Consider the following 55,890-nt stretch of genomic DNA (forward strand, 5'->3'; position numbering starts at 1 on the left):
TGCTCGGCGTGTGGCTGGGTGTCAGCCGCGCCACCGCGCCGGAGCAACGCGAGCCCGTCTCCCGGAGGCTCCTCACCGGGGCGCTCGTCGTCAGCGTCGGGTTCCTGCTCGTGCGCCACCAGGTCGGCATCTTCAACGTCGAACTGGGCGCCGCTTCGGTGCTGTTCGACAAGTGGTCACTGGCACCGTTGCGCCTCGTGAACTTCCTCGCCGTGGCCCTGCTCGCGAGCTGGCTCGCGCCCCGCGTGTTCCGCTGGCTGCGCCCCCGCGTCCTGGAAGCGCTGGGACAGGCCTCGCTGCCCGTGTTCGCCGTCCACGTCGTGCTGTGTCTGCTCAGCCTGTCGCTGCTCGACGAGAACGAAGACCCGCTGGATTACTGGGACGAGCTCGCCGTGCTCGTGGCGACCTTCTGCTCCATGTACTTCGTGGCGTTGCGCCAGCGCCTCGCGGGCCGGGGCGTGGGCCCACCCTCCACGTCATAGCCGCCACCGCGGTGCTTCACGTCACCCGCGAACAGCCCCCAGCGCGGCCTCCGTCTCCGCCATCAAGGTTCGCACCAGCTCCGCCGCCGGCCCCTCGCGCGACAACCCCACGCCCTGCCCCGCCCACAGCGTCATGAAGCGCGTGTCGCCGCGCTGCGCGGCCGCACCCCTCAACGCTCGCGTGGCGCCGTGATGCTGGGGATATGGCAGGTATGCTCCCACCTCCTCCAACGTGGTGATGAGCTCGTTCGGAATCGCCCGTGCGGGCCTCCCGGTGAGCGCGCGGGTGATGCGCGACGATTCATCCCTGGCCTCGCGCAACACCTCGCGGTGCGCCGGCACCGTGCCGGACTCCTGGCAGCGAAGGAACGCCGTGCCCAGTTGCACGCCCGCCGCGCCCAGCATCCGCGCCGCCGCGATGCCACGTCCATCCATGATGCCGCCGCTGGCGATGACCGGCAGCCGCACCGCGTCCACCACCTGCGGCACCAGCGCCAGCGTTCCCACCAGCCCCGCTTCGAACGAGCCTCCGAAGGAGCCACGGTGTCCACCGGCCTCCGACCCCTGCGCGACGATCGCATCCACGCCCGCGGCCTCCAGCGCCAGCGCTTCGCGCACGTTCGTCGCCGTGCCCACGATGAGGATGCCGCGCGCCCGCATCGCCTCCAGCACCGACGCGTCCGGAATGCCGAACGTGAAGCTGAACACGGTGGGCGCTGCTTCGAGCACCACCTCCACCTGCGCCTGGAAGTCCGGCAGCGGAGCCTCCGCCACCTCCGGCGCGGGCAGGCCCAGCTCCGCGTGGAAGCGCGCCAGCAAGCCCAGCACGGGGCCGGGGTCGCCCGCCGCCACCGGAGCACGGGGCGCGAACAGGTTGATGCCATACGGGCCCGACGTCCGGGAGCGCACCGACTTCGCCTGCTGGCGGATGGCCTCCGGCGACGCATCGGCCGTCCCCAGGGAGCCCATTCCTCCCGCCTCCGTCACCGCGACGGCCAGGTCCGGGGGCGAAAGCCCACCCGCCATCGGTGCCTGGATGAGGGGATGCCTCACACCGAGTCGCTCCGCGAACCTGCGCCAGGCCAGGGGGTCCATCATGGGCGTCACCTCGCGCGCTGACTGGATGCGCGCAGGGCAGCATTAACGCTCCCAGCCTCCTGGTCGCCCACCTCCCCGCGCGACGTCGAGTAGCGCACGCCCGGGGCATCCATTATCAGCAGTCGTAGTCCGGAGGCGGGGCCCCCGCGTCCAGCACCAAGGGCGCCGGGCCGCCTGCCTTCGCCAACGCCTCACCGCAATCCAGCGCCGCGTCCTTCGCCAGGTGCCGGTACAGGACACACGAGGCACGCTCCACGACGAAGGCCTGCTTCGGCCAGTCCGGCCCGCGCGAGGCGAGGATGGCCACCGCGTACCGTCCACCGCCCGGCAGCGTCACCAATCCGATTTCATTGAGCACGTTGTAGCGCGCGTCATCCGAACAGCACCCCGGCGGCAGCCACCCACCCTTGTGCTGGAGCGACGCGCGGGCACGCGCAGGCAGCCGCGTGCCCAGCCAACCACCGCACCCCTCCCGGGGCGTCAATTCCATCCACTTGAGCAACTGGGCGGTGGGCCCTGGCTTCAACAGCGCCTTCTTGTCCAGCCGCGCCAGGAAGGACACCGCGTCGTCCGCGCAGAAGTAGTTGTCGTTCTGCATCGCCTTCGGGGAGTTCGTCGCCCAGCGCTGTCCTCCGTAGTTCCACTTCGTCAGCGCGGTGTTCTTCATCCCCAGGCCCTGGAGATAGACATTGATGGCATCCGCCCCGCCCACCAGGTCGATGATGGCTCCGGACGCCTCGTTGTCGGAGGTGCGGAACACCTTCTCCGCGAGCGGCGCCACCTTCTTCAAGTCCCGCTGCTTCAGCGCGGCGGCCACCCAGAACACCTTCGCGGAGCTGGCGGAGATGTGCGGCCTCGTTCCGGAGAAGCTCGCGGACTCGCCCGTGCGCAGGTCCGTCACCGCCAGCGCCAGGTCCGTCCCGGGCGACAGCCGCGCCGCCTCACGGGCCAGCGAATCCACCACCGACTGCAACGACTCCCGGGGAACGCCCGCGTCAGGAGGCGCCGCCGAAGCGGTCATCGCCAGCAGCCACGCGCCCAGCAGCACCGTCCGCATCCGCGACTCCTTGTTGCATCGGACCCGCCAGCAGCGCCGCCACGGGTCCACCGTATGAACCCAGCATGCATCCGGCCTGGACGCCGACGCCAGCAGCGGCGCTGGCACGCGTCCGCCGCACGCCGCCCTGCTCAGTGAATGAACCGGTGCACCTGCTCCAGCAGCAGCGCCGTCACCAGCCCGCAGTACGTCCCCAGCACGTAGCCCAGCACCGCGAGCAGCACGCCCACCGGCGCCAGCGCGGGGTGGAAGGCCGCCGCCACCACGGACGCGGAGGCCGTGCCTCCCACGTTCGCCTGCGAGCCCACCGCCGCGAAGAACACCGGCGCCTTGAGCCACCGCCGCGCGCCCATCGTCACCGCCGCGTGGATGGCCATCCACACCGCCCCCACCGCCACCAGCGCGGGCGCGTCCCACAGCCGGCGGAACTCCGCCTGCGCGCCAATCGTCGCCACCAGCAGGTACAGGAACAGCGACCCCATGCGGCTCGCCCCCGCGCCCTCCAGCCTCCGCACCGGCGTGAACGACAGCACCACGCCCACGGTCGTCACCAGCAACACCACCCACGTGAAGCCCGTCACCACGTTGCCCAGGTCCGGCAGCACCTTCGCCACCGCCGTGCACACCACCGTCACCCCGAATGCCACCGCCAGCATCGACAGCAGGTCCGACAGGCTCGCGGGCCTCGCGGACGCCGCCTGGAGCCGGGCCGACTCCTCCCTCACCCGGTCCAGCGCCGCGCGGTCCGCGCCGATGCGCGCGTCCATCGCCTTCTCGCGCCCGGCGAAGGACAGCAGCACCGCCGTCCACACGTTGGACACGCCCACGTCCACCACCACCATCATGCTCAGCGTGCTGTCCAGCGCGCCCACGCTCTGGCCAATGGCCACGAAGTTCGCGCTGCCTCCAATCCACGAACCACTCAGCGCCGCGAGCCCCTTCCACGCCTGGTCCCCCAGCTCCGCCGGCACCAGCCACCCCAGCGCCAGGTACGCGATGGGGCCGCCCACCATGATGCCCAGCGTGCCCGCCAGGAACACGCCCACCGCGTTGCGGCCCAGCCGTGCGATGGCCGGCAGGTCCACCGACAGCACCAGCAACACCAGGCTCGCCGGCAGCAGGTACACGCGCGTGAAGCGATACAGCTCCGACTGCGTGGGGATGACGCCCAGGTTCGACAGCAGCGTGGGCACGAAGTACGCGAACACCAGCAGCGGCACGACGTTGAAGAACCGCTCCCCCACGGGGTGGCGCTGCAACACATACAACCCCGCCAGCACCGCCAGCAGCACGGCGAGCACCGCCATCGGATCCTGGATGAGCGGCGCCGTCACGGGGCCGCCCGGGGCTCCACGCCCAGGCCCGGGCCATCCCCCAACTGGATGCGCCCGCCCACCACCGGATGCGCCCGGTACGGGTCCTCCGCGAGCAGCAGGTTGCCGTCCAGGTCCACCCAGTCCACCAGCGGCGCCAGGTGCGCGCCCGCCGCGATGCCCAGCCCCGTCTCCACCATGCAGCCCAGCATCACCTTCAGGCCGCACGCGCGCGCCGTCTCGATGATGCGCAGCGCTTCACGGATGCCGCCGCTCTTCTGCAGCTTCACGTTGATGCCGTGGAAGCCCGCCGCCAGCGACGGCACGTCCGACGCCTTCGTCAGCGACTCGTCCGCCACCAGCGGCAGCGGCGAGCGCGCCTTCAGCCACTTCGCGCCCTCCACGTCCCCAGCGGGCAGGGGCTGCTCCACCAGCTCCACGCCCTGCGTGGAGAGCCACTGGATGTGCGCCAGCGCCTCCTCCGGCTTCCAGCCCTCGTTCGCGTCCACGCGGATCGTCTGGGACGTCAGCGCGCGCACCGTGCCGAACACCTCCCGGTCCTTCCCGGAGCCCAGCTTCACCTTGAGCACCGGGAAGTCCGCCGCCTCGCGCACCTTCACCGCCAGCACCTCCGGCACGTCGATGCCAATGGACATGGACGTCACCGGCTGGCGCGTGGGGTCCACCCCCAGCAGCCGGTACAGCGGCACGCCCATCACCTTGCCCGCCAGGTCGTGCAGCGCCAGGTCCACCGCCGCCTTCGCCGCGGGGTTGTCCGGCAGCGCCGCGTCCAGCGCCTCCGACACGTCACGGAAGCAGCGCAGGTCGCGACCCTCCAGCACCGGGGCCAGCTTCTGGAGCGCCGCCTCCACCGACTCCCAGGACTCGCCGTAGCGCACGTTCGGCGCGGCCTCGCCGTAGCCCACGAGTCCTCCCGAGCGCACCTCCACGAACACGTTGCGCTTCACCGTGCTCGTGCCCCGGGCAATGGTCCAGGCATGGCGCAGCGGCAATTCCACGGTGCGAAAGCTCAGGGGCGACGACATGGGCGGAGCATCCTCCAGGGCCCCTCCCTTAACACGGCACTCCCGGCAAACGCCGCATCCGTTGCCTTCCGGGGGTGAAGGCGCGAGCCTCCCACGCCATGCGCTCCCTGCCCCTCCTCGCCGTCCTGCTCGCGCTGGGTTCCAGCCATGCCGCACCGCCCCGTCCCCCACAGAAGGACGCGCTGCGGACCCTGCTCGCGGAGCTCATCGCCGCGGACACGTCCAACCCGCCCGGCAACGAGACGGCCGCGGCCCGGGTGGCGGCGCGGTGGCTGAGCGAGGCGGGCATCGACTCGGAGCTCATCGAGCCCTCGCCCGGACGCGGGAACCTCCTGGTGCGCCTGAAGGGCACAGGCAAGGGGAAGCCCATCCTCGTGCTCGCGCACCTGGACACGGTGCCCGCCGTGCGCTCCGAGTGGGCCACCGACCCGTGGAAGCTCACGGAGAAGGACGGCCTGCTCTACGGCCGGGGCGTGCAGGACAACAAGGGCATGGCGGCGGCGAGCATCCTCGCGCTGCGCCGGTTGAAGCAGGACGGGGGCCAGCGCTCGCGCGACATCCTCCTGTACCTGGGCGCGGATGAAGAGGTGGGCTCCGGGCAGGGCCTGGACTGGATGATGGCGCACCGCTCGGAATTGAAGGAGGCGGAGTTCGCGCTCAACGAAGGCGGCCTCACGGAGCTGTCCCCGGACCGCAAGCAGGTGCGCTTCGTGGCGCTCCAGGCCGCCGAGCGCGTCTCGCGCAACGTGACGCTCAAGGCCACCGGCCCGGGAGGCCACTCGTCCGCGCCGCCCGTGGACGCGGGGCCGCTGGTGCGCGTGGCCTCGGCGGTGGCGCGCGTGGGCGCCCTCACCTTCCCCGCCCACCTGACGCCCGCCGCGCGGCTCCACATCCAGGGCCGGGCGCCGCTCACGCCGGGGGAGCTGGGGGACGCGCTGCGCCGCATCGCCGCCGCGCCGGATGCGCCGCCCGAGGACGCGGTGGCCACCGTGGCCAGGCTGGAGCCCGCGCTGGGCGCCGTGCTGCGCACCACCTGCGTGCCCACCGTCTTCCACGCCGGCACGCGCTCCAACGTCATCCCCGCCACCGCCGAGGCCACCGTCAACTGCCGCCTGCTGCCGGACGCGGACGCGAAGGCCGTGCGCGAGCGCATCGTCGCCGCCGTCAACGACAAGGACATCCAGGTGGAGATGGACGTGTCGGCGCCGGACTCGCCCATGTCGCCCGTGGGGGACAACGCGATGTTCCGCGCGGTGAAGGCCGCCGCCGCGAAGGTGTGGCCCAACGTCCCCGTCATCCCGCGCCAGTCCACCGGCACCACCGAGTCCGCCACGCTTCGCAGGGCCGGCATCCACGCCTACGGCATCGACCTCTTCGCCCTCACGCCCGACGACGCGCGCACCGCGCACGCCCCCAACGAGCGCGTGCCCGTGGCCGCGCTCCAGCCCGGCGCGGAGTTCGTCTACCTCACCCTCAAGCACCTGACGCGCTGACGGAGCCACGCGCGGCAGGCGGCGCCCGCGCTCTCGCTGTTCGTCCCTGAAGCCCCGTCACCTGGACGGTGCGCGCGCTGGCGCGCTATGGCTTCACCTCAAGGAGAGGCCATGTCCGAAGCATCGCCCCAGGAGCTCACCGCGCAGGTGCGCCAGAAGGTCGTGGAGGTCGCCCGGCAGGGTGGCTACTTCGACGCCATCCTGGGCGCGGGCCCGGAGCTGGCACGCCTCCAGGAATACCTGCGCATGCTGGCGGGACAGGTCCCCCTGCCGCCCTCCGCACCCGGACAGTCCCCCACCATCTTCCCTCCGCTCCCCGGCCTGGAGGAGCGCCCCTGGCGCGACCCGCCCCCACCCGTGGCGAAGGCGCTGGAGGGCTGCCTCGCGGCGGTGGAGCGCGACCTGGCCCGGCTGGAGGACGCGGAGCTGCTGCACTACGACTCCGGCATCGTCGGCACGGGCCGCTGGTCCGTGCACCCCGTGTACTTCGCGGGCGAGCGCCTGGACCGCCTCGTCTGGCCCCAGCTCGCCATGGAGGAGACCGCGGCGGCCGTGCACTCCCTGGACGGCGAGTGCACCGCGTTCCCGCTGGCGGACGTCCTCTTCTCCTCGCACGCGCCCGGCACGACGCTGACGCCGCATTGCAGCTGGGATGGCTTCCGGATGCGGCTGCACCTGGGGCTCAAGATTCCGGAGGGCTGCGGCATCCGCGTGGGCACCGAGTCACGGCAGTGGGAGCAGGGCCGCGTGCTCGCCTTCCATGACTCGTTCGAACACGAGACGTGGAACCGGGGCCAGGAGCGCCGCGTGGTGCTCATCGTGGACTGCTGGCACCCGGGCCTCACCCTGGCTGAACGTGACGCCCTGCTAGGACTGACGCGCAAGTTCGAGGTCCGCGCGCTGCTCTCCCAGTTGCGCATCCCCGAAGCCATGGCGGAGCCCCTGATGCTCCGCTTCGCCCAGGAAGAGCGGACGGACGCCCGGGTGCGCCGCTACTGGCGCGCCTGACGCCGCCCGCGAAGCCGTCACGGGGCCTTGCCGTCGGGGCGATACTCCTGGACCCAGACCTTCTCCGGTCCCCAGGTGAAGAGCATCCAGCGCGACGTCTGACCGACGAAGCCCTCCGCCTGGATGGGCCGCGTCACCGTGATGATGCGCGTCCCGGGCTTGCAGGTGCGCAGGTGCTCCACCAGCCGGGCCTTCGTCTCCGGGCTGAAGGCCACCCAGTTGGTGAAGACGTGGGTGACGTCCGTCAGGGGCTCGCGCGTCATGTCCCCCACGGTGAGGGTGATGCCCGCGGGCTTGAGCCACGGCGCCACGCGCGCCACGTGGTCCGCGATGAGCTCCACGCCATGCGACCGGGCCTTCAGCCACCGCGCGGCGATGAGCACCCGGCCCCGCCCCGCCCCCAGGTCCACCACCCGGCTGTCCGGGCCCACGCCCGCGCGCTTCAGGAAGAGCAGCGCCGTCAGCAAGGGCGTCTCCCCGTAGATGAGCTCGCGGAAGGACTGGCCGGTGGACTGGAGCGCGCGGACCATCTCGAAGGTGCGCCGCGCGCTGTACGGGGTGAGCAGCAGGCGCTGCCACCAGAGCCCCAGGTATGGACGCAGCAAACTGGGGCGCCACAAGAGGAGCAGCAGGTCGGTGGAGCGCACGATGACCGCGATGACCAGCCCCTGGAGCTGGATCGCGATCCACTGGAAGAACGGCAGCTCGAAGTCCACCAGCGAGTCGTCACGTCGCGGGCCGAGCGTGGGGGGCGTGGGGTCCGTCATCCTCGCGGCGACGTGTCCAGCCCGCTCACGCGAACCGGGGGCGGGAGGGCGAAGCGGGCGGCCTCGGTGTCCTGCCCACCTTCGACAGCGACGCCCTGGTCCTTCAGCACCGCGGCACGGGTGCGCCGCCAACGCAGGGACAGCCTCGACGCCTTCATGGACACCCTCTTCCGCCCCGGGGGCGGTGCACGCGACAGCACCGCCCGAATTCACCCCGAGCGGACCGGAGCCCGCAAGCGTCCTCTCAGAAAGAGGCCGGCGAGCAAGCCGTCAGGCCCCCACGGGGTGCTCCCGCGTCGCGTGGGGACGCGGCGGCCTTCCACGCGGACGCAGCCCGGAGCCTCACGCGCCAGGCCTTGCGCCAAGGCCCCGGAATCCATCGGGATTCATTGCTCCCCGGGCCTTGGTGCGTGACGTGCAGAAGGGGCCGGACACCGTGGAGCGCTCCCGTCTTCGAGGGAGCAGCGGCCCCCCCACGGACAGAGGAACGCCCATGTGCACTGACTTCCTGATCACCGGCACCGACTCCCGCCTCTCCACGAACTACGCCGTCAACGGCCGCAGCATGGAGTTCGGTGCCGACCTCAAATCGCAGCTCATGGTCCACGCCAAGGGCGAGTCCTTCCAGTCGAAGGCCCCGGGCCTCAAGCCCGGTCTGAAGTGGACGTCGACGTATGGGTTCATCGGCCTGACCGCCCTCAGCGACGCCATCATCGTGGATGGCATGAACACGGCGGGCCTCTCCGTGGGCGCGCTGTGGCTGCCGGGCTCCACGTACCCGGCCGTCACGCAGCCGTCGCAGGCCCTGGCGCTGGTGGACTTCGTCAACTGGGCGCTTGGCACCTGCGCGACCGTCGCGGACGTGAAGGCCGCGCTGACCAGCGGGAGCGTGCAGGTGTGGGAAGGCGACCTGCTCGCCACGCTGCTGCCCCTGCACTTCCCTGTTCACGACGCCGCGGGCAACTGCGTCGTCGTGGAGTTCACCGACGGGAAGCTCAACGTCTACGACAACCCCGTCGGCGTCTGCACCAACAACCCGCCCTTCCCCCAGCAGTTGGAGAACCTGGGCAACTACGCGAACCTGTCCCCCTGGGACGCGAAGCCCACGGAGCTGGGCCTCCAGTCGTTCTCCCCCGCCGGCCACGGCAGCGGCATGCGCGGCCTGCCGGGGGACTCGACGCCCCCCTCGCGGTTCGTGCGCGCGACCTACCTCAAGCAGTACGCGCAGCCCGTGTCGTCCTCCTCGGACGCCAGCACCCTGGCCTTCCACCTGCTGAACACCGTGGACATCCCGCTGGGCACCAGCCGCTCCACGGACAAGCAGGGCAAGGACGCCGTCGACTACACGCAGTGGGCCGTCGTGAAGGACCTCACCGCCCAGACCTTCTCCGTGCGCTTCTACGGCAACCCCTGCGTGTACTCCGTCAACCTGAACACGCTCGACTTCAGCGCGTCCGCCGGCAAGCCGTTCCCCGTCCCGACGACGCCCACCAGCATCGACCTCACCGCCAGCATGTCGAGCTGATTCGCGACCATCCAGGTGCCCGGGGGCCCACCGCCGCGAACATGGCGGCGGCGGGCCCGGGCTTCACCCCAGCACCTTCTTCGCCAGCCGGGACAGCGCCTTGTCCCCGGACACGGCCGGGAGCGTGAGCAGGTGCGCGGCCACCTGCTTGCCGGCCGCCGGGTTCTGCGCCGCCAGCTTCAGGTACACGCTCGCCCGGTCCACGAAGTCCGGGCGCCCGCTGGAGGCCTCCACGCGCGCGAGCAGCTCCTGCGTCAGGGGCACGGCGGGGAACGACTCGAAGAGGCCGCGCAGGGCCTGCCGCTCCAGCACCTCCGGACGCGCTTCCGCCAGGGCCAGGGCGGGCTGAAGCAGGGCCAGTCCCAACGTGCGCATGGACTCCGCGACGACGCCGGGCTTCCACCCGTCCGCGAACGCCGCCAGCAGGGCCTCCGCGCCCCGCACGTCCCCAAGCATGCCCAGCGCGTACACGGCCGTCTTCGCCTCCTCGTCGTTCAGGCTCCGCGCCTGCACCATGTTGACGAACCGGTCGATGACCTCCGTGTCGCCCATCCGCGCCAGCGCCTGCGCCGCCTCCCGCCGCACCTCGCGCGACGGGTCGCTGTACAGCACCTGACGCAGCACGGGCATGGCCACCGCGCCGTGGTCCGCCAGCGTGTTCACCGCCGCCGCGCGCGCCTCCTTCGTCGGCTCGGACAGCGCCGCCTGCGCCAGCGGCTGCACCTTCGCGCGGCGCACGCGCATCAGCTCCGCGACCGTCGCCTCGCCTCCTTCCCGGGCGCGCACGTCCTCCAGGGTCTCCCGGGCGAAGAGGCGCAGGCCCGCGTCGTGGCCCGCGCGGGTCATCGCGTCCAGTTCGCGCCGCGCCTGCGGCCCGCCCATCGCGCCCAGGGTGCGCAGGGCCGTGCGTCTCACCATGCGGCTGTGGTGCTCCGCCAGCGCGCCCTTCACGGCCTCCAGCGCCGCCTCGCCCCGCGTCGCCACCACCCGCGCCACGAAGGCGCTCGCCGCCCCGTCGCTCCACGTCGGATAGCAGTCGCGCAGCAGCGCGTCCACGCCCAGGCTGGCGTAGTACCGCGCCGCGTGCGCCGCCGCCTCGTAGCGCGTCAGCTCGCCGCGCGCCCGGCGCACCATCGCCTCTCCGGGCGACAGCGCGACCTCCGGCCGCTGGACGTGGATGCTCGGGTGCGTGGGCACGGACTCCAGCGCGGAGACCTCCACCTGCACCGCGCCGGACAGCCGCACCAGCGCGATGCCCAGCACCTGGTAGACCTTGATGAAGTCGTCCAGCCGCTCGCCCGGGTCCGGCCGCTGCGCCAGCGCCTCCAGCAGCGCCCCCGGCTTCTCCAGCCCCAGCTCGCGCAGCCGCGCCACCAGCGGCTCCACCGTCCGCGCCCCCACCGCCGCGAGCCCGCTGGCGAAGGCGTCCGCCAGTTCGTCCCGCACCTCCGCCAGCGCGATGGCCGCCCGCGAGGCCCCCGCCGCCCGGGCCGCGTCCGCCCACCCGCTGCGGGGCAGCGCGCTCGGCGTCGCGGGGGGACGCACCCGCCCCCGCCGCCGGGACACCACGGGCACGTCCTCCGCCCGCCCCAGCGCGCGCAGCTCCAGGCCTTCGGGCGTCTCCACCACCACTGCGGAAGGGAACAGCGTGGGCAGCGCCGCCTCCAGGCCCACGTCGCCCATCACCGCCAGCAGCTTCGAGCCCTCCAGCGCCGCGGCCAGCGGCTCCTCCAGCGACGCATCCGCGGGCAGGAAGAGCGCCCGGCCCGCGCCGTCCACGAACTGCGAGCGGGACCCGCTGGCCAGCAGCGTCCCCACGCGCACCACCACCGGCAGCAGGTCCGGCGCGAACACGTCCTTGCGGTGCTCCTGGAAGGCCGCCATCGCCGCGCTCACGTCCGGCAGCGCCACCTCCAGCAGCCGCTCCAACGGCTCGCGGTCCACCGGAGCGCCGCCCGTCCACTCCTCCAGGTCCAGCCGGTGCGGCGCGAAGCCCGGGTACTGCCCTCCCGTCGCACCCTGGAGCACGTAGCCCGCGTGGCTCTTCTTGGGCGGCACCGTCTTGAGCATCGCGGGGAGGATCTGCTTCTCGCTGTAGTGCCCACCCGACACCAGGTCCACGAAGCGGCTCTCGCGGATGAGGAACCGGTCCGGCGTGACGCGCGAGGAGAACGCGTACTCCACCAGCGTCAGCCCCGTCACCGGCGCGCGGTCCTTCTTGGTCCACGTCCTGCCAATCAGCTCCTCGACGTGGCGGGGCTCCAGCGCTTCGCCGCCCAGGTGCTTCTCCACCTTGCGCGCCGTGAGCAGCATGTCCGCCACCAGGTCCGTGAACACCGGCGCTTCGAACGTGCCCGTGCGCGCCACGGCCGCGTCCAGCAGGCCCGCCAGCTCCACCGCCCGCGCCGACAGCCGCCGCAGGCCGTTGGCCCGGAGCGCCTCGCCCAGCGCGCGCACCTGCTCGGGACGCTCGGCCCCCAGCGACGCCACGCCCGACAGGCCCAGCTCCCGCACCAGCGTGGACACCTGGGCCACGCCCGCCTTCATCAGCTCGCCGGTCTCCGCCTTGCCCTTCTTCACGCTCTTCTTCGCGCCGGTGCCACCCGGCGCCACCGGCGCCGACTCCGCCGTCACGAAGGCGTCCGGCGCGCGCGCCCACGCCACCAGCAGGGCCGCCGCGTGCTTGCAGAACGGGCGCGAGCGCGCCGCCATGCACGAGCAGCGCCCCTTCACGTCCGAGCGCGCCTCGCCGAACACCAGCGAGACCTTGTACGGCGTCGCCCCGGAGCCCGCCGCGTCCGCGAACAGGCGGTTCTCGTAGCGGGACAGGTTCGCGAGCAGCTTGCGGTCGAACATCTCCGCGCCCTTTTGCAGCTCCGCCTTGTCGCTGATGATCTCCAGCAGCGCTCCCATCCCGATGACGGGCCGCACGTCAGCCATGACGGTCCTCCTTGTTCGTGGACGCGATGAGCGGCGCCAGGTCCTGGTTGCGCATCACCCGCTCCACCACGTCCACCAGCTTGCGGGGCGTGCACCCGAAGCACGGAATCCCCAGCGCGGTGAGCTGCTCCGCCATCGCATGGTCATACGAGGGCCGGCCGCTGTCCGACAGCGCCAGCAGGCACAGCACCCGGGCGCGCGAGTCCACCAGCTGTCGCAGCCGCGCCACCAGCTCCTCCGCGTTGCCGCCCTCGTACAGGTCGGTGATGAGGATGAAGAGCGTCTTCTCCGGCCGGCGCACGTAGTGCTCCTGCGCGTAGGCCACCGCCCGGTTGATGTCCGTGCCGCCGCCCAGCTGCGCGGAGAAGAGCACCTCCACCGGGTCCGCCAGCACCGGCGTCATGTCCGCGATCTCCGTGTCGAACAGGACCAGACTCGTGCGCAGCACGTCCAGCGACGCGAAGATGGCCGCCATCACGGAGCTGTACACCACGCTCTCCGCCATGGAGCCGGACTGGTCCACCACCAGCGTCACGTCCCACTCGTGGTGACGGCGCTGGTTGGGCCAGAAGTAGAAGCGCTCCGGGATGAGCCGCTTCTTCTCCGCGTCCCAGCCCTTCAGGTTGGAGCGGATGGTCCGCCGCCAGTCGATGTTGCGCGCGATGGGGATGGGGCTCGTCCTGTCCCTGCGCAGCGCCCCCAGCACCGCCGTGCGCAGCGGGGACTCCAGCTTCTTGCGCAGGTCCTCCACCACCTCGCGGATGATGCCGCGCGCCAGGTCCTTCGCCTGGTCGGGGATGAGCCCGCGCGCGCTCACCAGCGTCGTCACCAGCTCCACGTTCTTGTCCAGGAACGGCAGCGTCTCCGGCTCGAAGAGCAGCTGCGTGAGTCCCTTGCGCTCGATGGCGTCCTTCTGCACCAGCGCGATGACGTCGTCCTTGAAGAAGTCGCGCAGCGAACCCAGCCACCTGGGCAGGTAGGGTTTGGAGCCGCCCCGCCCCGCGGACTTCTCGCCGTAGACGAAGGAGAGCGTGTCATCCAGCTCCTCCAGGTCCCCGCCCTCCAGGCCCAGCGCGGTCGCCCCGGCGCCCAGCCCGCCCAGCGACGGACAGGCCCCCGTCTTCTCCGCCTCCGGGCCCAGCGCCAGCCGCCAGCGCAAGAGCGCGTCGCGGTCCTTCGGTTCCAGGTCCTTGGGGTCCACGCTCATAGCAGGTCGTCCAGGTCATCGAGCGCCTTGCCCAGCTCCGCGCTCATGTCCTTCAACGTCTCCTTGTCCTTCTCCTCCAGCACCGACTTCACCGCGCGCCCCTTGTCCTTCAACTGCCGCGCCCCCATCACGTTCTCCATCAGGTAGCGCCGCTCCGTGGCCCCCAGCGTGCCCAGCGCCCGCCGGAGCACCGGGAGCGTCTGCACGAAGCGCTCCGGCTCCACGCCGCAGAGGAAGTCGTCCAGCGCCTTCACCACGTCGCGGCTCTTCACCAGCACCAGCGCGTTCACCTGGAGGAAGCCCTCCAGGTACGCCGCCGCGTCCGCGGGCTCCACCGCCAGCGACAGCCGGCGCCCCACCTCCAGCGCCACGTCGGACTCCGGCAGCTCGCGCGCCAGGTACAGGAGCCCCGTCGCGAGCCCCGACGTCGCGGGGTGGACGGCGTGGCTCTCCATCAGCCCTCGCGCCTCCACGTACCAGCCCGCCTTGTCCGCGCGCGGCTGGGACAGCGCCACCTCGTGCAGCGTGCGCAGCGCCTCCAGCACCCTGGGCACCGCTTCGGCGTCACACACGCTGGCCTCGCGCACGCGCAAGAGCGCCCGGCCGAAGGTCTTCTCCCCCAGCGACGCCACCGCCTCGTCCCCCACCTCCGAGTGCGCTCGCGAGGTGCCGTAGGCCATGAGCCCCGACAGCGCCCGCGCCGCCGACGCCAGCGAGGGCAGGTCCGCGTCCGTGGCCGCGTGCGCGTCACAGGAGCGGAGCGCGGAGGCCACCGTCTGGGGACAGCCGGTGATGACGGACTCCAGCAGCACGTCCGCCGCTTCGGCCGTCGTCCTGGCCAGGTTCAGCCGCTCCTGGAGCACGCGCGTCGTCACGCCCTCCAGCGAGTCGCCCAGGACGATCTTCTCCACCAGCGCCACGTCCGTGGACGGCGTCCACTGCGCCTGCCAGGACTCGCGCACCCGCGTCAGCGCCGCGTAGCCGCCCGCCTCCGTCGCCGCCTGCCTGCGCGTGCCGGTGCCCGCGCCCGACAGCGTCGCGTAGGGAATCCCCGCCACGCGCAGCCGGTGGAGGAACACGGAGGAGCCCACCTCCACCTCGTTGTTGAGCCGCAGCGCGAAGCTCTCCGGGCTGTCCGTGCGGGGCAGCCGGCGGTCGCCCACCTCGCGCCAGAACTCCGCCTGCAACGAGTTCTGCCCGATGCGGCTGGCCACCTGCCCCACCTGATGGCCGATGACGCTCTTCCACAGGAAGCCGTCCACGTGCGTCGCGTCGCCCCGGCACAGCGTGGCCACCGTCGCCTCGCGCAGCTCGTCCAGGCCGGGCGCGCTCTTCTCGCGCAGGTCCGACAGCATCACCGCCAGCCGGTACGCCTCCAGCACGTCCGACAGCGACGCGGAGAAGCCGCGCATCCGCAGGTGGCTGGCGAAGTCCAGCAGCACCTCCAGCGTGGCCCGCCGGAAGTCGCAGTGGGCCTCATGGGCCTTCTGGTAGAAGTGCGGCGCCCGGTTGCCCGCGCCGTAGCCCAGCTGCTCCGCGAGCCGGGGGAAGCTGAACGGAATCACCGTCACCGCGCAGGGCACGCCCGCCGGCAGCTTCGCCTCCAGCGCGGGCTCCACGTCGTTGGCCACGAAGGCCGCGATGTGCGCCGCGCCCGCCACCACCGCCACCTTCTCAGGGGCCACGCCGCTGGCCACCACCTCCAGCACCTTGCGCGCCATGAAGGCGTCACGCTGGCGGTGGTAGCCCTGCCGCGGGCCCGCGTTGATGACGTCCGCCCAGGCCAGCAGCACCGGCCGGAACTGCTCCGGGCTCCAGTCCGGCGCCTCGAAGGCCGCCTCCCAGAACTCCTCGAAGGAGCGGTAGCCCTGGGAGCGCGCGAAGGCGTCCGTGAGGGGCACCGTGTCATCCGGAGCGGGCGTACCTCCCTCTGTCGCTTCGGCCTCCAGTCCCAGGCCGGGCGCGTCGCGGTCCACCGCGAGGCTGACGCCCACCGGGATGTCGATGAACTCCACGCGCGCGCCGTTCGCCCGCGCCCACCTCAGCGCCTGGTACTCCGGCGAGTAGGCGGCGAAGGGCCACAGCGACGATGCCGGCGTGCCATCCGTGCGGTAGCCCAGGATGGCCACGGGCGGCCGGGTCTGCGCGTCGCACAGCACGTCCACCATGCCGGTCGCGTCGCAGGGGCCCTCCACGAGGACGACCTGGGGCTTCACCCGCTCCAGCCAGCGCTGGAGCACGGCGGTGGTGCGCGGCGAGTGGTGACGCACCGGGAAGTGCTGCACCCGGGAGAGCAGGGCGAAGTCCATCAGCCCCTCAGCAGCTTCTTGCTCGCGGTGTACAGGTCCTTCCACGGACCCGGGCGGCCCTTGGCCACCGTCTCCATGTACTCGCGCAGCGCCTTCACGTCGTCCTCCTGCTCCTTCACCACCGCGCCCACCAGCGAGGCCGCCAGCTCCTGCGACGTCACCGTCCCGGAGCCGAACTGCTGCGCGAGGATGGCGCTGTTGAACAGCACGCTGATGGCCTCCGCCGTGGACAGCACCGCCCCCGGCGTGCGCACCTTCGTCTTGCCGTCCTTCGTCACGCCCTTGCGCAGCTCCTGGAAGAGCGTCAGCAGCACCCGCGACAGCTCCTCCGGCGGGGGCACGCCCACCTGGTAGTCGGTGCGCAGCTCCGCCTCTCGCTTGGTGACGATCTGGATCTCCTGCTCCAGGTCCTCCACCACCGGCACCGTGACGAAGTTGAAGCGGCGCTTGAGCGCGGCGCTCATCTCGTTGACGCCCCGGTCGCGCGTGTTCGCCGTGGCGATGAGGTTGAAGCCCCGCTGCGCGCTGGTGATCTCCCCCAGCTCCGGCACCGACACCTGCTTCTCCGACAGGATGGAGATGAGCGAGTCCTGGATCTCCGGCGACGTGCGCGTCACCTCCTCGAAGCGGGCGAACTTGCCCGTGCGCATCGCCCGGAGGATGGGCGACGGCACCAGCGCCTCCGGTGACGGTCCCTGCGCGAGCAGCAGCGCGTAGTTCCACGAGTACTTGATGTGGTCCTCGCTGGTGCCCGCCGTGCCCTGCACGACGAGCCCGGAGGTGCCGCTGACGGCCGCGGAGAGGTGCTCCGACAGCCAGCTCTTCGCGGTGCCCGGCTCGCCCACCAGCATCAGCGCCCGGTCCGACGCCAGCGTGGCGATGCACACCTGCACGATGCCCCGGTCACCCACGTACTTGGGCGTGATGGTCACGCCCCCCACGGGCTTGGGACTGCCCAGGATGTAGGTCTCCACCGCGCGGGGCGACAGCGCCCAACCCGGTGGGCGGGGCTTGTCGTCATGCGCCGCGAGGGCGTCCAGCTCGTTCTTGTACTTCGCTTCGGCAGGCAGGCGGATGTCCGGCATGCACTGCACGCTATCCACTCAGTCTGACATCCGGCAAACGCCCTGCCTGCCCTCCAGGTCGTTCTTCCGCGCCGGTCTTCCAGGTCGGAATCAGCGTCCCGCGCGAGGCCGGGTCCAGCCCCCACCGTCATGCGGCGCTTCCGCCGTGTCCGGCCGCCGCGTCCGGCGCGTGCATCCATTGCACCAACTGGATGATGACACCGTTCGCGTCCGCGACCTGGAAGTAGCGCTCGCCCCAGGGCTCCGTCTCGATGGGCGTCAGCACCTTCACGCCCTCCTCCTGGATGCGCGCGTACTCCGCGTCGATGTCGTCGACCACGAAGGCCACGATGAGCCCCTCCGCCCGGCGCGTCTTCAGCGATTCGGGCTTGAGCGACTTCAGGCCGGTGCGCAGGTAGCAGACGTTGAAGCCCACGTCCGGCCGCGCGAGCGACACGAAGCCGTCCGCGGACATCGCCTCCTTGAAGCCGAAGTGTTGCCTCAGGAAGGACGCGGAAGCCTCCACGTCATCGACGTTCAGGGATACGGCGGAAGCAGTGACTCGCATGGTCATCCTCCAGCGGGGTTTGACGGACTCCTCAATCTACGTACGATGTACACAGTTGCACGTCAAGGTCCTGGCGTTGGAAGAATCCGCCGCATGGCATCGCATCGCAGCAGCGCGGGAGACCCCACACGGACGCTGGAGCTGTTGTGGCGGGAGGCCGCGCCTCCGAAGGGACAGCGTGGGCCGAAGCCGGGCCTCACCGTGGACACCGTCGTCGCCACGGCGGTGGAGCTGGCGGACGCGGAGGGGCTGGACGCGGTGACGATGCGGGCGCTGGCCGGGAAGCTCGGCATCGCGCCCATGGGGCTCTACACCTATGTCCCCGGCCGGGCGGAGCTCATCGACCTGATGCTAGACGGCCTCTATGCGGGCATGGCCCGGCGCAAGCCGAAGACGCGGGACTGGCGGGCCCGCCTGGAGGCGGTGGCCCATGACAACCGCGCCCTGTTCACCACGCACGCGTGGCTCGCGGACGTGTCCACCACGCGCCCGCCGCTGGGCCCGGGGCAGTTGGCCAAGTACGAGTACGAGCTCCAGGCCTTCGACGACACGGCCCTCGGCGACGTGGAGCGGGATGCCGCGCTGACGTTCGTGCTGGGCTTCGTCGAGTCCTGTGCCCGGGCCGCGTCGGACATGCGCGCCGCGCGACTTGAATCCCAGATGAGCGACGCGACGTGGTGGCAGGCGAACGCGCCCCTGCTCGCGCGCATGTCCGACCCCGAGCGCTATCCCACCGCCGCCCGCGTGGGCACCGCCGCGGGCCAGGCCCATGGCGCCGCCTACGACCCCGAGCACGCCTTCCGGTTCGGACTCGAGCGCGTCCTGGATGGACTGGCCGTGCTCATCGAACAGGCCCCGGCCCCGAAGCGCCCGCGGTCCGTCGCCAGGAAGACGGCCCGGTAGCGTTTGGCCAAGAGGCCTCGGGGAGCGGGGGCACCCGGCCAGCCCCTCAGGATTCTGTCGCCCCGTCTGGATTTTCCGAGCATGTGGCGCCGCACCGGCAAGGGCTCCTCCTCGTGGCGGAGTGCTGGCATCGCTGTTGCTGTAGCGCCCGGCACCTCTTTCCAGAAAGGCCGTCCATGAACACCCTCCGACTGCGTCACCTCTTCTCACGGACCCTGCGCACCTCCTCGCTCGCCCCCCTGCTGGTGCTCGCGGGCTGCGGATCCTCCGCGGACCTGGAAGGCTACTCGCGAATCTCCTGCGACAACGGGGTCCCCGCGCTCAGCGACCTGGCGATTTCGCCTTCACCGGACTTCGTCGAGCTGCGCATCACCAACGGCCCCTCCGAAATCACGAGTGGTCGTACCCGCACCAGCTCCGGCCAGCCCTGCGCGACGGCCACCGACGTCCCCGCCTGCCAGACCGCCCTGGCGAACGCGACGAGCACCGAGAGCTTCGTCGACACCTGCCAGGGCGTCTGCCCCACTGTCGTGACCCATGCCTTCCTGGTCACCACCCGCGGCGATGAGGTGAAGACGCACCCGACGCCGGAGGCCCTCAAGTCCCTGCTGGGCACTGTCGACACCGAACAGGAGGCCGTGCTGCTCGCCTACGCCTCGGGCAACGCCGTGAGCTGCGAGACGCTCGAACAGGGCGCGGTGAAGAAGAACGCGAACGGCACCTTCAATGTCGTCACCTACGAGGGCGACGCCTGCGCGGACTCGGGGTTGGAGCAGGTCGTGCTGGAGGTGTCCGCCGCCGGGGAGCTCCGCGAGGTCGAGCGCCATGTCCTGGAGAAGGGCGGCGACGCCTGCAAGAGCAGCCGGAGCTCCGTGGGCCCCCAGACCGCGGCCCTCTGAGAGAGCACGGGCGCGCTGGGACACTCCTTCGCGGAGGCCGCGCACCTGGAGGCGGCCTCCGTGTCCCAAGAAGCCCGCCCCCGGTGTCGAAGCCGGGGCAGTCCCATCCTCGTCATCCCAAGGGCCTCCTGGCCAGGAAGTCACCCATGCACGCACTCCGACTGCGCCACCTCTTCTCACGGGCCCTGCGGGCCTCGCTCGCCACGCCCCTGGTGTTGGCGGGCTGTGGCTCCACCCCTGACGACGGGGTTGACGGTGGGACCGACGGCCGCGCCGACCTGACGGGCTATTCGCAAATCGCCTGCAGCGGGAATGGCCTTGCCCTTGACGCCCTGACGATCTCCCCGGCGCCAGACTTCGTTCAGCTTCGCTACCTCTACACGTACTTCGGCTCGGATGAGCGCGACTCCGGCCCCGTGTCCTCCCAGGGCCAGCCCTGCGCGACGGCCACCGATGCCGCCGCCTGTCAGGGCGCCCTGGAGAATGCGGTTCCCAGCGCGGGCTTCCATCACACCTGCACGGAGCTCTGCGCCGACTTCTTCCTGGTCACGACGCGCGGTGACGAGGTGAAGACCTACGCGACGCCAGAGTCCCTCAAGTCCCTGCTGGGCACCGTCGACACCGCACAGGAGGCCGTGCTCCTGGCCTTCGCCGCTGGCAACACGATGAGCTGCTCCCAGTTGGAGCGGGGCGCGGTGAAGCAGGATCCGAACGGCGGCTTCAACGTCATCGGAACCCAGGGATATGCCTGCGGGAAGAACACGGCGCTGACGCAACACGTGGTGCGGGTGTCCACCTCCGGCGAAGTCCGCGAAGTGGAGCGCCATGTCCTGGAGAAGGGCAGCGACGCCTGCGCCATCGGCCGGCGCCCCGTGGGCCTCCAGGACGCGGCGGCCTGCGAGAGCACGGATGCACTGGGACACTACTTCGCGGAGGCCGCGCACCTGGAAGCCGCCTCCGTCCACGCCTTCCTGCGCCTGCGCGAGGAGCTGGCCCTGCACGGCGCCGACGCGGGGCTCCAGGACGCGGCCCGCCGCAGCGCCATGGATGAAGTCCTGCACACCGACGTGACGGGGCGCATCGCGCGCCGCTTCGGCGCCACGCCCCAGCGTCCCGTCGTCGCTCCGCTGCCCCTACGCCCGCTCCTCGACGTGGCCCTGGACAACGCCGTGGAGGGCTGCGTGCGTGAGACATACGGCGCGCTGGTGGCCCACCACCAGGCCCTGCACGCGCAGGACGCCGAGGTGCGCGAGGCCATGGTCCGCATCGCCGAGGACGAGACGCGCCACGCGGGCCTCTCCTGGGACATCGACCAGTGGGCCCGGCCGCGCCTCTCGCCCCAGGAGCGGGACGCGCTGCGCGAGGCCCAGCGACAGGCGGTGGCGACGTTGCGCGCGGAGGTCCTGGTGGCACTGGACCCGGGCCTCGTCACCGCCGCAGGCCTGCCTGCGCCCGAGGTCGCCCTCGGCCTCCTCGACACGCTGGAGCAGGAACTCTGGGCCTGAGCCTTCAACCCGTGGCCTTCGCGCAAGCGATGACGCAAGCCGACGGCGCACGTCGCATGCCCACTCGTACGCCACAGGACCTTCCTGGTTTCCACCTTGTGAGCGCACATGCGCGTTTGAGAGAATCGCGCGGGTGAACGCCCGCGCTCGCGTCTTCTCCGCTGTCCTGTTGGCCTCGTTCGTCTGGGCCTGTGCCTCCTCGCCCTCGTCACCGTCGCCGGATGCACCCACGACCGAAGCAGGCTCTCCCGCCCGGCTGTGGCAGCGCGGCGCGGCCACGGGAGACCTGGCGCGCTTCACCCGCGACGGCACCCGCGTCGCCGCGGACGGCGCGCTGGAGCTGGACACCACCGCGAAGCAGGGCAGCGACCCGTTCCCCGCGGGCGGCTGGTTGGACGGCGGCAGCTTCTACAACGGCGGCACGTTCCGCTTCGGCACCGCCACCTCCGAAGTCCAGACCGTCCCGGGCGGCTTCGACAGCGTGGTGCCGTCCTTCGACGCGCAGACGCCTCCGGGCACCTGGGTGAAGCTCACCGTCGCCGCGCGCATCGAGGGCACCTGGACGAAGGACTACGAGTTGGGCGTCTGGGCCTTCGACGTGGCCACCGTCGCGCGCCACAGCGTGGACGGCCAGGGTGACGCGGACGGCAACGTGTCCACCGACACGCTCAACCTGAAGCGCCGCGCGGACGCCCTGCGCGTCACCGTGTTCCTCTTCTCCGAACGCCCGGACGCAAGCCCCCGCGTCCGCTCGCTCGCCGCCGCCGTCATCGACACGCGCCGCAAGCCCGAGGACGCCACCGGGGACCGCGCCGCGTGGGGCACCGTGCTGGACGTGCCGGGCTATTCGCAGATGATCTACCCCGACGGCGGCGAGGTCTGGTGCTCCCCCACGTCCACCACGATGCTGCTCGGCTACTGGAGCCGGAAGCTGGGCCGCGCGGACCTGGAGCACCCCGTGCCCACCGCCGCCGCCCACACCTATGACTGGGTCTACAAGGGCACCGGCAACTGGAGCTTCAACACCGCCTATGCCGCCAGCATGGCCAACGGGGCGCTGCACGGGCTGGTCGCCCGCTTCGACTCCTTCGCCCCCGTGGAGCGCCTCATCGCCGCCGGCATCCCCGTGAGCATCAGCATCGCGTACGAGCCCGGGGAGCTCACCGGCGGGGCCTCCCGCCGCACCGACGGCCACCTCATCGTCGTGAAGGGCTTCACCGCCGACGGCGACGTCGTCGTCAACGACCCTGCTTTCGGCTCCAACGAAACCACCGGGACGACGTACCGGCGCGCCGAGCTGTGGCGCGCCTGGCAGCACTCCCGGGGGGCCGCGTACGTGCTCTGGCCCGCCGGCACCGCCCTGCCTCCCCAGGGGATGGAGCCCCTGCCGTAGGCCCCGTCCAGAGGAGGACACGCGGGCGACGCATCGCGGCGTGCACTGTCCACTGGCCGGGCCGTCAGGCCTCCCATCCCTTGACGAAGGGGCTTTCGTGACAGCCCGGCCACGAACTTTAAGCTTCAGTCCAAGGAAATTAGGCTTGATTTCGCGAAGCTGAATATAAATATCTGCGCGCGAGATTTTGCCGTCCCCATTCTCCGGAAACCCGGGCGGGGACGAGCCTGGAGGCACGGACATGGAGCAGAAGCCGCTGCGGGACTTCCTTGAGATTCCCTACGACGAGCTGGAGGAGCTCAACCTCCGGGTGAAGGAACAGCGCGTCCAGCGCGTGTCGCCGGAGAAGATGCGCGACGAGCGCATCAAGTACCTGACCGACGAGAAGCGCATCAAGGCCATCACCGTGTGCTTCACCGACCTGGAAGGTCGGCTGCACATGCTGGACTACGACAAGAAGTTCCTGCTCAAGAGCGCGGACAACCTCACCTTCGACGGCTCCTCCATCCGCGGCTTCTCCGCGCAGGCGGAGAGCGACCTGCGCCTGAACATCGACTGGGGCGCGTTCTACTGGCTGCCCTCGGACATCTTCGGGCCGGGCAAGGTGCTGGCGTTCAGCGAGGTGCTGGAGCGCGACGGCACGCCGTACCACTCCGACATGCGCGGCCAGCTCAAGCGCGCCACGGAGGCGCTGTACCAGAAGGACGGCATCGTGTTCCACGCGGCGCCGGAGATCGAAGGCTTCCTCTTCAAGAACCGTGACGCCGAGCGCCACTACCACGAGGAAGGCAAGTTCGAGTTCATCTCCATCGGCGGCTACTACCACGCGCTGCCGGGCGACGCGCTCCGCACCTTCATCGACAAGGCCGCTGAAGCGCAGCGCGCCATGGGCTTCCAGAACGAGAAGGACCACCCGGAGGTCGCGCCCAGCCAGTTCGAGATGAACTTCTCGTACAGCGAGGCCATCATCGCCGCGGATCAGATCCAGCTCTACAAGCTCCTGTGCCGCCAGGTGGCCGCGCAGCTGGGCCTCACCGCCAGCTTCCTGCCCAAGCCCGTCACCGGCGTGAACGGCAACGGCATGCACATCAACATGTCGCTGTCGAAGAACAACAGGAACCTGTTCCACGACAAGGCGGGCCAGGACGGCCTGTCGCAGATGGGGTGGGACTTCATCGACCGCATCCTCACCAACGCCAACGACATCTGCCTCGTCCTCAACTCCAGCGTGAACTCCTACCGCCGGTTGGATCCGCACTACGAGGCGCCCAACCAGATCAAGGCCTCCGCGAACAACCGCGGCGCCATGGTGCGCATCCCGTTCGGCAACGAGCGCAGCGCGCGCGTCGAGTGCCGTTCGGTGGCGCCGGACGCCAACCCGTACATGGTGCTCTACACGCTCATGAAGACGGGCCTGGAGGGGCCGCAGCCGCAGGAGGACGCGGAGACCAAGCGCAGCCGCACGCGCTTCCTGCCGGACAACATCTACGACGCCGTCCGCTTCTTCAAGGGCAGCCAGTTCATCGCCCAGACGCTGGGCGAGTCGGTGCAGGGCAAGTACGCGGAGCTGAAGGTCGGCTCCGCGGACCGCTGCCCCAAGCAGCTGGGCACCCGCGTGAAGGAAGCGGAGATCCAGTTCCACCACGAAGTGACGAACCAGTACCTCTGGAACCTCTTCTAGGGGCTGCTCCTAGAGCTCCCTGAAGCGGGCCTGGAGGAACAGGTAGGCGGCGTAGGCCACCAGGCCCGCCGCCACGACCCCCAGGAGCACGTCGCCCGCGGGTTGGCGGGCGACGACGCTGAGGGCCTCCGCGAGGCCCTTGGCCTCTCCCGGGTTCGCGTCCACGGCGGAGCGGACCAGGAAGATGCCCATGACGCAGAACACGACGCCGCGCGCGGCGATGCCGAAGCGCGACACCCGCTCCACCCAGTGACGCTGGCGCGCCGCCAGCCCGGTGAGCGTGAGCTTCTCCAGGAACTTCCCCTTCCACGCCTTGTGGAACTGCTTCACCGCGAAGCCCAGGATGCCCAGGCCCACCAGCGCCACCAGGACGCGGCCGAAGGGCTGCTCCATGAGCGTCGCCGTCCAGCCCTGGGTCCCCTTGCCCCGGCCCTGGGAGGCGCCCACCACGGTCTTCAGCGCGAAGAGGGCCAGCGACGCGTAGATGGCGCCGCTCAGGAAGTACATGGCGCGCGTGGCGAGGCCCTTGGCGTCGGAGCCCTTGTCCTCCGTGTCCGCGAAGGCCTGGGCGAAGCGCCAGACGACGAAGCCCAGCAGGCCCACCACCAGCACCGACAGCAGCACGATGCCGAAGGGCCCCTGCGCCACGGTGCTCACCGCGCCATGGCTGTCCGTGGCGCGGCCGCCCTCCCCCGCCGCCAGCTTCAGCGCCAGCACGCCAATGATGGCGTAGACGGCGCCCTTCGCCGCGTAGCCCATCCGTCCCAGCTTCTTCGCCCAGGGGTGGCTCGCGGCGTCCTTCGCCCCGCGCGACAGCCGCTCCATCCCCGGCCCACGCATCACGTCCATCGTCGCCATCCGAACGCTCCTCCCGTCCCACGGTCGGGACCGAGGACAGGGTGCGCATCCGATGGCCCGCCCGGACGAAAGCCCCTTACCCCCCGTCCGGACTCCTGACGAGGAGCACGGCCCCCGCCTGCCCGGCTGCTGTCGGGCGATCCGCCAGGATCCGCGCTCAGCGCAGGTTCCGCACGGCCTGCACCACGCGGGGCCACTCCTTGGAGCGCGGGTCGATGAGCTCGAAGTGGCCCGCGCCCTTCAGCGGCACCAGGTGCACCGGCTCCTTCAACTGGACGCCCCGGGCGTGGAAGCCCTCGCTGAGTTCGAGCGGCACGGTGTCATCCTCCGTGCCGTGCAGCAGCACCTGCGGCAGCTTCAGCGGCTGGAGCGCCGCGGGGGAGGCGACGGCGTAGCGCTCGGGCACCTGCTCCGGGGTGCCGCCCATGAAGGTCTTCACGATGCCCTTGCCCAGGTCCAGCGTCGCGCCGCGCGCCAGGTCCACCACCCCCGCCAGGGACACCACGCCCTTCAGCTTGAGCGGGGCGTCGCGGTGGAGCGGCTGCCGGGCGGTGAGGCGGTGGCGCGCGGCCAGCCACATCGCCAGGTGACCGCCAGCCGAGTGCCCCATCGCCACCACGCGCGTCAGGTCCAGGCCCAGCGAGGGCGCGGCGTCCACCAGATGATCCGCCGCGGAGGCGACGTCCTCCAGCGTGCCGGGGAAGCCGCCACCGTCATGGCCCACGCGGCGGTACTCCACGCTCCACGTCGCGAAGCCGCGCTTCGTCAGGTCCGCGCACAGGTGGCCCGCGTGCTCCAGGCCGTACTCCGCGCGCCAGAAGCCACCGTGAACGAAGAGCACCACCGGGTGGGGGCCCTTGCCCTTGGGCTTGCGCAGCTCGGTGAACTGCTGCGGTGCCTCGCCGTAGGCGATGCGCGCGTCGGGCGGCGGCTGGGGCGTTTCCAGGACCCACATGGAGCTCATGCGCCCATCTTGGGAACGGGCGGCCCGCCGCCGCAAGCCGGGCGGAGCGCATCCCCTGCGCGCCTTGCGACCTGGCTGTGTTCCTGGACACCAACAGCCCGCCCGTACTGGCGATGGAATTCTTCAAAGGCCGCGGTGACGCGCACGTCCCAGCGCGTCCTGCCATCACCCCACCTGCGCGGAGGCGACGAAGAACCCGATGTTCACATCCGACGGGTCGACGGTGAGGCCGTGCTCGGCGGCGAGGTCCGGTCCAAAGGCATACTGGAGCGCGCCGAGGATCTGTTCCTGGGCATTCCGCACCATCTCAGGGGACGCGCCCCCGGTGCTCGGGTCGAAGTGGTAGTCGGGACCGAGCTGCTGCTGGATCCGGTCGAGCGCCTCGGGCGGCGCGCCGCGCAACGCATCCACGAGGTCCAGGGCGTCTTGTCCCTCGAGTCCGTAGAGCGCCGCCACGCGCCACGCGGTGTCCGTGACCTGCACCGCGAACCCGTCGTTGTCGTCGAAGAGGGCCTCGCGCTTGCGCAGCTCCTCCAGGAACTGCTCGCGGGTGAGCCCCATGTTGCCGAGCTGGGCGGCGGCCTCCGGGTCCAGCGTGAGCAGCTCGCGCGTGTCCGCTGGGATTCCCGCCTGCTCGAGCAGCTTCGCGCGGTCCTCGGCGAGCTTCTGGGCCTCCTCGTTGCCGTGGATGAGGCCGCTGATGAACCCGCCGAGCGCGTGGACCACCCCGCCAACGATGCCCAGCACGCCGCCGGCCACCGTGCCCAGGCCAGGGACGAACTCCAGCACGTCGCCCGCCAGACTGATGCCCGTGCCGATGAGGGAGACGATCTCCCCCGCGTCCGTGCCGTTGTCGCGCAGGTTGGCGATGTCCTGGGTGAGCTGCGCGCTGTCCAGCGCCAACCCGATGGCGGGCAGGAAGCGGCCTCCCACGCGGGCCACGTCCCCCGCGAGGTCCGCGGTGCGGCTGAACAGCCCCACCAGCCCGGAGGCCACCAGGACGCCGCCGCGCGCCGCGCCCAGGAAGCCCTGGAGGGCCTGGGGGTAGTCGCCCTCCGCGAACGCCTGCGCACCCGCGTAGATGCCGAAGCCCACCGCGGCGACCGCCAGCGAGCGCTGGAAGGGGTTCTGCTGGTCCCACGCGCCGATGATCGTCTGCGCCCGCGACAGGTCCCAGGAGGCGCCGTCGCGGAAGCGGGACAGCGCGCCCAGCGCCAGCTTGAAGTTGTCCACCTCCCGCTTGATGTCCTTGAAGGCGCTCTTCGCGTCGGACAGGGGCGCGGTGAGCGCGTCCAGCTCTTCGGCCGCGCGGGTGGCGCCCTCCGGGCCCATGGCTTCGTATCTGGCGAAGATGCCCGCCTGGGCCCGGGGCAGCGCCTGCGCCAGCACCTCGTTCTGCAGGCGCTCCTCCAGGTTGCCATCCGTGTGCTCGTCGATCGTCGCGGCGAGCGCGGCGTTCGTGCCCACGCGGCCCACGAAGTCCACCGCCGCTTCGGCGTGCGCGTCGGTGTTGGCCAGCAGGGTGTACGACTCCAGCAGCACCTTCGCGGAGTCGGAGTCACCGGCCGCGGCGAGCGCCTCCAGCGCGGGGCCCGTCTCCTCCAGCGTGGTGGCCAGCGTGTTCGCGAGGCCGGTGGCGCGGTCGCGCAGCTCCGCGCGCGAGGGGTCCGCCCAGAAGGCGTCGGTATAGGCCTGGCGTTGCTCGCTGGTGAGTCCCGGCCCGAAGGCCCCCAGGTCCGCGGCGAGGCGCTGCTCCTGCACGGCCAGCTCCCCCTGCGCCGTGGTCAGGTCCTCCCGGATCTTCCCCACCGCGTCCGTGGTCGTGTCGAGCACCGCGTTGCCCGCCTCCACGAACCCCCGTTGGATCAGGTCCTGCGCGAGCGCGCCCCCCAGTCGCGCGCCCCGGCCCTGTTCGGCCAGGTCCCCGAGGACGTCATCGAACTGGTTGAGGTTGTCCGAATCCCCGTGGGCCGCGAAGGCCTGGCCCAGGGACGCGGCGAGCCGGGCGACCCCCGCGTCCCCGGCCAGGTCCGCCACGGCGGCGAGGCTGGTGACGCCCGTCTGGGTCTGGCGCCGGACGCCGTCCCCGGAGTCGTCCTCGTTGTTCCGGGCGCGCAAGGCCAGGTCGCGAGCCAGGGTGTCCACCTCCGGGGCCAGCGCCGTCAGCAGCGCGTCCACCTGGGCGGGATCGCCCAGCGCGCGGGCCTCGTTCTCCAGCGCGAGCGCACCGGCGCCGGTGCCGCCTTCCGCGAGCGCCGTGCGCACCCGCTGCGCGGCGGCCTCCACCGGCGCCGACGTCTGCGCGGTGGGGGCGGCGGTCTGCACGGCCGGGGGCGCCAGGGTGCTGACCGGGCCGGACGTCCGCGCGGAGGCAGGGGCGGCGAGCGCCTTGAAGGCGTTGACCTGGAGGCCCTGGGGAACGCGGAAGGTGCCTCCCCGCAAGGCGGTCGGAAGGGAGGACCGCGCGCCTTCGCCCAACAGCTTCACGCCCGGGGAGGACACCGGGGCATCGAACCCCGACCGGCCGGGATTGCCGCGAGGCGGCGAAATCACGGGCGCAGGCGCGGGGCGCGCCGGGACGGGGGCGGAGACGGAGGCCCGGGGGGCGGTGAACCGATGGAGAAGTCCGTCGCTCTTCATGTCGCGCGCCCCGGGCATTCAACGGGGGCGAAATGCCCACCGTGATGCCCGGTACGCAGCGGTGTGCGGCGCGGTTACATCAATATCCGCCTCGTCGACGGCGACCACGACATCGACTGCAAGATCGACGGCATTGGCGCGATGGGGCTCAAGTCGGAGTTCGTGAAGGAGGCATAGTCCCGCGTTGAACCTGCCCCCGGGGGTGCTCCCATGTCCGACGAAGCCCGTGGCTACCTGCTCCGACAGTTTGAAACAGCGTGGGCCCTCACCGGGTATCACCTCGAGGGACTGACGACCGAGGAGTGCCTGTGGCGCCCGGCCCGCAGAGGCCTGCACGTGCAGTCGCTTCCGGACGGAACGTGGCGCGCCGACTGGCCAGAGCACGAAGGCTACGACCTCGGTCCCTCCAGCATCGCGTGGCTGACGTGGCACCTCGGCTTCTGGTGGTCCATGGTGCTCGACCACTCCTTTGGAGGAGGGACCCTCTCCCGACAGAGCGTGCTGTGGCCCGGCGATGCCGGCGGCGTCCGCGCGTGGATTGGCCAGCTCAAGGGCCAGTGGCAGGAGGTCCTCGAAAGACTCACGGACGAAGACCTGCGCTCGCCGCAACGAACACGCTGGCCCTTCCAGGACCGTCCGTTCGGTGACGTCGTCGCCTGGGCCAATGTCGAGCTGACCAAGAGCGCCGCCGAGCTTGGCTACGCACGCTTTCTCTACGCCGTCAGCGCCCGCTGATTCGGTCGGGGCAGGTTGACTTGATGGCGCGCGAAATGAATGGGCTGACGCTTCACATGCGAGCGTTCCGGGAGTGCGCCCGCCATGTGTGGAACACGTACTTCCAGCCGCTCGACGACGGCTGGCACGAGTTCATCAACGTGGAGCAGGCGCTCTTCTCAGCCCTGGTGTTGGAGCAGATCCACCTCCCGGAGGGGCAATGGCGCAAGGACCCCACCGGCTACTACCCGGCCATCAAGGTCATGTTCGAGGTTCCGCCGCGAGGCCTGCCGGTCCTCCGCGCGGAGCACGTTCCCGAGATGAACGTGCATCAGTGGGAGGAGACGAGGCTCACGACCCTGGAGATCGACCTCCGCTTCGTGGAGTTCTTCGACTTCGCGAACCTCGATGGCCCCAGGGACTTCCGCTACGTGAAGGTGCGCGTGCTGGGAGCAGCCACGCCCGGGTTGGTCGGAAAGGACCTGCTCATCGAGGCCCTGGACGTGACCTTCGAACAGCCCAAGGCCTAGAACTTCCGGCCCGCCCGCCCGTTGAAGGCCGTCATGACCTTCCACGTCCCGCGTGCCCTGCACGTGCTCCTGACCCTGGGATTCACCGCCCCCCTCGTGCTGCTGGCGCCCAGCGTCCTCGCGGCCCGGGCCACCACCCGCTCCCTGGGCGGGGCGGACCGGTACCTGACCCACGTCACCACCGACAAGCCGCTCTACCGCCCCGGGGAGCAGGTGCTGGCGCGGGGGCTGATGCTGGAGGCCCTGAGCCGCAAGCCGTATGCGGGCTCGCTCCAGGCGCAGTTGGAGGTGCGGGGACCCCGGGGAGACGTCGTCACCACCACCACGGTGTCCACGGCGGACGCGGTCTGGGGATACGCCTGGCCCATTCCGGCCGGGCAGGCCGGCGGCGAGTACACCCTGCGCGTCACCTATCCGTGGACGGGCGCGGCCCCCGCGGAGCGGAAGTTCGACGTGCGCGCCTACCGGGCCCCCCGGCTCAAGTCCCAGATTGAGTTCCTCCGGGACGGCTACGGGCCGGGTGACACCGTCACCGCCACGCTGGACGTGAAGCGCGCGGAGGGCGGCGTGCCCGAGGGAGCGAAGGTGACGGCCACCGCGCTCGTCGACGGCGCCACCGCGGCTCGGGTGCCATGCACGGTGGACGGCAAGGGGCGCTGCACGGTGCGCTTCCCGCTGCCGGCGGCGATGGAGCGCGGTGAGGGCACGCTGGCCTTCACCATCGAGGACGGCGGCGTGGTGGAGTCCGCGGCGAAGACGATTCCCATCCTCCTCCAGACGCTGGACCTGGCCGTGTACCCGGAGGGAGGCGACCTGGTGGCGGGACTCGCCTCGCGCATCTACTTCGAGGCGCGCACGCCCGCGCGCAAGCCGGCGGACCTGGTGGGCCGCGTGGTGGAGGTGGGCTCCGGCAAGGTGGTGGCCCGCGTGCGCTCGGAGCACGAGGGCCGTGGCCGCTTCGAGCTGACCCCGCAGGAGGGGGTGCGGTACGCGCTGCGCATCGACGCGCCTTCGGGCATCCAGAAGACCTTCCCGCTGCCGGAGGTGAAGCCGAGGGGCGCCGTCATCCGCGTGCGCGAGGACGTGGTGCCCGCCGGCAAGCTGGTGCAGCTCGCCGTGGGCCTGTCCGGCGTGGGCCGCGCGACGGTGACGCTGAGCCAGCGCGAGGTGCGCGTCGCCTCGGCGGTGCTCGGGGACTCCAAGGGCGGGCCGGTGACGCTGGATCCGGGCGAGGCGGACGGCGTGCTCGTCGCCACCGTGTGGGACCACGACGGGCGACCCGTCGCGGAGCGGCTGGTGTTCCGCCAGCCCTCCAAGGAGGTGAAGGTGGAGCTGAAGGCGGACCGCGAGCGCTACGTCCCCGGCGGCCCGGTGCAGCTCACGGCCCGGACCACGCGCGATGGCAAGCCCGTCTCCGCGCTGGTGATGCTCACCGTCACGGATGACGCGGTGCTGGAGCTCCAGGAGAAGCGCGACCAGGCGCCGCAGCTGCCGGTCATGGTGCTGCTGGAGCCCGAGGTGAAGGAGCTGGCCGACTCCCAGCTCTACCTGGACGCGAAGCATCCGAAGTCGAAGCTGGCGGTGGACCTGCTGCTGGGGACGCAGGGCTGGCGGCGCTTCGCGCTGACCGACACGCAGGGCTTCCTCGCCCGGCATGGTGAGGCGGCGATGCGCGTGCTCGCGGTGCGCTGGCCACGCGAGCCCGTCCAGAGGCCCCGGCCGTCCACCCGCGCGGGCGGACGAGGCAACGCCATGAAGGATGGGCTCGCGCAGCCTGGGCTGGCGCGGGAAGAGCTGCTCGCGGACGACGCGGTCGCCGGCAAGGGGGCCGTGGGAGGTGCGCTCCCCAACCTTGCCAAGGCCGCCGCTCCGGCTCCGGCCCCCATGGCCCTGGCGCCCCCGGCTCCGGAGCCCATGGGCCCGGCGGCCGCGGCCCCGGTGGTCGTGGCCGAGGAGCGCTTGCAGGAGGTGGAGGAAGAAGCGCCGATGATGGACAAGGCCCGGCGCGCGAAGCGGGAGATGAACTTCGTTGACCGGCGTGTCCTCAGGGGACAGGCGGTCTACTTCCGCGAGTTCGCGCACACGGCGCGGCCGAACCGCAAGGCGGGGGACCGGGTCGACTTCGCGGAGACGCTCTACTGGAACGCCGGGGTGCGCACGGATGCCCGCACCGGCGAGGCGCGGGTGTCCTTCGCGATGAGCGACTCGGTCACGACGTTCAAGGCGTTCGCGGGGGCGGTGGGCGCGGACGGCGCGCTCGGCTCGGCGGTGGCGGAGCTGGAGTCGGTGCAGCCGTTCTACGCGGAGCCCAAGCTGCCCCTGGAGGTGACGTCGGGAGACGTGGTGCGGCTGCCGGTGGCGCTGGTGAACGGGACGGAGGCGCGGCTTTCGGGCGCGGGGGTGAAGGTGGAGCTGAAGGGGGACGTGAAGGTGACGGGCAGCGGCACGCAGGACCTGGCCTCGCAGGCGCGGGCCCGGCAGCTGTTCTCGCTGGAGATTGGCCAGGAGGCGAAGCCGGTGGACGTGAAGCTCACGGCGAGCGCCGGCGAGTACACGGACGTCGTCACCCGCACGCTGTCCATCAAGCCCCGGGGCTTCCCGGGCCGCGTGTCCTTCGGCGGGCTGCTGTCCGCGAAGGGGCCGGCGGCGCACCGGGTGGTGCTCCCCCAGAGCGTGGTGCCCGGCAGCGTGCGGACGTCCATCGCCGTGTACCCGGGCCCGCTGGCCAACATGACCGAGTCGCTGGCCCGCCTCATCCAGGAGCCCTCCGGTTGCTTCGAGCAGACCAGCTCCACGACGTACCCCATGACGATGGCGCAGCAGTACTTCCAGACGCACACCGGCGTGAACCCGGAGCTGGTGGCGAGCGCGAAGGAGAAGCTGGAGCGGGGCTACCAGCGGCTGGTGGGCTACGAGACGTCCGAGAAGGGCTACGAGTGGTTCGGACAGAACCCGGGCCATGAGGCGCTGACCGCGTTCGGCCTGCTGCACTTCACGGACATGCGCCAGGTGCGCGAGGTGGACACCGCGATGATGGAGCGCACGCGGGAGTGGCTCCTCCAGCAGCGGGACGGAGAGGGCGGCTTCAACCGCAAGCGCCGCGCGCTGCACGTATGGGTGGAGGACGCGGACACGTCGAACGCATACATCCTCTGGACGCTGCTGGAGAGCGCGGGCCAGCCGGCCTCCCAGGCGAAGGCGCTGTCGCGCGAGGTGGCCACGCTGAAGGCCGCGGCGGCGAAGAGCCCCAACAGCTACGTGGTGGCGCTGGCGGCCAACGCGCTGGCGCTCGCCGGTGACACCGCCGAGTCCCGGACGCTGATGGGCCGGCTCGCTTCCCTCCAGGGGAAGGACGGCGTGGTGGGCGGCGCGACGCAGTCCATCGTGGGCAGCTCGGGGGAGACGCTGGCCATCGAGACCACCGCGCTGGCGGCGCTCGCGTGGATGCGCGAGCCCTCCCACGCGGGGAACGTGGAGCGCGCGATGAAGTTCCTCGCGGAGTCCAGTGACGGTGGCCGCTACGGGGCGACGCAGAGCACGGTGCTCGCGCTGCGCGCCATCATCGCCTACGACAAGGCGCGCTCGTCGAAGCTCACCCCGGGCCTCGTGCGCGTCTACGTGGAGGGCCGCCCGGTGGGCGAGCCGGTGCGCTTCGACGGCGCCTCCCAGGAGGCCCTCAAGCTGCCCGACGTGAGCGCGCTGCTGGGTGCGGGCGAGCGCCGCGTGGAGCTGCGGATGGAGGGCGGCGCGGAGCTGCCGTACTCGGTGGAGGTCACCTACAGCGCGCTCGTGCCGGACAGCTCCAAGGACACGCAGGTGGCGCTGGAGGTGGCGCTGGCGAAGACGGACCTCACCGAGGGCGAGCCCACCGAGGCGCGGGTGGTGATGACCAACCGCACGGGCCAGCGGCTGCCCACGGCGGTGGCCATCTTCGGCGTGCCGGGCGGGCTGGAGGTGCGGCACGACCAGCTCAAGGAGCTGGTGAAGCGGCAGGTGGTGGATGCCTACGAAGTGCTCGGGCGCGACGTCGTCCTGTACTGGCGCGGCATGGAGCCCCACAAGCGCATCGACGTGCCGCTGTCCCTGGTGGCCGCGGTGCCCGGCACGTACACGGGCCCGGCCAGCCGCGCGTACCTGTACTACGCGGACGAGCACAAGACGTGGAGTCAGGGCGTGAAGGTCTCCATCGCCCCGAAGCCGTAGCCACGCCCGACGCAGGGGGGCCGTGAACCGGACCGGCGGCCCCTGACACGTCCCGGGAGCCGCCTGACGTGTCTTGACGTGTCAGCCCGCCCGCCGCTCCACGGAGCGGCGCACGGCGCCCCCCCGGATGCGCCTCCTGCGCACGTGGCGCATGGCTTGCTAACGACAGCCTCTCCCGTTGGAACAGGAGAGGTCCATGCGCGTGGGACGTGGCGTTGTCGTCGCGGTGAGTCTGCTGGGCTGTGGTGGTGGTGCGGAGCTGGAGAGCGTCGGTGCCCTGGACAGCGTCGGCCAGGAGATCGTGGGGGGCGTCGAGGCGCGCCCGGGCAGCCACCCCTGGATTGTCAGCCTTCAGAGCCATGGCAGCCACTTCTGTGGTGGCTCCATCATCAGGACGGGCCCCGGCAATGAGAGCCATCTCGTCCTCACGGCGGCCCATTGTATCGCGGACCCCTCTTCCGGCCTCACGGTGGTCGCAGGAGCGCATGACCTGACGCGGCCCATGGCCGGTCAGGTCCGCGTCCCCGTCAAGCGCACGGTCCCACATCCGGCCTACGACCCTGACACGACGATGAACGACGTCGCCGTCCTCGTGCTCGAAAGGCCCATCCAGTTCAACCCCTCCATCGCCGGGGGGTGCGGACAATCCCCCAACATGCGCCCCAACCTGGCCCCCCAGCTCACGCCTGGCGCCACGCCAGTCCCTGTCTGCCTCCCGACCCCGGGGGAGCAGGTTCCAGACAACGTGATGACAACGGTCGCGGGGTGGGGCCTGACCAGGGAGGGGGGCTACGAGGCGTCCAGCATCTTGAGGCAGGTGGGGGTCCCCACCGTGGGCTCCCGGCAGTTGGCGAGCATGTACGCCCCTCACGGAATCCGCATCGACTCGCAGGCGATGCTCGGGGCCGGGTACGCGCAAGGAGGGAAGGACGCGTGTCAGGCTGACAGTGGAGGGCCCCTGGTCGTGAAGGGGGCCCAGGGCTACACGCTCCAGGGAATCACGAGCTTTGGCATCGGCTGCGCGAGGCCGGGCCTGCCGGGTGTCTACGCCCGGGTCTCCAGCTACATCCCGTGGATCCAGCAGCAGATTCAGCTCAACGCTTTACATTGAACGAACGTTCACTCAACATCCGCTCATGCCTCGTACGGCGGATGCGAACTCAGCCCTCCGGGAGAAGACGCGGGAGCGCGTGCTCCAGGCCGCGGTCCGGCTCTTCTCCCGGCACGGCTTCGACGGGACCAGCGTGCGCGCCCTCGCCCAAGAGGCGGGCATCGCCGTGGGGCAGCTCTACGCGCACTTCGAATCGAAGGAGGCGGTGCTCGTCACGCTGATGCAGTCGTCACTGGGCGACGTGTCGCGCACGCTGGATGACGCCGACCAGGAGCCCACCGCCCGGGGCTTCGTCACCGTGATGCTCGAATCCGCCGTGACGCTCGTCGACGCGCACCGGGACTTCTGGCGGCTGGGCTACGGGCTGAGGCACCAGCCGGAGGTGCTCGCCCGGCTGGGGCTCTCCCTGGGGCATTTGATGGAGCAGACCCACCAGCGGCTGGAGCAGGCGCTCCGGCGGCGCGGCGTGCGGGAGCCTCGCACGGAGGCGCTGCTCCTGTTCGCCACCGTGGATGGCATCGCACAGCAGTACGTGCAGCACGAGGGCGACTACCCCATCGCCTCGGTGATTCGCGCGGCGGCGAGCCGGTGGCCGGCCACCCCACCTTCACGCAAGAGAAAGACAGGCACACCATGACGCGGCTGCGGGTTCCTGGCGGTGAGATGGCCTGGTGGGAAGAGGGCACGGGCACGCCCGTGGTGCTCGTGCATGGAACGCCGTCGTCCTCCCAGGAGTGGCGCGCGGTGGCCCGGCGGCTCACGCCGTCGTACCGCGTCCTGGCGCCGGAGCACCTCGGCTTCGGGCAGAGCGACCGGCCCGGGGACTGGCGCATGTACACCCTGCCCTGGCACGTGGAGAACCTGCGGTCCTGGCTGGAGCAGCTGCGGCTCGGCCGCTTCCACCTCGTGGTGCACGACTTCGGCGGCCCCATCGCGCTGCCGCTCGCCCTCGCGGCCCCGGAGCAGGTGCTCAGCCTCACGGTGATTCAAAGCTGGCTCTGGGACCTGAAGGCCCCGAACATCGACAACGCGCTGATGCGGTGGCTGTACCTCTCCGGGAACTTCTCCGCGCGGATGATGGTGAAGCTGTCCTGGGGACGCCGGGTGAAGCTGACGCGGGAGCTTCACCGCTCCTTCCTGTCCCAGTTCCCCGACAGGGCCTCGCGGATGGGCACCTGGGGCTTCGCGCGCTCCGCGGTGCACGAGGGGCCGTGGCTGGACGCCCAGGGCCAGTCCCTGGGCCGGCTCGCGGACCTCCCGACCCTGCTCGTCTGGGGCAAGGCCGACGCGCTGGTCAAACCCCAGCACCTGCTCCGGTGGAAGCAGGAGCTTCCGCGAGCGAAGGTGCTCGAGTTCGACGACGTGGGCCACTTCCCGCAACTGGAGGCGCCGGAGGAGCTGGGCACCGCGCTGCTGGAACACCTGGCGTCCGTCGCCAGCAAGGGGCAGCCCGGCAAGGCCAGCTCACCGGAGTCCACCCTGCCCGGGTGAACACGCCCGGACCGCGGCTGTCATTCCCTGGCCGCCTCCCCCGGGACTTGTCGCCCGTGGAGAGCGTCATGCTGGACGTCTGGGATTGTTTTCAGGAGCAGCCAGGCCCGGCTCACCGCTCGCAGCGCAGCGCGACCGCGTGGGGGTTGTCGAGGTAGTCCCGCCAGAACTCCTGGCCATACCGGGAGATGCCTTCGGCGGAGCACTCGGGGCGCATCCAGGTGAGCCGTTGGAGGCCCGCTTCGCGCAGCGCCTGCTCGTACGTGGCCTGGCTCCAGTAGGAGACCTTGAGCTGCCGCGTGTACAGCCCGTCGCCGCACGCCAGGTCCAGGACGGACTGCGCCTTCACGGAGCCGAGCGCTTTGAAGAAGGTGTGGCCCTCGATGTACTCCGAGCGCACGGGCAGGACATCCCAGTCCGCGACCTTCGCGCCAATCTGGTCATACTGCGCCGACATTTCGCACGACCTTTCCAGGCAGGGCCAGGGAGGCCCTGGCGCCAGCGGTGCCGAACACGAGGCAGGGCGGCGCGGGCATCGTGTCATCGCACCCGTGGCCCGTCGATGCGCTCCTGGTGACTGGGAACATCAGCCCGTGACGGGAGTCACCAGACGGAGTCCTGTGGATGGGGGCGGAGCCAGGGGCATTCCAAACGAGATCAACGGCTTGTGGGCGCCCTGCCAGGACCTCGGCGTTGGCATGCCCGCTGCTATGGGAGTCCCCGTCGCTGAACGCAGCACTCCCTTCTGAGAGAGCCCCGCCATGAACGTCTCCTCCCTCCGCAGCAGCCCCGCCTCGGTCAGCCATTCTCCCGTCATGGAGTCTCCCGCCCTCCGCGCCGCGCCTGGCCTCCCGGCCTCCGCGGATGCCGCCGTGTCCGGAGCGACGGCGGCCACCAAGGGCTCGCCCCTGATGGACGCCCTGAAGCTGGACGGCTTCGACGCGGGTGGCGCGGGCAAGGCGGAGTCGCTGGGCAAGCTGCTGGAGGGCGCCCTCTCGGTGCTGAGCAGCCTCACCCAGCTGGTGCAGGGCATCGCCTCGGGCGTGCAGGGGGCCATGGGAGCCCAGGGCGCTTCGGGCGGCTCGCCCTTCTCCGACAGCTTCCAGGCATCGCCGGAGAAGGCGCCCGTGTCGCTGGATGCCAGCCCGGTGTCGAAGGAGCTGGACCCGATGCAGGGCATGATGGCCCAGATGAGCCAGGTCCCGAGCCTGGAGTAGCTGGACGCTGTAGGGGCCCCGCTTCCGGGTCGCCACCGCGAGGACAGTCCCACGCGGTGGTGGCTCAGCGGGCCGAGCGCGCCCCCGGGAACAGGCGCACCGCCAGGGCCGCCAGCGCGGAGGCGGTCGCCAGCAGCGTCACCGCCATCCAGCCCCACCGGGCCAGCACGACGCTGCCGCTCGCCGCGCCGACCGACATCCCGATGAACATGCAGACGAACAGCACCGCGTTGAGCCGGCTGCGTGCCGCGGGGTCGATGCCGAAGACGAGCGTCTGATGCGCCACGAGCATGATCTGGGCCCCCAGGTCGAAGCCGCTCGCGCTGCCGGCAATCAGCCACAGTTGGGCGTTCGGCTCCAGCCACGGCACCGCGAGCATCGCGGCGAAGGAGAGGGCGGCCAGTCCAGCGCCCAGGCGGGTGACCACCTCCGGGCCGAAGCGATCCGCGATGCGGCCCGCCACCGGCGCCCCCAGCGCCCCCGCCGCGCCCGCCAGCCCGAAGGCACCGGCCGCCGCGCTCCCCAGGTGGAAGGGAGCGCCATGCAGCATCACGGCGAGGGTGGACCAGAACGCGCTGAAGCCCACCGACACCAGCCCCTGCGCCAGCGCCGCCCGGCGCAGGGCGCCGTACTTCCGCCACAGGCCCGCGAGTGAACCGAGCAGCGCGCCATACGAGAGCGAGCTGGTCGGATGGAAGCGGGGCAGGCCGCGCCAGGCCGCCACGCCGACCAGGGCCACGCTGGCGGCGGCGACCATGTACATGGCGCGCCAACCGAAGTGTTCGGCGACCACCCCGCTGATGACGCGGGACAACAGGATGCCGAGCAGCAGGCCGGTCATCACCGTGCCGACCACCTTGCCCCGCTCGTGCTCGAAGGCCAGGGTCGCGGCGGCCGGCACGATGTCCTGCGCCAGGGTCGCTGTCAGGCCGACGACCAGGCTCACCGCCAGCAGCAGGCCGATGCCCGGGGCCAGGCTCCCCAGCAGCAGCGCCAGGCTCAGCAGGGCGGCCTTGATGAGGATGATGCGGCGCCGGTCGAAGCGGTCCCCCAGGGGCGCCAGCAGCAGGATGCCCAGCGCGTAGCCCATCTGGTTGAGCGTGGGCACGAAGCCCACCGCGGTGTCGGACGCGCCGATGGTGGCCCCCATCACGCCCAGCATCGGCTGGCTGTAATAGATGGACGCCACCGACAGCCCGGCACCCGAGGCCAGCAGCAGGCGCAGGCCGCTCGACATGGGCTCGCCGCCGGGGCTGACGGCCTCGGACGGACGCGCCGGGGCGGCGGAGACCGCCTCGGGCAGTGGGCCGTTGCCGGCGGTTGCATGTACGGTGCGAATGAAGGCCATGTGGTTCTCCCTGGCGCTGCGAGTCGAAGCAACAGTGCGCCAGAGGGAGAGAGACTGGTAGTAGCGTGCTCCGCACATCGGTTATACGCCGCGCGTATCATGCCCAGACCTTCAAAGCCGGCCCGGTCGCCTGCTTCCCAGAAGCGGCTCCCCCTCCCTGCCGCGCCCGCCACCGCCGACCGGCTGGAGCTGATGCAGACCTTCCTCCGCATCGTCGACGCGGGGAGCCTGTCGTCCGCCGCCGCGCAGCTGGGCACCACCCAGCCGACGGTGAGCCGCCGGCTCCAGGCGCTGGAGCGTTCACTGGGGCTGCGGCTGCTTCAGCGCTCCACCCACGCGATGAAGCTCACCGAGGATGGGGCGCGCTGCTATGAGCGGGCGAAGGAGCTGCTGGCCAGCTGGGAGCTGCTCCAGGCCGACCTGCGCGGCGCGAGCGACGAACCGGAGGGCACGCTGCGCGTCGTGGTGCCCCATGCGTTCGGGCAGCAGCTGCTGGTGGAGCCGTTGACGGAGTACCTGCATCGCCACGCGCGGGTCTCGGTCGAGTGGCTGTTGCACGACCGGGCGGTGGACTTCATCGCGGACGGCATCGATTGCGCCATCCACATGGGTGAGGTGCATGACCCCAACGTGGTGGCCATCCGCGTGGCGGAGGTGCCGCGCATCGTCGTGGCCGCGCCGTCGGTGCTGGCGGGCGCCCCCGCGCCGACCCATCCCGACGAGCTGGCGCGGCTGCCCTGGCTGTCCTTGCGCACGTTCTATCGCAAGGAGATAGCGCTGACCCACGAGGACACCGGCGAGGTCCAGCCCATCGTCTTCCATCCACGCGTGAGCACGGACAGCCTCTACGCCCTCCGCAGCGCCGCGGTGAAGGGCCTTGGCGTCTGCGTGGCCTCCGCGTGGGTGCTCCAGGAGGACCTCGCGCGGGGCCGGCTCCTGCACCTGGTGCCGCGCTGGCGGGCCGCGCCCCTGCCCATGTATCTGCTCTATCCGCAGGCGCGGTTCCACCCGGCGAGGCTGCGCAAGTTCGTGGAGCTGATGCGGGAGACGATCCCGGCGGCCCTGGCGGTGGCGACGCGCGGAGGATGAGGCATCGGTCTCCGGTGTCGCGGCCCGAAGTGGTCCGCCATGAGCACTTTCAACCGGGCACACGTCGCGCGGGCGCGGGGTCGCGTAAGGTGGCCGGTTCCATGATCTCCATTCGCTCCATCGCGCTCTCTTGCATCGTCGTCATCGCCTTCGTGGCCGCTTGCGGCGACGACTCCACTCCCACTCCCGCCGATCCCCCCGACGCGTCCGTGCCGTTGAAGTGCGACCCTGGCCTCACGCTGTGCGTCGAAGCCTGCGTGAACACCGAGAGCGACCCCACTCACTGCGGGGGTTGCGGCAATGCCTGCGCGACCGGCGAGGCCTGTATGGGCAGCGCGTGCACCGCGGTCTGTCAGATTGACGGCCAGCAGGTCACCGACGGGACGGTGAACGCGGCGAATGCGTGCGAGCAGTGCCTGCCGACGACGTCCGCGACCCAATGGACGCCGCGCGCGGACGGCACGTCGTGCAGCGCGGGACAGGTCTGCTCGGCCGGAGCGTGCAGCGCGAAGTGCTTCATTGGCGGTGAGTTCCACGCCGAGGGTACGCCGAACCCGGAGAACCCCTGCGAGGTGTGCGTGCCGGCGACGTCGACGGCCCAGTGGACGCCGCGCGCGAGCGTCCCCCTGCTGGTCGGCGGCACCGACATCGCGGCGCAAGGCTGGACGCCGGTCATGCAGGCGCCGAACACGCTCACCTACGGCGCGGACCACGTCCGCCTCGCGACGTCGACGAACAACGGCGGGCGGACGAGCGGGCAGTTGCTCATCACGCGGGCGAACGCGCTCGACGCGACGAAGCCGTTCAAGCTCCAGGTGACGATGCAGGTCGAGTCCGTGAACACCCACAATTCACTCGACAGCGGCGCGGCCATCCTGGGGAGCTTCACCCCGCCGTTCGGCAACTCCATGGATCGCTCGCAGATGATCTACCTGGACAGCGCGGCGCTCGGCTGGTCGGACGACACGCAGTCCGCGGCGTTCCCGGTGACCGACGGCTCGTACCATGTCTACGAACTCGCGGTGGATGCGGCGAAGGTGGCGACGGTGAGCGTTGACGGCGTCGCGAAGCTCACTCGAAACAACTTCACGGCGACCGGAACCATCGCCATCGGCGACCAGACCAACGACGCGAACGTCGACGGAGCGGTGCGGATCAAGTCGGTCGAGCGGATCTGTCCCTGAGCCCGGGACGGACCCAAGCGAATGGAGGCAGCGTTCGCTGAGCAGCGCCACCAAGGGCCGCTGCTCCTTCGAGGATGGATGCTCCCCGATGGGTGGTGCATGGCGCGAACCTGTCCGACAGTCGGACAGTCGGACAGGTTCTGGCGAGCAGCCTGCTCATGCGCCATCTCGACCGCAGCTTCGACGAACGCAGGGAGAACTTCCGCCAGCTCTTCGAGCGACTCGACGGCGCCATCCAGGGCAACAGCGCGCAGATGGCCGCGGCCGTCCTGGACTCCGTGATCAAGCTTGCGGACGCCTCCCCCTTCAAGGCCTTGAGGGATGTGGCGTCCACGCGTGAGGCACTCGGACAGAAGGGCAAGGAGTGGCAGTTCCAGGCGAACCGAATCCGCTCCTGACGCAAAGGTGCGGACCGGTTGCGGGAACCCGATGAGAGGTACGACCGGGAGCAGGGCCCTGCTGCTTGCGGTTCAACACCCGCCCACGCGGCCCCACGAGTTCGCTTGAGCCCCACCCGGAATCCCGGGAAGGAGGCGGCACGCAAAGGAGCGTGTCAGTGAACGTTCGTCACACAATGGCCGTACTCTTCACCGTCGTGGTTGCCTGTGGAGGCAAGACGGAGAACGACCCCGAACTCCAGACGCAGACCGCCGCGGTGACCGCGGGCACCCGGCTCATCGGCGCGCAGTCCGGGCGCTGCCTCGACGTGTCCCAGAACAGCCAGACCGCGGGGCAGGTGCTCCACATCTACGACTGCCACGGGCAGGCGAACCAGCGGTTCCTGTTCACGCCCGAAGGCGAGCTGCGCGTGTTCGACGGCGCCTGGTGCGTCCAGCCCGCGACCGCCAGCGCCGGAGCCAGCGCGGTCATCGGCGCCTGCACTGGCGCCGCGAACCAGCGGTGGGTCCGCAATGCCAGCGGCGCGGTGGTCCATACGGCGTCCTCGCTGTGCCTCGACGTGTCCGGTCAGGCCACCGCCAACAGCTCGCCGGTGGTCGTCTGGAATTGCAATGGCCAGACGAACCAGCAGTGGTCATTCCCGGCCGACACCCAGCCCCCCACCGTGCCCACGGGGCTCACCCTGTCCAACGTGACGTGCAACTCGGCCACGCTCACGTGGTCGCCGTCCACGGACAACCAGGGCGTCGCCTTCTATGACGTCTACCACGACGGCCAGCTCATGAAGTCCGTCTCCGGCGCCACGGTGTCCACCGGGCTGACCGTGGTCCCTGGCGCGACCTGGGGCCTGTACGTGAACGCGCGGGACGCCGCGGGCAATGTCTCTCAAGGCAGCGCCACGCTCTCCATCACCCCGCCGCCGTGCCAGGTGGACACCCAGCCGCCCAGCATCCCCACCGGCGTCACCGCCACCGCGCTGGGCACCAGCGTGACCGTGAGCTGGACCGCGTCCACCGACAACCTGGGCGTGAGCGCCTACGTCGTGTTCCGTGGGGGCGTGCAGATCGCGACGGTGCCCGGCTCGCCGCCCGCGACGTCCTTCGTCGACAGCGGCCTGTCCGCGAACACGACCTACGCCTACGCCGTGCTCGCCCGTGACGCCCAGGGCAACGCGTCCGCCCAGAGCGCGACCACGACGGTCACCACCGGCCAGGCCTGCACGAACGCCGTCTGCTCCGTCACCCAGGTCGCCACCGACACGGACATCCCGTGGGGCCTGGTGAGCCTGCCGGACGGCACCGTGCTCTACGGCCGCCGGGACGCGCAGAACATCATCCGCCTGGACCCGGCGACGGGCGTGAAGACGTCCGTGGGGACCCTCCCCAACGTGCAGAGCACCGACGGCGAGGGCGGGCTGATGGGGCTGGCCATCTCCCCCACCTTCTCCACCGACCGCTGGCTGTACGTGATGCACACCTCCCCCACCGACAACCGCATCGTGCGCCTGCGGTATGAGAACGGCGCGCTCAACACCGCCTCGCTCCAGGTGCTGCTCCAGGGCATCGGCCGCAACAAGTTCCACAACGGCGGGCGCCTGCGCTTTGGACCGGACGGGAAGCTCTACGCGGCGACCGGGGATGCCCAGAACGGCGCCTACGCGCAGGACCTCAACAACCTGGCCGGCAAGGTGCTGCGGCTCAACACCGACGGCAGCGTCCCGTCCGACAACCCCTTCGGCAACTACGTGTGGAGCTATGGCCACCGCAACCCGCAGGGGCTGGCCTTCGACTCCCAGGGCCGTCTCTGGCAGCAGGAGTTCGGCAACTCCGTGATGGACGAGACCAACCTCATCCAGAAGGGCGGCAACTACGGCTGGCCGAACTGCGAGGGGACGGTGTCCCAGGGCGGCTCGGGCTGCGCGACGGCCGGGTACATCGCCCCGAAGCAGACCTACCCCACGTCGGAGGGCTCCTGCTCCGGCATCGCGGTGGTCCGTGACGTCCTGTACGTGGCCTGCGCCCGCGGCTCGCGGCTCTACCGCGAGGTCATCAGCGGCTCCAGCCTGACCAACGTGCAGCAGTTCTTCGTCGGCACCTACGGCCGGCTGCGCACCGTCGAGCCGACCCTGGACGGCAACCTGTGGCTGACCACCACCAACCAGGGCGACAAGGACAGCATCCCCAACAACAGCAACGAGAAGCTCTTCCGCGTCGTCCTCGGGCAGTAGCGAGCCCTCCAGGCCCCCGGAGCCCTGGCGGCGCCGGGGGCCTGAAGCATCGCGGCTGCGCCGACGGGGCCTTGCCTGCCTGCCCAGACAGACGGAGCGCGCATGACAATACTTTGTCCATGCCGCAGCTCGTCATGAGCCGGGGCTTCAATGGATTCAGAGCGAATCCGAGGCGCGAGGAGGCGCACGTGCTGGACAGCGAACTGGTTGGCGAGCCCCTTCTTCATCTTGAGAGCCGGCACCTGCTGGCCGAAGCCCGGGGGGCCATCCCGGAAGCCTTCGACGCCCAGGGTCGGCTGCTCTCACCCATCGCCGGTCGGTGGATCCGCCCCCCCGCCTGGTTCAATGCCGTATCGCCCATTGACGGCAGCGTCCTCGCGGAGCTGCCGCTGCTGGGCGCCGCGCAGGTCGCCGCGGGCGTCGAGCAGGCAGCGGCGGAGCTCGGGCCCTGGGCAGCCCGTCCGCTGGAAGACCGCGCCCTGGCCGTCACGGAGGCGGTGGCGGAGCTGCTGGCGCACCGTGACCTGCTCGTCCGGATCCTGGCGTGGGACATTGGCAAGACGCTGCCCACGGCCTGCAACGACGTGGACCGGTGTCTGTCAGGGATTGGGTGGTACCTGGAGCGGATGGGCCCGATGCTCGACGGCCGGAAGCCGCTCGGCCTCGTGTCGAACATCGCGTCCTGGAACTATCCCTTCTCCGTGCTGCTGCTCAACGTGCTCGTGCAGGCGCTGTCGGGCAACCCGGTCATCGCCAAGATTCCGACCCAGGGTGGCGGCGTCTCACTCACGCTCGCCTTCGCCCTGCTGCGCCGCGCGGGCCTCCCCGTCTCGCTCGTGGGCGGGCGCGGCAGGGACCTCTCCGAAGCGCTCGTCGGCCACCCTCGCATCGCGGGCGTCGCCTTCATTGGCGGCCGCGCCAACGGGGCCGAGGTCCACCGCCGCCTGCGCGAGTCGGACAAGCGCTACGCGCTGGAGATGGAGGGCGTGAACGCCTACGCAATCACACACTTCACGGACTGGGACGCGCTCGCCCGGCAGCTCCGGGCGGGCTTCGACTTCGGCAAGCAACGCTGCACCGCCTACACCCGCTGGGTCGTCGAACGGTCGCTCGTCCCGAAGTTCGTCCGGACGTATGTCGACACCGTTTCGACGTTGCGCGTGGGGCATCCGCTCCTGGGCGCGCACGTGGACTTCGGGCCGCTCATCTCCCCGAGCAAGGCCGAGGAGCTGCGCGCCCTCATCGCGGAAGCGCGGGAGCAGGGCACGGCGGTGCTGTATCAGGGCGGGCTCGCGGAGGACGCCTTCACCGCGCGACAGGACCGGCGCGCGTACCTGCCGCCCACCCTGCTGTTCGGCGTCCCGCGAGACAGTGAGCTCTACCGGCGCGAGCCCTTCGGGCCCGTGGACGTCCTGGTGTCGGTGGACTCCGAGGAGGAGCTGGTGCGGGAGGCCAACGTCTCCAACGGCGCGCTCGTGGCCTCGGTGGCGACGGACGACCCGGAGCTCGCCCAGCGCATCGCCGCGCGGCTCCACGCCTTCAAGGTCGGCATCAACGCGCTGCGCTCGCGAGGCGACCGCGAGGAGTCCTTCGGCGGCAGGGGGGGCTCGTGGGCGGGCGCCTTCGTGGGCGGCACCCATCTGGTGCGCGCCTTCACCGACGGCCCCCATCCCATGGAGGGCAACTGGCCGGACTGAGCCTTGAAGGCTTGAACCCCCGCGTGCCTTCACGAGGCGCGGGGGCCCTTCACGTCACGCCGACTACTCGGTGATGAGGTCGGTGTATTCGCTGCCGCTGATGGAGTTGTTCCACTTGGAGGAGAAGCCCAGCGCGTGCTGCGGGTTCACGACGTGCGGCACGGCCACCTTCGCCACGTCCAGGCGGGTGATCTCATTGGGAAAGAGGTCCAGCACCATGCCGAACTGCGCCGCCGTGAGGTAGACGCGCTTGAGCATCTTGCCCGCCTTCTCCTCGCGGACGATCTCGTTGGGCTCGCTCTTGAGCGACTGGTAGAAGCCGCGCCAGGTGCTGGCATCCATCGGGAGCTGTCCATTCCGCCGTGTGGTGCAGCCCTCGTCCGACCCGGTGCCGCAGTCGCGGAAGGAGGGCTCGGGCGCACGCTCACGGGCCGGCGCCACGTACTCCGTCTGCTCCGTCCGGTGCTCCGTCGTCGTCGTCCCGCCCGTCACGCGCACGTCCATCCGCGTGCCGCCGCCGCGCACCTTCACGGTGGCGCCCTCCTCGCCGTCCGGGCCCGACGTCTTCACCCGGATGCGCGCCGCGGGCATGTCCTGGTCATCCACATCCACCTGCATGTTGATCTCCGCCTCCTGGGCGAAAGAGACGGAGGAGACGAACAGGGACGAAGCCAGCACGGCGCGGACAATCGGGTTCATGGAGGGTTCCTTCAGATGGAAGCAGGCGTGCCCGAAGGTCGGGCGTTGTCGCCGCTGCCCCTTCTCCACGCAGCCTCCCTGCATTTATTCACAGAAAGTGTGCGGTGATATTTCTCCGGGTCCGGCCATACCCAGAGAGAAAGCCTCGCTGAGGTACGGCCGGGTGACGGGCTCCGGCGCGGCATCCGGAACCCGCCGCGCAGGCCGCGCCCTCTTCAGAGATTCTTTTCCAGGAGCTGCACCAGGCGATCCCGCCGGTCCGGGAGGTCGTTCTCGTTGCCGCCAAACTTGAGCTGATAGAACAGCGTCTTGTCGGAGAAGCTGAAGAAGACCCTGTTTTCAGGCTCGACGCCGCTGACGTAGTACTTCTTGAAACCGTCGCGCAGCGCCTGCTTGGAGAAGTCATCCACCGCGATGGCCTGGAGCGCCAGCATCAGGGGCTCGAAGTAGATGACGTTCATCCCCCACTCGAAGAGGTGGGCCAGCCCGTCTTCGCCCATCGTGGGCCAGTCCACTTCGATCTCCAGGGGATAGCCCAGGAGGTCGTTGAACTTCTTCTGCCAGACCGGGAACACGTTCTGCTGGTACTGCGCACTCGCCCTGCGTTCTGCCAATCCCATGATGCCCCCTCGGATGTCATTGACGGATGGGGGCGGCACGATTCTATGGGGCTTTGTGTCTGTCAAACACACTGAGTATGAGAAACCGAGACACCCGCTCCCGGCTTTTCGCCCCGCGGCTGCTCCTGGAACCGGGCGGCGTCAGCGCCAGGCCATCTTCGCCATCAAGCGTCAAGCCGGCTGCCGCACCGCGTTTCCAAACAATCCCCGTAAAGTTCTCGAATCCTGGGAACCTACCGGGTTGAGACAGCCCCGGTCTCACGGGTAGCGTGGCGAGGCATGCCAAGTCCCGAGCGCCTTGTCTTCCAGCAGAGCTTCGAGGGGCTGATTCGCGCCCTGGGTGATCAGTTGGATGAACCCTGCGCGCAGCAGCTGCGCGATGCGGGCATCGACCCGCGCGGGAAGCTGTCGGTGGCCTACCCGCTGGAGGTGTGGGTGGAGTCGCTGAAGCTGGCCGCGTCGGTGCTGGCGCCGGCGTCCACGCTGGAGGACGGCGCGGAGGTGGTGGGCCGGCGCTTCCTGGAGGGCTACGGGGGCACGCTCATGGGCAGCGCGCTGCTCGCGGGCGTGCGCCTGATGGGGCCGCACCGGATGCTGGAGCGGATGACGCGCAACCTGCGCACGGGCACCAACTACCTGGAGGCGCGGCTGGAGCAGACCGGCCCCACGCGCTACGTGCTCACCTGCCGGCCGGTGGTGGTGGCGGGCTTCTACCGGGGCCTGTTCGCCGCGGGCCTGGAGAAGAGCGGCGCGAAGAGCCCATCCGTGGTGCTCATCCGCAGCGCGGGTGACGCGGCCGTGTACGACCTGTCCTGGCTGGGCGAAAAGACGGCCAGCAAGCCCCCCGAGCCCCGGAGCTGAGCGGGGCCTATATTCGCCCCATGCTCCGCATCCCGACTCCCGCCGTGGTGGTGCTCGCGCTGGCCCTGGCGTCCGGGGCGCTGGCCGCCAGCGGCAGCCCCCAGTTGCAGACCTACTTCCAGGGCACGGTGGACAGCCCTGCCTACCAGCAGCAGGCCTTCGAGCGCGTCGCGAAGCGCTGGAAGCAGCCGGGCCCCAAGGGGACCCCCGCGCTGGGCAAGAAGGCCATCGTCCAGGCCATCCTCGACAAGGACGGCAAGCTGCTCTCCACCGCCATCCTCACCGGGTCCGGCTCCAAGGCGTGGGACGCCGCCGCGCTGGCCGCGGTGAAGAAGGCGGCCCCCTTCCCTCCGTTGCCCAAGACGACCACGGCCGCCACGCTGGAGGCGCACTTCCACTTCGCGTGGGTCAGCCCACCTGGATGACGACCTTGCCGAAGTGCGAGCCGCTCTTGAGGTGCTCGAAGGCGGCGCGGGCTTCGGCGAAGGGGAAGACGCGGTCCACCACCGGGTGGACGTCGTGCAGCGCGAACGCGCGCGTGAGGGCCTCGAAGGACTGACGGTGGCCCACGAAGACGCCCTGCACGCGCAGGTTCTGCATCAGGACGGGGATGAGTGACAGGGAGCCCGCGCCCCCGGTCAGCACGCCGATGACGGACACGGTGCCGCCCACGCGCACCGCCTTGAGCGAGCGCTCGAAGGTGCCCGCGCCGCCCACCTCCACCACGTGGTCCACGCCCACGCCGCCGGTGAGCGTGCGCGCCGCCTTCTCCCAGTCCGGCGTGGTCGTGTAGTTGATGCCCTCGTGCGCGCCCAGCTTCAGGGCCCGCTCCAGCTTGTCGTCGCGGCTGGAGGTGATGATGACATGGGCGCCATGCATCAGGGCAATTTGCAGCGCGAAGATGGACACGCCGCCCGTCCCCTGGAGGAGCACGGTGTCGCCGGCCTGGAGGTGTCCCTGCGTGACGAGCGCGCTCCACGCCGTCACCGCCGCGCACGGCAGCGTGGCGGCCTCCACGTCCGACAGGTACGCGGGCGTGGGCACCACGCCGTCCTCGTGCAGGAGCATCGTGTCCGACAGCGCCCCATCCAGTGGCCCGCCCAGCGTGGTCGGCATGATGGCCCTGGTGGGTCCGCCGGACTGCCAGGCCTGCGCGAACAAGGTCATCACCCGGTCGCCTGTCTTCACGCGGGTGACGCCCGGCCCCACCGCGTCCACCACGCCCGCGCCGTCGGAGTTGGGCACCAGCGGCAGCTTCTGGCGCGGGTTGTAGCGGCCCTCCACCATCATCAGGTCGCGCGCGTTGAGGCTCGTGGCCTTCACCCGCACGCGCACCTGGAAGGGTCCAGGCGTGGGGTCCGGGCGCTCCGCGCGCACCAGATTCTCCAGGCCGAAGGCACCGCGAATCTCGTAGACGTTCATGGAGGACGATTTCTAGTCCAGCCTCGGGAGCGGCGCTCGCGGCGGCTTGACGCCCTTCGGAACGAGCGTTCGAAATGCTAGCTATCGGCCATGTCACCTCTCCAGACGCTGCTTGAACAGCCGTCGCTCCACGACGTGTGCGGGACGGCCGCGAAGCGGGCGCGACTCAAGGACACGCTCACGCCCACCCCCACCACGAAGGTGGTGGACGGAGACATGACGCTCTCCGAAGGCCAGGACCTGCTCATGGAGGAGGGCCGCGTCCACGTGAAGGGCCACCTCCTCATGGAGGAGCAGTCCCGCCTGCTCGTCGCGGGCGACCTGGTGGTGGACGGCAACATCGTCCACGAGGGCTACGACTACGCCCTGCTCTTCGTCGGCGGCGCGCTCGCGGCCAACAACCTGCTCTTCCACGGCGAGGTGGTGTCCCTGGGAGGCATCGCCGTGAAGGACGTGGCGTGGACCTACTACAATGACTACTCCACCTACGCGGACCTCCTGACGGCGCGGGTCGTGGTGGCCGATGACCGCTCGGAAGCCGTGGACGTGGTTCGCGCGGAGACGCCCCCCATCGGGAACTCCCGCGACATCTCGGCGGCGCTGGGCCAGGTGCTGCACCCGCAGGCCTGGGACGCATACACGGAAGGGTCCTACGCCGGCCTGGCCAGGCTCCTGCGTCAAGGCAAGGCGCTGCTGCGCGAAGGTTGACCCTCGCGGTGAGCAGGCATTGACCAGGTCGCACCTGGAGAGTCCTTCTGCGCGGCAATCGAACCCGGCATCTTTCGTCTGGCATTCCAGCAAGGAGGACTTTCACACATGACACGCTTCTTCCGACGTCCCTCGATTCTCCTGGCCGCGCTCGCCCTGGGGCTCCAGGCCTGTGGCGGCACCGAGTTCGCTTCCGACGAGCAGCTCCCCACCGCGTCCGAACCGGCGCCCCTCACGCAGCCGCTCGTCCAGGACGCGGTGCCGGGCGACATCCTCACCGCGTTGCAGGCCATCCCGGGCCTCACGGTGGTGCGCGAGGTCCCGCAGCCGATGCCGGGCGTGCGGCACTTCGTGCTGAGCTATGATCAGCCCGCGGACCACCGGCACCCGGAAGGGACGCGCTTCCAGCAGCGGCTGACCCTGCGCTTCGTGAGCCAGGAGGCGCCCATGGTGCTGGGCAGCACCGGCTATGGCATCAGCACGCAGGCCTACCGGCTGGAGCCCACGTACCTGCTCCAGGCCAACCAACTGCTGGTGGAGCACCGCTTCTTCGAGCCCTCCCGGCCCGCCCCCGCGAACTGGAAGCTGCTCACCATCGAGCAGGCGGCGGCGGACCACCACCGCATCGTCAAGGCGTTCAAGCCGCTCTTCGCCGGCAAGTGGATCAGCACGGGCGCCAGCAAGGGTGGCATGACGTCCGTCTACCACCGCGCGTTCTACCCGAACGACGTGGACGCCACGGTGGCCTACGTCACACCGAACAGCTACGGGACGCAGGACCCGCGCTACGTGTCGTTCCTGAGCAGGCTGGGCACGCCCGAGTGTCGCGAGCGCATCCGCGACTTCCAGCGCGAGGTGCTGGCGCGGCGCGCGGAGACGGCGGCCATCTTCACGGCGGAGGCCGCCGCGCGGGGGCTGTCGTACGACCTGCTGGGCCAGGACAAGGCGCTGGAGTTCACGGTGCTCGAGTCCGCCTTCGCGTTCTGGCAGTACGGCGACGCCTCGCTGTGCGACACCATCCCCGCGCCGGGCGCCACCGCGGAGGAGCTGATGGGCTTCCTGGACGGCATCGTCGGGCTCTCCTACATGAGCGACTCCGACCTGGACTACTTCGCGGCCTATGACTTCCAGGCGGCCACGCAGCTGGGCAGCTACGCCTCCGAGGAGCGCCACCTGCGCGGCGTCCAACGCTACCCCCGCCAGTACGACCCGAGGACGCTCGTGCCCTTCGACATGGGGCCGTACAAGTTCAACCCCTTCACGATGCCGCTCATCGAAGGCTGGGTGAAGGCGTTCGGGCAGCGCATCCTCTTCGTGTACGGAGAGAACGACCCCTGGTCGGCGGGCGCGTTCGACGTGCGCTCGCGCAATGACTCGTACCGGTTCTACGTGCCGGACGGCAACCACGGCTCCGGCATCAGCGCCCTGCCCGAAGCGGACCAGGCCGTGGCCCTGGAGCGGCTGAGCGCGTGGGCGGACCTCCCCACCACCCTCGCGCCCCAGCTGGGCCTGAGGGCCCGCGCCGTGAAGTCCGGCGCGGAGGACGTCAGCACGGGCGTCGTGGATCGCCGCCGCGGGCCGCCGCGCGACTGACGCCAGGACCGTTCGGAAGTCACCTCACGGGCCACGTCCAGGAAGGCGCGGAACGCGGGGGACACCCGCGCGCGGCTGGGGAATCCTTCAATTCAAGGCACGAGGCCTGTCCTGGCGGCGCTTCGTATGCCATTCTTTGCTTCCATGGCTTCCACCTTGAAGTCTGGGGTTGGAGTTCCACCCACCATGGGCGCCGAAGTCCGACGCGTCGCACTTCCCCTCATCCCGGAGCACGACCGATGAACGAGAAGAAGAAGCTGACCCTGAACGTGGAGACCATCCGGCTCCTCAGCCCGCGGCAGTCACCGTCCCAGAACGCGCCGTGCTCGTCGACCCGGCCCCCGACCTGGGCCGGAGTCCCCGAACAGGCGTAGGCCCCGCGAAGCCCCGTGGTTCCGGGCCGGGCGCACGGCGAACGGTGCTCCCGGCCCCTGTGTCCTCACCGCCAGAGGTTGGTGCGCGCCAGCTCCAGCACCTCGTTGGTGCGGCCGTTGAGCAGGGCCTTCAGGCCGAACAGGGTGAAGCCCGCAGCCATGGAGGCGGTGATTTTGGGCGGCATCACCAGCTCCGCCTTGCTGACGACGGCGTCCACCAGCACGGGGCCGGGCGTGGCGAGCGCCTGTTGCACCGCTTCGTCCACGTCCCCCGGGTCCTCCACGCGCAGGCCCTTGATGCCCACGGCCTCCGCCAGCTTCGCGAAGTCGGGATTGCGCAGGGCGGTGCCCACGTCGAGCATGCCGCCCACCTGCTGCTCCATGGCCACGAAGCCCAGGGAGCTGTTGTTGAACACCACGACCTTGATGGGCAGCTCCAGTTGCACGAGGCTGATGAAGTCCCCCATCAGCATGGTGAAGCCGCCGTCCCCGGAGAAGGAGATGACCTGCCGGTCCGGGAACGCCTTCTGGGCGCCAATCGCTTGCGCCAGCGCACTGGCCATGGAGCCGTGATTGAAGGACCCTACCAGCCGCCGCTGGCCCTTCATCGTCGCGTAGCGCGCGGCCCACACGGTGGGCAGGCCCACGTCGCAGGTGAAGATGGCGCTGTCGGACGCCTGGAGGTCGAACGCGCGCGCCACCTGCGGCGGATGGATGGGTTTGCGGCCCACCGTGCCCCGGCCCAGCCCGTCCAGCTCCTCGCGCGTCTTGCGGTGGTGCTCCAGCGCGCGGTCCAGGTGCTTCGTCTCCTGCTTCGCCTGGATGCGGGGCAGGAGCGCCTGGAGCGTGGCGGCCACGCTGCCCACCACGCCCAGGTCCACCCGCGTGCGCTTGCCGATGTTCTCCGCCCGCAGGTCCACCTGGATGATGTGGGTGTCCGCCGCGTCCGGATAGAACTGCCGGTAGGGGAAGTCCGTGCCCAGCATCAGTAGCACGTCGCAGTCAATCATCGCCCAGTACCCGGACGCGTACCCGATGAGGCCCGTGAGCCCCACGAAGTTCGGGTTGTCCTTCTCCACGAACTCCTTGCCCCGGAGCGCGGAGACGACCGGCGCCTGGAGCTTGCGCGCCAGCTCCACCACCTGCGCGCCCGCGCCCTCGCAGCCCGCGCCGCACAGCAGCGTCACGCGCGCCCCGCTGTTGAGCAGCGAGGCCATCTGCTGCACCTGCTCCGGGGAGGGCGTCACCTGGGACGCGGACGGCGACAGGGATTCGGGCGAGGGGGCCCGCGCGTCCTCCGCCTTCTGGGTCGCGACGTCCCCGGGGAGCACCACCACGGACACGCCCCGCCTGCCCACGGCGTTGCGGATGGCGATCTCCGACGTGCGCTGCATCTGGTTGGGCGCGGAGACCAGCTCGCAGTAGTGGCTGCACTCGCGGAAGAGCTGCTCCGGATGCGTCTCCTGGAAGTAGCCGGTGCCCAGCTCCGAGGACGGGATCTGCGCCGCGATGGCCAGCACCGGCACCCGGCTGCGGTGACAGTCATAGAGGCCGTTGATGAGGTGCAGGTTGCCCGGGCCGCAGCTCCCGGCGCACACGGCGAGCTGCCCCGTGAGGTGCGCCTCCGCGCCCGCCGCGAAGGCCGCCGCCTCCTCGTTGCGCATGGAGACCCATTCGATGTCACCGCGCCTGCGCAGCGCCTCCGTGAGGGCGTTCAGGCTGTCGCCCACCACCCCGTAGATGCGCTTCACCCCCGCGAGCGCCAGGACTTCCGCGAACTGGTCCGCCACCGTCTTCTTCATGATCCACACCTCGCCAGGGGCCGGTCACCGCATGGCGAAGATGTGCACCGTCCCCATACCCCGCGACCGGCCTGGCGGGCGTTGCCAAGGCCAGGCTGGCTGCTCGCCCGGCCGGCCCGGCTCAGGGGAAGCCGCCGAGGACGATCCTCCCCACGGTGCGGCCCGTCTCCACGGCCGCGTGCGCGCGCCGCGGGTTGGCGGCGGTGATGGGGCCGAAGCTCGAAGGCACGCTGCGCTTCGGGGAGCCGCGCAAGCACATCCCGGACGTGACGCAGCGGATGCTGACCGCCGTGGCCCCGACTTCTCGCGCGTCCGGACAGGCGTCGTGAAACCTGATTCCGGCCTCGTCCGTACTGCTGCACACGGCCCCCACGTCGTGCCCTTCCTGGAGACCGCCGGATGCCGCAGGTCACACCCACCCCCACCCCGTTCGAGGCCCCGCGCCTGACGCTGCTGGACCCGGTGAGCGGTCAGCCCCGCGAGCTGCTCACGCCCGGGCGCCCCACCCTCATCACGTTCCTGCGCGGCACCTGGTGCGAGGCGTGCCGGACGTTCCTGGACCGCGTCACCCCGCTGCACGGGCCCCTGGAGGCGCGCGGCGTGGCCCTGGTGGGCGTCGTGTGTCAGGGGCGGCACTGGGTCCAGAGCTGGCTGGCGCTCAACCCGCTCCCCTTCCCCCTCCTGGTGGACGAGCACCGGGACGCCGCCCGGGCGTACGGCGTCTACAAGGCGCTGGGGCTGGATGGCATCCACATCGCCCGCCCCGCGAGCTTCCTCGTCGACCGGAGCGGCCACGTCGTCTGGAGCCACATCGGCGGCGACAAGCAGGACCGCCCCGACAATGACCAGCTCCTGGCGACGCTCGCGCGGCTCACCTAAGGAAGGCCTGACGCAGAAGGCGACGCCCTACCCCGCCGCGCGCACCATCTGGAGCACCAGCACGAAGTGGAACCCCGCCCCCACGATGGTCAGCGCGTGGAAGACCTCGTGGTAGCCGAAGACGCCGGGGATGGGGTTGGGGCGCTTGAAGGCATACGCCAGCGCGCCCGTCGTGTACGCGACGCCCCCGGCGATGATGAGCCCGCCGCCACCGGCGCCCAGCGCGCGGAAGACGTCGCCGAAGTACGGCATCATGATCCACCCCACCGCGACCGCCAGCGCCGCCGTGATGAACTTCGGCGCGCCCACCCAGAAGAGCGATTGCAGGATGCCGACAAAGGCCCCGACATAGATGTAGAGCATCAGCCGGTCGCCCAGCGGCTGCGGCAACCCCAGCATCGCCACGGGCGTGTACGTGCCCGCGATGAGCAGGAAGATGGCCGCGTGGTCCATCCGCCGCATCCACGCCCGGCCCCGGGGCGCCCAGTTCACGCGGTGGTAGGTCGCGCTGATGGCGAACAGCCCCACCAGGCTCAACGAATACAGCGCCGACGCCAGCGCGGTGCGCGGCGTGGGCGCCAGCGCCACCAGCACCACCCCCGCCCCCACCGAGAACGCCGCCGCCCACTGGTGCAGCACGCCCCGCAGCTTCGGCTTGTCCAACGGCAGGGCCGCCGTGGTCATGAGCGCCCACCACCGGCCGCGATATCCTGGAAGACGAAGCACTTCATGACGGTGACGACTCCTCGTCTTGCCTACGGAATGGTAGGTTTCGTCCGGGTAAGTTACGTGCGGGTAGGTTCGAGGTCAACTTGAAGAAGAAGCAGCGGCTGACGGGCGCCGAGCGCCGGGTCCAGTTGATGGAGGTCGGGCGTTCGGTCTTCGCCGCGAAGGGCTACGAGGCCACGTCGATTGAAGAGGTCGCCCAGCAGGCGGGCGTGTCCAAGCCCATCGTGTACGAGCACTTCGGCGCGAAGGAGGGGCTGTACGCGGCCATCGTGG

The 55,890-nt window shown here is 70.9% G+C and carries 50 protein-coding genes and 1 pseudogene (2 of these 51 running past the window's edge); 30 read left to right on the forward strand and 21 right to left on the reverse strand.

Features of this window, described 5'->3' with window-relative positions:
• A protein-coding gene (locus OV207_RS33865; RefSeq protein WP_267559241.1) for an OpgC family protein crosses the window boundary here: on the forward strand, positions 1-482 show its final stretch. 640 nt of this gene lie to the left of the window's left edge; the window shows 482 of its 1,122 coding nt (coding positions 641-1,122); its start codon lies off the left edge, out of view; the stop codon is at positions 480-482.
• A 21-nt stretch (positions 483-503) separates the two neighbouring features.
• Here OV207_RS33865 and OV207_RS33870 read toward each other — a convergent pair whose 3' ends face one another.
• The 4 genes from OV207_RS33870 to OV207_RS33885 all read right to left on the reverse strand — a co-directional run bounded on the left by OV207_RS33870 (position 504) and on the right by OV207_RS33885 (position 4,996).
• A complete protein-coding gene (locus OV207_RS33870; protein ID WP_267559242.1) occupies positions 504-1,580 on the reverse strand; it encodes an NAD(P)H-dependent flavin oxidoreductase in 1,077 nt (358 codons plus the stop codon).
• 115 nt (positions 1,581-1,695) lie between these two features.
• Positions 1,696-2,637: a serine hydrolase gene (locus tag OV207_RS33875; RefSeq protein WP_267559243.1), complete on the reverse strand. Its 942-nt coding sequence runs from the start codon at positions 2,635-2,637 to the stop codon at positions 1,696-1,698.
• A gap of 131 nt (positions 2,638-2,768) precedes the next feature.
• Positions 2,769-3,971, reverse strand: coding sequence for a DUF819 domain-containing protein (locus OV207_RS33880; RefSeq protein WP_267559244.1), 1,203 nt, complete (start codon positions 3,969-3,971; stop codon positions 2,769-2,771).
• Complete coding sequence (locus OV207_RS33885; RefSeq protein ID WP_267559245.1) at positions 3,968-4,996, reverse strand: dipeptide epimerase; 1,029 nt, start codon at positions 4,994-4,996, stop codon at positions 3,968-3,970. Before OV207_RS33885 ends, OV207_RS33880 begins: the two co-directional genes overlap by 4 nt.
• 98 nt (positions 4,997-5,094) lie before the next feature.
• On the opposite strand from OV207_RS33885, the gene OV207_RS33890 reads away from it, so the two are divergent.
• Both OV207_RS33890 and OV207_RS33895 read left to right on the forward strand, forming a co-directional pair.
• On the forward strand, positions 5,095-6,489 hold the full coding sequence (locus OV207_RS33890) for a M20/M25/M40 family metallo-hydrolase (RefSeq protein WP_267559246.1): 1,395 nt from the start codon (positions 5,095-5,097) through the stop codon (positions 6,487-6,489).
• A 111-nt stretch (positions 6,490-6,600) separates the two neighbouring features.
• Positions 6,601-7,497: an aspartyl/asparaginyl beta-hydroxylase domain-containing protein gene (locus OV207_RS33895; RefSeq protein WP_267559247.1), complete on the forward strand. Its 897-nt coding sequence runs from the start codon at positions 6,601-6,603 to the stop codon at positions 7,495-7,497.
• Between the two features lie 17 nt (positions 7,498-7,514).
• On the opposite strand, the gene OV207_RS33900 is transcribed toward OV207_RS33895, so the two are convergent.
• Both OV207_RS33900 and OV207_RS33905 read right to left on the reverse strand, forming a co-directional pair.
• Positions 7,515-8,264 carry a class I SAM-dependent methyltransferase gene (locus OV207_RS33900; protein ID WP_267559248.1) on the reverse strand — a complete coding sequence of 250 codons (750 nt, stop codon included), beginning with the start codon at positions 8,262-8,264 and terminating at the stop codon, positions 7,515-7,517.
• Positions 8,261-8,422, reverse strand: coding sequence for a hypothetical protein (locus OV207_RS33905; RefSeq protein WP_267559249.1), 162 nt, complete (start codon positions 8,420-8,422; stop codon positions 8,261-8,263). Before OV207_RS33905 ends, OV207_RS33900 begins: the two co-directional genes overlap by 4 nt.
• Before the next feature lie 335 nt (positions 8,423-8,757).
• Between OV207_RS33905 and OV207_RS33910 the strand changes: the two genes are divergently transcribed.
• Positions 8,758-9,789, forward strand: a complete 1,032-nt coding sequence (locus tag OV207_RS33910; protein ID WP_193346655.1) for a linear amide C-N hydrolase — start codon at positions 8,758-8,760, stop codon at positions 9,787-9,789.
• A gap of 63 nt (positions 9,790-9,852) precedes the next feature.
• Here the strand turns inward: OV207_RS33910 and OV207_RS33915 are convergent, their stop codons facing one another.
• From OV207_RS33915 to OV207_RS33935, 5 genes are all read right to left on the reverse strand, one after another.
• A complete protein-coding gene (locus OV207_RS33915) occupies positions 9,853-12,729 on the reverse strand; it encodes a HEAT repeat domain-containing protein (protein ID WP_267559250.1) in 2,877 nt (958 codons plus the stop codon).
• On the reverse strand, positions 12,722-13,936 hold the full coding sequence (locus OV207_RS33920) for a VWA domain-containing protein (RefSeq protein WP_267559251.1): 1,215 nt from the start codon (positions 13,934-13,936) through the stop codon (positions 12,722-12,724). Before OV207_RS33920 ends, OV207_RS33915 begins: the two co-directional genes overlap by 8 nt.
• Complete coding sequence (locus OV207_RS33925) at positions 13,933-16,245, reverse strand: DUF5682 family protein (protein WP_267559252.1); 2,313 nt, start codon at positions 16,243-16,245, stop codon at positions 13,933-13,935. The genes OV207_RS33920 and OV207_RS33925 overlap by 4 nt, the downstream gene beginning before the upstream one ends.
• The gene (locus OV207_RS33930; RefSeq protein WP_120531544.1) at positions 16,245-17,330 is read right to left on the reverse strand and encodes an ATP-binding protein; all 1,086 of its coding nucleotides are present in this window, start codon (positions 17,328-17,330) and stop codon (positions 16,245-16,247) included. The genes OV207_RS33925 and OV207_RS33930 overlap by 1 nt, the downstream gene beginning before the upstream one ends.
• Positions 17,331-17,457: 127 nt before the next feature.
• Positions 17,458-17,877, reverse strand: coding sequence for a VOC family protein (locus OV207_RS33935; protein WP_267559253.1), 420 nt, complete (start codon positions 17,875-17,877; stop codon positions 17,458-17,460).
• Between the two features lie 93 nt (positions 17,878-17,970).
• Between OV207_RS33935 and OV207_RS33940 the strand changes: the two genes are divergently transcribed.
• The 5 genes from OV207_RS33940 (at position 17,971) to OV207_RS33960 (ending at position 24,258) form a co-directional block, all read left to right on the forward strand.
• Positions 17,971-18,780 carry a TetR/AcrR family transcriptional regulator gene (locus OV207_RS33940; protein WP_267559254.1) on the forward strand — a complete coding sequence of 270 codons (810 nt, stop codon included), beginning with the start codon at positions 17,971-17,973 and terminating at the stop codon, positions 18,778-18,780.
• Between the two features lie 176 nt (positions 18,781-18,956).
• Entirely contained in the window at positions 18,957-19,679 is a 723-nt protein-coding gene (locus OV207_RS33945; protein ID WP_267559255.1) for a hypothetical protein, read from the forward strand.
• A 146-nt stretch (positions 19,680-19,825) separates the two neighbouring features.
• Positions 19,826-21,184 (forward strand): ferritin-like domain-containing protein, encoded by a 1,359-nt coding sequence (locus OV207_RS33950; RefSeq protein ID WP_267559256.1) that lies wholly within the window; start codon positions 19,826-19,828, stop codon positions 21,182-21,184.
• Between the two features lie 133 nt (positions 21,185-21,317).
• Entirely contained in the window at positions 21,318-22,577 is a 1,260-nt protein-coding gene (locus OV207_RS33955) for a C39 family peptidase (protein WP_267559258.1), read from the forward strand.
• A 241-nt stretch (positions 22,578-22,818) separates the two neighbouring features.
• Positions 22,819-24,258 (forward strand): glutamine synthetase family protein, encoded by a 1,440-nt coding sequence (locus tag OV207_RS33960; RefSeq protein ID WP_267559259.1) that lies wholly within the window; start codon positions 22,819-22,821, stop codon positions 24,256-24,258.
• Positions 24,259-24,267: 9 nt separating this feature from the next.
• On the opposite strand, the gene OV207_RS33965 is transcribed toward OV207_RS33960, so the two are convergent.
• The 3 genes from OV207_RS33965 to OV207_RS33975 all read right to left on the reverse strand — a co-directional run bounded on the left by OV207_RS33965 (position 24,268) and on the right by OV207_RS33975 (position 28,582).
• Positions 24,268-25,116, reverse strand: coding sequence for a DUF1206 domain-containing protein (locus OV207_RS33965; protein ID WP_193346645.1), 849 nt, complete (start codon positions 25,114-25,116; stop codon positions 24,268-24,270).
• Positions 25,117-25,273: 157 nt separating this feature from the next.
• Positions 25,274-26,080, reverse strand: coding sequence for an alpha/beta hydrolase family protein (locus OV207_RS33970; protein ID WP_267559260.1), 807 nt, complete (start codon positions 26,078-26,080; stop codon positions 25,274-25,276).
• A gap of 165 nt (positions 26,081-26,245) precedes the next feature.
• Entirely contained in the window at positions 26,246-28,582 is a 2,337-nt protein-coding gene (locus tag OV207_RS33975) for a hypothetical protein (RefSeq protein ID WP_267559261.1), read from the reverse strand.
• 219 nt (positions 28,583-28,801) lie between these two features.
• Here OV207_RS33975 and OV207_RS33980 point away from each other — a divergent pair.
• From OV207_RS33980 to OV207_RS34010, 7 genes and pseudogenes are all read left to right on the forward strand, one after another.
• A pseudogene (locus OV207_RS33980) lies at positions 28,802-28,897 on the forward strand (PhnA domain-containing protein); the annotation flags it as partial.
• A 33-nt stretch (positions 28,898-28,930) separates the two neighbouring features.
• Positions 28,931-29,455: a DinB family protein gene (locus tag OV207_RS33985; protein WP_267559262.1), complete on the forward strand. Its 525-nt coding sequence runs from the start codon at positions 28,931-28,933 to the stop codon at positions 29,453-29,455.
• A gap of 56 nt (positions 29,456-29,511) precedes the next feature.
• On the forward strand, positions 29,512-29,964 hold the full coding sequence (locus OV207_RS33990; RefSeq protein WP_267559263.1) for a hypothetical protein: 453 nt from the start codon (positions 29,512-29,514) through the stop codon (positions 29,962-29,964).
• Between the two features lie 33 nt (positions 29,965-29,997).
• Positions 29,998-34,167, forward strand: coding sequence for an MG2 domain-containing protein (locus OV207_RS33995; protein ID WP_267559264.1), 4,170 nt, complete (start codon positions 29,998-30,000; stop codon positions 34,165-34,167).
• Between the two features lie 196 nt (positions 34,168-34,363).
• Positions 34,364-35,278: a serine protease gene (locus OV207_RS34000; RefSeq protein ID WP_267559265.1), complete on the forward strand. Its 915-nt coding sequence runs from the start codon at positions 34,364-34,366 to the stop codon at positions 35,276-35,278.
• A gap of 25 nt (positions 35,279-35,303) precedes the next feature.
• On the forward strand, positions 35,304-35,915 hold the full coding sequence (locus OV207_RS34005) for a TetR/AcrR family transcriptional regulator (RefSeq protein ID WP_267559266.1): 612 nt from the start codon (positions 35,304-35,306) through the stop codon (positions 35,913-35,915).
• A complete protein-coding gene (locus tag OV207_RS34010) occupies positions 35,912-36,769 on the forward strand; it encodes an alpha/beta fold hydrolase (protein WP_267559267.1) in 858 nt (285 codons plus the stop codon). The genes OV207_RS34005 and OV207_RS34010 overlap by 4 nt, the downstream gene beginning before the upstream one ends.
• 112 nt (positions 36,770-36,881) lie before the next feature.
• On the opposite strand, the gene OV207_RS34015 is transcribed toward OV207_RS34010, so the two are convergent.
• The gene (locus tag OV207_RS34015) at positions 36,882-37,226 is read right to left on the reverse strand and encodes a hypothetical protein (protein WP_267559268.1); all 345 of its coding nucleotides are present in this window, start codon (positions 37,224-37,226) and stop codon (positions 36,882-36,884) included.
• 415 nt (positions 37,227-37,641) lie between these two features.
• On the opposite strand from OV207_RS34015, the gene OV207_RS34020 reads away from it, so the two are divergent.
• The gene (locus OV207_RS34020; RefSeq protein ID WP_267559269.1) at positions 37,642-37,986 is read left to right on the forward strand and encodes a hypothetical protein; all 345 of its coding nucleotides are present in this window, start codon (positions 37,642-37,644) and stop codon (positions 37,984-37,986) included.
• Positions 37,987-38,050: 64 nt separating this feature from the next.
• Here OV207_RS34020 and OV207_RS34025 read toward each other — a convergent pair whose 3' ends face one another.
• On the reverse strand, positions 38,051-39,334 hold the full coding sequence (locus tag OV207_RS34025; protein ID WP_267559271.1) for an MFS transporter: 1,284 nt from the start codon (positions 39,332-39,334) through the stop codon (positions 38,051-38,053).
• 192 nt (positions 39,335-39,526) lie between these two features.
• Between OV207_RS34025 and OV207_RS34030 the strand changes: the two genes are divergently transcribed.
• From OV207_RS34030 to OV207_RS34050, 5 genes are all read left to right on the forward strand, one after another.
• Entirely contained in the window at positions 39,527-40,423 is an 897-nt protein-coding gene (locus OV207_RS34030) for a LysR family transcriptional regulator (protein ID WP_267559272.1), read from the forward strand.
• Between the two features lie 101 nt (positions 40,424-40,524).
• Positions 40,525-41,607 (forward strand): hypothetical protein, encoded by a 1,083-nt coding sequence (locus tag OV207_RS34035; RefSeq protein ID WP_267559273.1) that lies wholly within the window; start codon positions 40,525-40,527, stop codon positions 41,605-41,607.
• Positions 41,608-41,765: 158 nt separating this feature from the next.
• The gene (locus tag OV207_RS34040) at positions 41,766-42,005 is read left to right on the forward strand and encodes a hypothetical protein (protein ID WP_267559274.1); all 240 of its coding nucleotides are present in this window, start codon (positions 41,766-41,768) and stop codon (positions 42,003-42,005) included.
• A gap of 176 nt (positions 42,006-42,181) precedes the next feature.
• Positions 42,182-44,233, forward strand: coding sequence for a PQQ-dependent sugar dehydrogenase (locus tag OV207_RS34045; RefSeq protein ID WP_267559275.1), 2,052 nt, complete (start codon positions 42,182-42,184; stop codon positions 44,231-44,233).
• Between the two features lie 188 nt (positions 44,234-44,421).
• On the forward strand, positions 44,422-45,930 hold the full coding sequence (locus OV207_RS34050) for an aldehyde dehydrogenase family protein (RefSeq protein WP_267559277.1): 1,509 nt from the start codon (positions 44,422-44,424) through the stop codon (positions 45,928-45,930).
• Between the two features lie 63 nt (positions 45,931-45,993).
• Here the strand turns inward: OV207_RS34050 and OV207_RS34055 are convergent, their stop codons facing one another.
• Together OV207_RS34055 and OV207_RS34060 are read right to left on the reverse strand one after the other, a co-directional pair.
• Positions 45,994-46,629 (reverse strand): DUF4476 domain-containing protein, encoded by a 636-nt coding sequence (locus OV207_RS34055; protein WP_267559278.1) that lies wholly within the window; start codon positions 46,627-46,629, stop codon positions 45,994-45,996.
• A gap of 215 nt (positions 46,630-46,844) precedes the next feature.
• Positions 46,845-47,249 (reverse strand): hypothetical protein, encoded by a 405-nt coding sequence (locus tag OV207_RS34060; RefSeq protein ID WP_267559279.1) that lies wholly within the window; start codon positions 47,247-47,249, stop codon positions 46,845-46,847.
• A 279-nt stretch (positions 47,250-47,528) separates the two neighbouring features.
• Between OV207_RS34060 and OV207_RS34065 the strand changes: the two genes are divergently transcribed.
• Entirely contained in the window at positions 47,529-48,110 is a 582-nt protein-coding gene (locus OV207_RS34065) for a DUF2378 family protein (RefSeq protein ID WP_267559280.1), read from the forward strand.
• Between the two features lie 20 nt (positions 48,111-48,130).
• Positions 48,131-48,535: a TonB family protein gene (locus tag OV207_RS34070; protein WP_193346624.1), complete on the forward strand. Its 405-nt coding sequence runs from the start codon at positions 48,131-48,133 to the stop codon at positions 48,533-48,535.
• Here the strand turns inward: OV207_RS34070 and OV207_RS34075 are convergent.
• Entirely contained in the window at positions 48,519-49,532 is a 1,014-nt protein-coding gene (locus tag OV207_RS34075; protein WP_267559281.1) for a zinc-dependent alcohol dehydrogenase family protein, read from the reverse strand. The genes OV207_RS34070 and OV207_RS34075 overlap by 17 nt on opposite strands.
• Before the next feature lie 90 nt (positions 49,533-49,622).
• On the opposite strand from OV207_RS34075, the gene OV207_RS34080 reads away from it, so the two are divergent.
• The 3 genes from OV207_RS34080 to OV207_RS34090 all read left to right on the forward strand — a co-directional run bounded on the left by OV207_RS34080 (position 49,623) and on the right by OV207_RS34090 (position 52,207).
• The gene (locus OV207_RS34080; RefSeq protein ID WP_267559282.1) at positions 49,623-50,240 is read left to right on the forward strand and encodes a hypothetical protein; all 618 of its coding nucleotides are present in this window, start codon (positions 49,623-49,625) and stop codon (positions 50,238-50,240) included.
• A 108-nt stretch (positions 50,241-50,348) separates the two neighbouring features.
• Positions 50,349-51,833 carry a S28 family serine protease gene (locus OV207_RS34085; RefSeq protein ID WP_267559284.1) on the forward strand — a complete coding sequence of 495 codons (1,485 nt, stop codon included), beginning with the start codon at positions 50,349-50,351 and terminating at the stop codon, positions 51,831-51,833.
• A 239-nt stretch (positions 51,834-52,072) separates the two neighbouring features.
• Positions 52,073-52,207 carry a hypothetical protein gene (locus tag OV207_RS34090; protein ID WP_267559285.1) on the forward strand — a complete coding sequence of 45 codons (135 nt, stop codon included), beginning with the start codon at positions 52,073-52,075 and terminating at the stop codon, positions 52,205-52,207.
• Between the two features lie 65 nt (positions 52,208-52,272).
• Here the strand turns inward: OV207_RS34090 and poxB are convergent, their stop codons facing one another.
• The gene (poxB, locus tag OV207_RS34095; RefSeq protein WP_267559287.1) at positions 52,273-54,009 is read right to left on the reverse strand and encodes a ubiquinone-dependent pyruvate dehydrogenase; all 1,737 of its coding nucleotides are present in this window, start codon (positions 54,007-54,009) and stop codon (positions 52,273-52,275) included.
• 155 nt (positions 54,010-54,164) lie between these two features.
• Between poxB and OV207_RS34100 the strand changes: the two genes are divergently transcribed.
• Complete coding sequence (locus OV207_RS34100) at positions 54,165-54,338, forward strand: hypothetical protein (protein ID WP_267559288.1); 174 nt, start codon at positions 54,165-54,167, stop codon at positions 54,336-54,338.
• A gap of 70 nt (positions 54,339-54,408) precedes the next feature.
• A complete protein-coding gene (locus tag OV207_RS34105) occupies positions 54,409-54,888 on the forward strand; it encodes a peroxiredoxin family protein (RefSeq protein WP_193346618.1) in 480 nt (159 codons plus the stop codon).
• Positions 54,889-54,915: 27 nt separating this feature from the next.
• Here OV207_RS34105 and trhA read toward each other — a convergent pair whose 3' ends face one another.
• Positions 54,916-55,572: a PAQR family membrane homeostasis protein TrhA gene (gene trhA, locus OV207_RS34110; protein ID WP_267559289.1), complete on the reverse strand. Its 657-nt coding sequence runs from the start codon at positions 55,570-55,572 to the stop codon at positions 54,916-54,918.
• 128 nt (positions 55,573-55,700) lie between these two features.
• Between trhA and OV207_RS34115 the strand changes: the two genes are divergently transcribed.
• Positions 55,701-55,890, forward strand: partial view of a TetR/AcrR family transcriptional regulator gene (locus OV207_RS34115; protein WP_193346616.1) — the 5' end (the start) only. It continues 449 nt past the right edge of the window; 190 of the gene's 639 nt are visible here — the first part of the coding sequence; its start codon is at positions 55,701-55,703; its stop codon lies beyond the right edge, outside the window.

It is taken from the genome of Corallococcus sp. BB11-1 (assembly GCF_026626625.1).
GTDB lineage: Bacteria > Myxococcota > Myxococcia > Myxococcales > Myxococcaceae > Corallococcus > Corallococcus soli.

Excerpts from the sequence above, each read along its gene's own strand:
- OV207_RS33870 (WP_267559242.1), bottom strand. The coding sequence starts at position 1,580 with ATGATGGACCCCCTGGCCTGGCGCAGGTTCGCGGAGCGACTCGGTGTG.
- OV207_RS33875 (WP_267559243.1), bottom strand. The coding sequence starts at position 2,637 with ATGCGGACGGTGCTGCTGGGCGCGTGGCTGCTGGCGATGACCGCTTCG.
- OV207_RS33885 (WP_267559245.1), bottom strand. The coding sequence starts at position 4,996 with ATGTCGTCGCCCCTGAGCTTTCGCACCGTGGAATTGCCGCTGCGCCAT.
- OV207_RS33890 (WP_267559246.1), top strand. The coding sequence starts at position 5,095 with ATGCGCTCCCTGCCCCTCCTCGCCGTCCTGCTCGCGCTGGGTTCCAGC.
- OV207_RS33895 (WP_267559247.1), top strand. The coding sequence starts at position 6,601 with ATGTCCGAAGCATCGCCCCAGGAGCTCACCGCGCAGGTGCGCCAGAAG.
- OV207_RS33900 (WP_267559248.1), bottom strand. The coding sequence starts at position 8,264 with ATGACGGACCCCACGCCCCCCACGCTCGGCCCGCGACGTGACGACTCG.
- OV207_RS33905 (WP_267559249.1), bottom strand. The coding sequence starts at position 8,422 with ATGAAGGCGTCGAGGCTGTCCCTGCGTTGGCGGCGCACCCGTGCCGCG.
- OV207_RS33910 (WP_193346655.1), top strand. The coding sequence starts at position 8,758 with ATGTGCACTGACTTCCTGATCACCGGCACCGACTCCCGCCTCTCCACG.
- OV207_RS33915 (WP_267559250.1), bottom strand. The coding sequence starts at position 12,729 with ATGGCTGACGTGCGGCCCGTCATCGGGATGGGAGCGCTGCTGGAGATC.
- OV207_RS33920 (WP_267559251.1), bottom strand. The coding sequence starts at position 13,936 with ATGAGCGTGGACCCCAAGGACCTGGAACCGAAGGACCGCGACGCGCTC.
- OV207_RS33925 (WP_267559252.1), bottom strand. The coding sequence starts at position 16,245 with ATGGACTTCGCCCTGCTCTCCCGGGTGCAGCACTTCCCGGTGCGTCAC.
- OV207_RS33930 (WP_120531544.1), bottom strand. The coding sequence starts at position 17,330 with ATGCCGGACATCCGCCTGCCTGCCGAAGCGAAGTACAAGAACGAGCTG.
- OV207_RS33935 (WP_267559253.1), bottom strand. The coding sequence starts at position 17,877 with ATGCGAGTCACTGCTTCCGCCGTATCCCTGAACGTCGATGACGTGGAG.
- OV207_RS33940 (WP_267559254.1), top strand. The coding sequence starts at position 17,971 with ATGGCATCGCATCGCAGCAGCGCGGGAGACCCCACACGGACGCTGGAG.
- OV207_RS33945 (WP_267559255.1), top strand. The coding sequence starts at position 18,957 with ATGAACACCCTCCGACTGCGTCACCTCTTCTCACGGACCCTGCGCACC.
- OV207_RS33950 (WP_267559256.1), top strand. The coding sequence starts at position 19,826 with ATGCACGCACTCCGACTGCGCCACCTCTTCTCACGGGCCCTGCGGGCC.
- OV207_RS33960 (WP_267559259.1), top strand. The coding sequence starts at position 22,819 with ATGGAGCAGAAGCCGCTGCGGGACTTCCTTGAGATTCCCTACGACGAG.
- OV207_RS33965 (WP_193346645.1), bottom strand. The coding sequence starts at position 25,116 with ATGGCGACGATGGACGTGATGCGTGGGCCGGGGATGGAGCGGCTGTCG.
- OV207_RS33970 (WP_267559260.1), bottom strand. The coding sequence starts at position 26,080 with ATGAGCTCCATGTGGGTCCTGGAAACGCCCCAGCCGCCGCCCGACGCG.
- OV207_RS33985 (WP_267559262.1), top strand. The coding sequence starts at position 28,931 with ATGTCCGACGAAGCCCGTGGCTACCTGCTCCGACAGTTTGAAACAGCG.
- OV207_RS33990 (WP_267559263.1), top strand. The coding sequence starts at position 29,512 with ATGCGAGCGTTCCGGGAGTGCGCCCGCCATGTGTGGAACACGTACTTC.
- OV207_RS33995 (WP_267559264.1), top strand. The coding sequence starts at position 29,998 with ATGACCTTCCACGTCCCGCGTGCCCTGCACGTGCTCCTGACCCTGGGA.
- OV207_RS34000 (WP_267559265.1), top strand. The coding sequence starts at position 34,364 with ATGCGCGTGGGACGTGGCGTTGTCGTCGCGGTGAGTCTGCTGGGCTGT.
- OV207_RS34005 (WP_267559266.1), top strand. The coding sequence starts at position 35,304 with ATGCCTCGTACGGCGGATGCGAACTCAGCCCTCCGGGAGAAGACGCGG.
- OV207_RS34010 (WP_267559267.1), top strand. The coding sequence starts at position 35,912 with ATGACGCGGCTGCGGGTTCCTGGCGGTGAGATGGCCTGGTGGGAAGAG.
- OV207_RS34015 (WP_267559268.1), bottom strand. The coding sequence starts at position 37,226 with ATGTCGGCGCAGTATGACCAGATTGGCGCGAAGGTCGCGGACTGGGAT.
- OV207_RS34025 (WP_267559271.1), bottom strand. The coding sequence starts at position 39,334 with ATGGCCTTCATTCGCACCGTACATGCAACCGCCGGCAACGGCCCACTG.
- OV207_RS34030 (WP_267559272.1), top strand. The coding sequence starts at position 39,527 with ATGCAGACCTTCCTCCGCATCGTCGACGCGGGGAGCCTGTCGTCCGCC.
- OV207_RS34035 (WP_267559273.1), top strand. The coding sequence starts at position 40,525 with ATGATCTCCATTCGCTCCATCGCGCTCTCTTGCATCGTCGTCATCGCC.
- OV207_RS34040 (WP_267559274.1), top strand. The coding sequence starts at position 41,766 with ATGCGCCATCTCGACCGCAGCTTCGACGAACGCAGGGAGAACTTCCGC.
- OV207_RS34045 (WP_267559275.1), top strand. The coding sequence starts at position 42,182 with ATGGCCGTACTCTTCACCGTCGTGGTTGCCTGTGGAGGCAAGACGGAG.
- OV207_RS34055 (WP_267559278.1), bottom strand. The coding sequence starts at position 46,629 with ATGAACCCGATTGTCCGCGCCGTGCTGGCTTCGTCCCTGTTCGTCTCC.
- OV207_RS34060 (WP_267559279.1), bottom strand. The coding sequence starts at position 47,249 with ATGGGATTGGCAGAACGCAGGGCGAGTGCGCAGTACCAGCAGAACGTG.
- OV207_RS34065 (WP_267559280.1), top strand. The coding sequence starts at position 47,529 with ATGCCAAGTCCCGAGCGCCTTGTCTTCCAGCAGAGCTTCGAGGGGCTG.
- OV207_RS34070 (WP_193346624.1), top strand. The coding sequence starts at position 48,131 with ATGCTCCGCATCCCGACTCCCGCCGTGGTGGTGCTCGCGCTGGCCCTG.
- OV207_RS34075 (WP_267559281.1), bottom strand. The coding sequence starts at position 49,532 with ATGAACGTCTACGAGATTCGCGGTGCCTTCGGCCTGGAGAATCTGGTG.
- OV207_RS34080 (WP_267559282.1), top strand. The coding sequence starts at position 49,623 with ATGTCACCTCTCCAGACGCTGCTTGAACAGCCGTCGCTCCACGACGTG.
- OV207_RS34085 (WP_267559284.1), top strand. The coding sequence starts at position 50,349 with ATGACACGCTTCTTCCGACGTCCCTCGATTCTCCTGGCCGCGCTCGCC.
- OV207_RS34090 (WP_267559285.1), top strand. The coding sequence starts at position 52,073 with ATGAACGAGAAGAAGAAGCTGACCCTGAACGTGGAGACCATCCGGCTC.
- poxB (WP_267559287.1), bottom strand. The coding sequence starts at position 54,009 with ATGAAGAAGACGGTGGCGGACCAGTTCGCGGAAGTCCTGGCGCTCGCG.
- OV207_RS34105 (WP_193346618.1), top strand. The coding sequence starts at position 54,409 with ATGCCGCAGGTCACACCCACCCCCACCCCGTTCGAGGCCCCGCGCCTG.
- trhA (WP_267559289.1), bottom strand. The coding sequence starts at position 55,572 with ATGACCACGGCGGCCCTGCCGTTGGACAAGCCGAAGCTGCGGGGCGTG.